Source organism: Roseibium sp. HPY-6, assembly GCF_040530035.1.
GTDB lineage: Bacteria > Pseudomonadota > Alphaproteobacteria > Rhizobiales > Stappiaceae > Roseibium.
In genome coordinates this window covers 2,009,546-2,067,047 of record NZ_JBEWCD010000002.1, presented here as the reverse complement: position 1 = coordinate 2,067,047, position 57,502 = coordinate 2,009,546, and the positions used below count along the sequence as shown (strand labels likewise).

Annotated in this window: 55 protein-coding genes and 1 tRNA gene (2 of these 56 cut by a window edge); 21 read left to right on the top strand and 35 right to left on the bottom strand. The window is 55.3% G+C overall.

All coding sequences use genetic code 11. From position 1 onward, the window contains the following. From ABVF61_RS20755 to ABVF61_RS20735, 5 genes are all read left to right on the top strand, one after another. Positions 1–1,152 carry the 3' portion of a restriction endonuclease subunit S gene (locus ABVF61_RS20755; protein ID WP_353995436.1) on the top strand. It extends 114 nt beyond the left edge of the window, so only the last 1,152 of its 1,266 coding nucleotides appear in the window; its start codon lies off the left edge, out of view; the stop codon is at positions 1,150–1,152. Continuing rightward, the gene (locus ABVF61_RS20750; RefSeq protein WP_353995435.1) at positions 1,149–2,234 is read left to right on the top strand and encodes an AAA family ATPase; all 1,086 of its coding nucleotides are present in this window, start codon (positions 1,149–1,151) and stop codon (positions 2,232–2,234) included. Before ABVF61_RS20755 ends, ABVF61_RS20750 begins: the two co-directional genes overlap by 4 nt. Further along, entirely contained in the window at positions 2,231–3,844 is a 1,614-nt protein-coding gene (locus tag ABVF61_RS20745; protein WP_353995434.1) for a type I restriction-modification system subunit M, read from the top strand. The genes ABVF61_RS20750 and ABVF61_RS20745 overlap by 4 nt, the downstream gene beginning before the upstream one ends. A gap of 146 nt (positions 3,845–3,990) precedes the next feature. Beyond that, positions 3,991–4,446: a 30S ribosomal protein S6 gene (rpsF, locus tag ABVF61_RS20740; RefSeq protein WP_353995433.1), complete on the top strand. Its 456-nt coding sequence runs from the start codon at positions 3,991–3,993 to the stop codon at positions 4,444–4,446. Then, the gene (locus ABVF61_RS20735; RefSeq protein ID WP_353995432.1) at positions 4,443–4,979 is read left to right on the top strand and encodes a hypothetical protein; all 537 of its coding nucleotides are present in this window, start codon (positions 4,443–4,445) and stop codon (positions 4,977–4,979) included. Before rpsF ends, ABVF61_RS20735 begins: the two co-directional genes overlap by 4 nt. Positions 4,980–5,008: 29 nt before the next feature. Here ABVF61_RS20735 and ABVF61_RS20730 read toward each other — a convergent pair whose 3' ends face one another. Further along, on the bottom strand, positions 5,009–6,655 hold the full coding sequence (locus tag ABVF61_RS20730) for a DUF6538 domain-containing protein (RefSeq protein ID WP_353995431.1): 1,647 nt from the start codon (positions 6,653–6,655) through the stop codon (positions 5,009–5,011). 79 nt (positions 6,656–6,734) lie between these two features. Further along, positions 6,735–6,824 (bottom strand) — tRNA-Ser (locus ABVF61_RS20725). 561 nt (positions 6,825–7,385) lie between these two features. Here ABVF61_RS20725 and ABVF61_RS20720 point away from each other — a divergent pair. Beyond that, positions 7,386–8,261, top strand: a complete 876-nt coding sequence (locus ABVF61_RS20720; RefSeq protein WP_353995430.1) for a hypothetical protein — start codon at positions 7,386–7,388, stop codon at positions 8,259–8,261. A 362-nt stretch (positions 8,262–8,623) separates the two neighbouring features. Here the strand turns inward: ABVF61_RS20720 and ABVF61_RS20715 are convergent, their stop codons facing one another. From ABVF61_RS20715 to ABVF61_RS20680, 8 genes are all read right to left on the bottom strand, one after another. Then, the gene (locus ABVF61_RS20715) at positions 8,624–9,121 is read right to left on the bottom strand and encodes a GNAT family N-acetyltransferase (protein ID WP_353995429.1); all 498 of its coding nucleotides are present in this window, start codon (positions 9,119–9,121) and stop codon (positions 8,624–8,626) included. Between the two features lie 94 nt (positions 9,122–9,215). After that, the gene (locus ABVF61_RS20710) at positions 9,216–9,947 is read right to left on the bottom strand and encodes a hypothetical protein (RefSeq protein WP_353995428.1); all 732 of its coding nucleotides are present in this window, start codon (positions 9,945–9,947) and stop codon (positions 9,216–9,218) included. A gap of 133 nt (positions 9,948–10,080) precedes the next feature. Next, positions 10,081–11,532: a cytochrome-c peroxidase gene (locus ABVF61_RS20705; RefSeq protein WP_353995427.1), complete on the bottom strand. Its 1,452-nt coding sequence runs from the start codon at positions 11,530–11,532 to the stop codon at positions 10,081–10,083. Beyond that, positions 11,514–11,882, bottom strand: coding sequence for a hypothetical protein (locus ABVF61_RS20700; RefSeq protein WP_353995426.1), 369 nt, complete (start codon positions 11,880–11,882; stop codon positions 11,514–11,516). The genes ABVF61_RS20705 and ABVF61_RS20700 overlap by 19 nt, the downstream gene beginning before the upstream one ends. 55 nt (positions 11,883–11,937) lie before the next feature. Next, on the bottom strand, positions 11,938–12,888 hold the full coding sequence (locus tag ABVF61_RS20695; RefSeq protein ID WP_353995425.1) for a homocysteine S-methyltransferase family protein: 951 nt from the start codon (positions 12,886–12,888) through the stop codon (positions 11,938–11,940). A gap of 347 nt (positions 12,889–13,235) precedes the next feature. Beyond that, positions 13,236–13,994 (bottom strand): prephenate dehydrogenase/arogenate dehydrogenase family protein, encoded by a 759-nt coding sequence (locus ABVF61_RS20690; RefSeq protein ID WP_353995424.1) that lies wholly within the window; start codon positions 13,992–13,994, stop codon positions 13,236–13,238. Positions 13,995–14,174: 180 nt separating this feature from the next. Continuing rightward, positions 14,175–15,455 (bottom strand): hypothetical protein, encoded by a 1,281-nt coding sequence (locus ABVF61_RS20685; RefSeq protein ID WP_353995423.1) that lies wholly within the window; start codon positions 15,453–15,455, stop codon positions 14,175–14,177. Positions 15,456–15,559: 104 nt separating this feature from the next. Further along, complete coding sequence (locus ABVF61_RS20680; protein ID WP_353995422.1) at positions 15,560–16,042, bottom strand: Hcp family type VI secretion system effector; 483 nt, start codon at positions 16,040–16,042, stop codon at positions 15,560–15,562. Between the two features lie 319 nt (positions 16,043–16,361). Here ABVF61_RS20680 and ABVF61_RS20675 point away from each other — a divergent pair, with 319 nt between their 5' ends. Continuing rightward, positions 16,362–19,826 (top strand): ATP-binding protein, encoded by a 3,465-nt coding sequence (locus tag ABVF61_RS20675; protein WP_353995421.1) that lies wholly within the window; start codon positions 16,362–16,364, stop codon positions 19,824–19,826. Positions 19,827–19,924: 98 nt separating this feature from the next. Here ABVF61_RS20675 and ABVF61_RS20670 read toward each other — a convergent pair whose 3' ends face one another. Beyond that, positions 19,925–20,146 carry a hypothetical protein gene (locus tag ABVF61_RS20670; protein WP_353995420.1) on the bottom strand — a complete coding sequence of 74 codons (222 nt, stop codon included), beginning with the start codon at positions 20,144–20,146 and terminating at the stop codon, positions 19,925–19,927. Between the two features lie 291 nt (positions 20,147–20,437). On the opposite strand from ABVF61_RS20670, the gene ABVF61_RS20665 reads away from it, so the two are divergent. Continuing rightward, on the top strand, positions 20,438–21,457 hold the full coding sequence (locus ABVF61_RS20665; RefSeq protein WP_353995419.1) for a hypothetical protein: 1,020 nt from the start codon (positions 20,438–20,440) through the stop codon (positions 21,455–21,457). Positions 21,458–21,835: 378 nt separating this feature from the next. Here ABVF61_RS20665 and ABVF61_RS20660 read toward each other — a convergent pair whose 3' ends face one another. After that, a complete protein-coding gene (locus ABVF61_RS20660) occupies positions 21,836–22,105 on the bottom strand; it encodes a hypothetical protein (RefSeq protein ID WP_353995418.1) in 270 nt (89 codons plus the stop codon). A gap of 327 nt (positions 22,106–22,432) precedes the next feature. On the opposite strand from ABVF61_RS20660, the gene ABVF61_RS20655 reads away from it, so the two are divergent. Then, positions 22,433–23,200: an alpha/beta hydrolase gene (locus ABVF61_RS20655; protein ID WP_353995417.1), complete on the top strand. Its 768-nt coding sequence runs from the start codon at positions 22,433–22,435 to the stop codon at positions 23,198–23,200. Between the two features lie 227 nt (positions 23,201–23,427). Here ABVF61_RS20655 and ABVF61_RS20650 read toward each other — a convergent pair whose 3' ends face one another. Then, the gene (locus ABVF61_RS20650) at positions 23,428–23,892 is read right to left on the bottom strand and encodes a GNAT family N-acetyltransferase (protein ID WP_353995416.1); all 465 of its coding nucleotides are present in this window, start codon (positions 23,890–23,892) and stop codon (positions 23,428–23,430) included. A 177-nt stretch (positions 23,893–24,069) separates the two neighbouring features. Here ABVF61_RS20650 and ABVF61_RS20645 point away from each other — a divergent pair, with 177 nt between their 5' ends. Next, positions 24,070–24,591 carry a hypothetical protein gene (locus ABVF61_RS20645; RefSeq protein WP_353995415.1) on the top strand — a complete coding sequence of 174 codons (522 nt, stop codon included), beginning with the start codon at positions 24,070–24,072 and terminating at the stop codon, positions 24,589–24,591. 11 nt (positions 24,592–24,602) lie between these two features. Here ABVF61_RS20645 and ABVF61_RS20640 read toward each other — a convergent pair whose 3' ends face one another. The 10 genes from ABVF61_RS20640 to fliK all read right to left on the bottom strand — a co-directional run bounded on the left by ABVF61_RS20640 (position 24,603) and on the right by fliK (position 35,410). Further along, positions 24,603–26,150 carry a glycosyltransferase family 39 protein gene (locus ABVF61_RS20640; RefSeq protein ID WP_353995414.1) on the bottom strand — a complete coding sequence of 516 codons (1,548 nt, stop codon included), beginning with the start codon at positions 26,148–26,150 and terminating at the stop codon, positions 24,603–24,605. A gap of 103 nt (positions 26,151–26,253) precedes the next feature. Then, positions 26,254–27,042, bottom strand: coding sequence for a transporter substrate-binding domain-containing protein (locus ABVF61_RS20635; RefSeq protein ID WP_353995413.1), 789 nt, complete (start codon positions 27,040–27,042; stop codon positions 26,254–26,256). A 38-nt stretch (positions 27,043–27,080) separates the two neighbouring features. Further along, the gene (locus ABVF61_RS20630; RefSeq protein ID WP_353995412.1) at positions 27,081–27,791 is read right to left on the bottom strand and encodes an amino acid ABC transporter permease; all 711 of its coding nucleotides are present in this window, start codon (positions 27,789–27,791) and stop codon (positions 27,081–27,083) included. After that, positions 27,788–28,468 carry an amino acid ABC transporter permease gene (locus tag ABVF61_RS20625; protein WP_353995411.1) on the bottom strand — a complete coding sequence of 227 codons (681 nt, stop codon included), beginning with the start codon at positions 28,466–28,468 and terminating at the stop codon, positions 27,788–27,790. Before ABVF61_RS20625 ends, ABVF61_RS20630 begins: the two co-directional genes overlap by 4 nt. A gap of 301 nt (positions 28,469–28,769) precedes the next feature. Next, positions 28,770–29,390, bottom strand: a complete 621-nt coding sequence (locus tag ABVF61_RS20620; protein WP_353995410.1) for a LysE family translocator — start codon at positions 29,388–29,390, stop codon at positions 28,770–28,772. A gap of 88 nt (positions 29,391–29,478) precedes the next feature. After that, entirely contained in the window at positions 29,479–29,874 is a 396-nt protein-coding gene (locus tag ABVF61_RS20615) for a GFA family protein (RefSeq protein WP_353995409.1), read from the bottom strand. Between the two features lie 3 nt (positions 29,875–29,877). Further along, positions 29,878–31,359 (bottom strand): Asp-tRNA(Asn)/Glu-tRNA(Gln) amidotransferase subunit GatB, encoded by a 1,482-nt coding sequence (gene gatB / locus ABVF61_RS20610; RefSeq protein ID WP_353995408.1) that lies wholly within the window; start codon positions 31,357–31,359, stop codon positions 29,878–29,880. Positions 31,360–31,551: 192 nt separating this feature from the next. Next, entirely contained in the window at positions 31,552–32,598 is a 1,047-nt protein-coding gene (locus ABVF61_RS20605; protein ID WP_353995407.1) for a tetratricopeptide repeat protein, read from the bottom strand. A gap of 82 nt (positions 32,599–32,680) precedes the next feature. After that, complete coding sequence (locus ABVF61_RS20600) at positions 32,681–32,968, bottom strand: EscU/YscU/HrcU family type III secretion system export apparatus switch protein (RefSeq protein WP_353995406.1); 288 nt, start codon at positions 32,966–32,968, stop codon at positions 32,681–32,683. Positions 32,969–32,977: 9 nt separating this feature from the next. Further along, positions 32,978–35,410: a flagellar hook-length control protein FliK gene (gene fliK, locus ABVF61_RS20595; protein WP_353995405.1), complete on the bottom strand. Its 2,433-nt coding sequence runs from the start codon at positions 35,408–35,410 to the stop codon at positions 32,978–32,980. 224 nt (positions 35,411–35,634) lie between these two features. Between fliK and ABVF61_RS20590 the strand changes: the two genes are divergently transcribed. After that, positions 35,635–35,877: a DUF6455 family protein gene (locus ABVF61_RS20590; RefSeq protein ID WP_353996466.1), complete on the top strand. Its 243-nt coding sequence runs from the start codon at positions 35,635–35,637 to the stop codon at positions 35,875–35,877. Between the two features lie 18 nt (positions 35,878–35,895). Here the strand turns inward: ABVF61_RS20590 and ABVF61_RS20585 are convergent, their stop codons facing one another. Further along, positions 35,896–36,198 (bottom strand): phosphatidylglycerophosphatase, encoded by a 303-nt coding sequence (locus tag ABVF61_RS20585; RefSeq protein WP_353995404.1) that lies wholly within the window; start codon positions 36,196–36,198, stop codon positions 35,896–35,898. Between the two features lie 782 nt (positions 36,199–36,980). On the opposite strand from ABVF61_RS20585, the gene ABVF61_RS20580 reads away from it, so the two are divergent. Continuing rightward, entirely contained in the window at positions 36,981–37,238 is a 258-nt protein-coding gene (locus ABVF61_RS20580) for a YjhX family toxin (RefSeq protein WP_353995403.1), read from the top strand. 84 nt (positions 37,239–37,322) lie between these two features. Here the strand turns inward: ABVF61_RS20580 and soxR are convergent, their stop codons facing one another. Further along, positions 37,323–37,793, bottom strand: a complete 471-nt coding sequence (gene soxR, locus ABVF61_RS20575; RefSeq protein ID WP_353995402.1) for a redox-sensitive transcriptional activator SoxR — start codon at positions 37,791–37,793, stop codon at positions 37,323–37,325. Between the two features lie 100 nt (positions 37,794–37,893). Between soxR and ABVF61_RS20570 the strand changes: the two genes are divergently transcribed. Together ABVF61_RS20570 and ABVF61_RS20565 are read left to right on the top strand one after the other, a co-directional pair. Continuing rightward, positions 37,894–38,280: a VOC family protein gene (locus ABVF61_RS20570; protein WP_353995401.1), complete on the top strand. Its 387-nt coding sequence runs from the start codon at positions 37,894–37,896 to the stop codon at positions 38,278–38,280. A 227-nt stretch (positions 38,281–38,507) separates the two neighbouring features. Then, positions 38,508–38,912, top strand: a complete 405-nt coding sequence (locus ABVF61_RS20565; protein ID WP_353995400.1) for a cupin domain-containing protein — start codon at positions 38,508–38,510, stop codon at positions 38,910–38,912. Positions 38,913–38,962: 50 nt separating this feature from the next. Here ABVF61_RS20565 and ABVF61_RS20560 read toward each other — a convergent pair whose 3' ends face one another. The 9 genes from ABVF61_RS20560 to ABVF61_RS20520 all read right to left on the bottom strand — a co-directional run bounded on the left by ABVF61_RS20560 (position 38,963) and on the right by ABVF61_RS20520 (position 49,816). After that, positions 38,963–40,207, bottom strand: a complete 1,245-nt coding sequence (locus ABVF61_RS20560; protein ID WP_353995399.1) for an HlyD family secretion protein — start codon at positions 40,205–40,207, stop codon at positions 38,963–38,965. Between the two features lie 13 nt (positions 40,208–40,220). After that, positions 40,221–40,718, bottom strand: a complete 498-nt coding sequence (locus ABVF61_RS20555; protein ID WP_353995398.1) for a hypothetical protein — start codon at positions 40,716–40,718, stop codon at positions 40,221–40,223. A 183-nt stretch (positions 40,719–40,901) separates the two neighbouring features. Continuing rightward, positions 40,902–41,669, bottom strand: coding sequence for an SDR family NAD(P)-dependent oxidoreductase (locus ABVF61_RS20550; RefSeq protein ID WP_353995397.1), 768 nt, complete (start codon positions 41,667–41,669; stop codon positions 40,902–40,904). Between the two features lie 176 nt (positions 41,670–41,845). Next, positions 41,846–43,204 (bottom strand): adenylate/guanylate cyclase domain-containing protein, encoded by a 1,359-nt coding sequence (locus ABVF61_RS20545; protein WP_353995396.1) that lies wholly within the window; start codon positions 43,202–43,204, stop codon positions 41,846–41,848. 96 nt (positions 43,205–43,300) lie between these two features. Further along, positions 43,301–44,452 (bottom strand): helix-turn-helix transcriptional regulator, encoded by a 1,152-nt coding sequence (locus tag ABVF61_RS20540; protein ID WP_353995395.1) that lies wholly within the window; start codon positions 44,450–44,452, stop codon positions 43,301–43,303. Between the two features lie 455 nt (positions 44,453–44,907). Then, entirely contained in the window at positions 44,908–45,660 is a 753-nt protein-coding gene (locus ABVF61_RS20535; protein ID WP_353995394.1) for a VPLPA-CTERM sorting domain-containing protein, read from the bottom strand. A gap of 247 nt (positions 45,661–45,907) precedes the next feature. Next, the gene (locus tag ABVF61_RS20530) at positions 45,908–46,732 is read right to left on the bottom strand and encodes an MBL fold metallo-hydrolase (RefSeq protein WP_353995393.1); all 825 of its coding nucleotides are present in this window, start codon (positions 46,730–46,732) and stop codon (positions 45,908–45,910) included. Positions 46,733–46,742: 10 nt separating this feature from the next. Next, positions 46,743–47,201 carry a cyclic nucleotide-binding domain-containing protein gene (locus ABVF61_RS20525; protein ID WP_353995392.1) on the bottom strand — a complete coding sequence of 153 codons (459 nt, stop codon included), beginning with the start codon at positions 47,199–47,201 and terminating at the stop codon, positions 46,743–46,745. Positions 47,202–47,296: 95 nt separating this feature from the next. Further along, positions 47,297–49,816 carry an ATP-binding cassette domain-containing protein gene (locus ABVF61_RS20520; RefSeq protein ID WP_353995391.1) on the bottom strand — a complete coding sequence of 840 codons (2,520 nt, stop codon included), beginning with the start codon at positions 49,814–49,816 and terminating at the stop codon, positions 47,297–47,299. Between the two features lie 281 nt (positions 49,817–50,097). Here ABVF61_RS20520 and ABVF61_RS20515 point away from each other — a divergent pair, with 281 nt between their 5' ends. The 5 genes from ABVF61_RS20515 to ABVF61_RS20495 are packed head-to-tail and all read left to right on the top strand — an operon-like array spanning position 50,098 to position 55,640. Then, positions 50,098–51,318, top strand: a complete 1,221-nt coding sequence (locus ABVF61_RS20515; RefSeq protein WP_353995390.1) for a glycosyltransferase family protein — start codon at positions 50,098–50,100, stop codon at positions 51,316–51,318. A 42-nt stretch (positions 51,319–51,360) separates the two neighbouring features. Beyond that, the gene (locus tag ABVF61_RS20510; RefSeq protein WP_353995389.1) at positions 51,361–52,581 is read left to right on the top strand and encodes a glycosyltransferase family 4 protein; all 1,221 of its coding nucleotides are present in this window, start codon (positions 51,361–51,363) and stop codon (positions 52,579–52,581) included. A gap of 22 nt (positions 52,582–52,603) precedes the next feature. Beyond that, the gene (locus ABVF61_RS20505) at positions 52,604–53,734 is read left to right on the top strand and encodes a glycosyltransferase family 4 protein (RefSeq protein WP_353995388.1); all 1,131 of its coding nucleotides are present in this window, start codon (positions 52,604–52,606) and stop codon (positions 53,732–53,734) included. After that, positions 53,731–54,885 (top strand): glycosyltransferase family protein, encoded by a 1,155-nt coding sequence (locus ABVF61_RS20500; protein ID WP_353995387.1) that lies wholly within the window; start codon positions 53,731–53,733, stop codon positions 54,883–54,885. The genes ABVF61_RS20505 and ABVF61_RS20500 overlap by 4 nt, the downstream gene beginning before the upstream one ends. After that, positions 54,882–55,640: a polysaccharide deacetylase family protein gene (locus ABVF61_RS20495; protein ID WP_353995386.1), complete on the top strand. Its 759-nt coding sequence runs from the start codon at positions 54,882–54,884 to the stop codon at positions 55,638–55,640. The genes ABVF61_RS20500 and ABVF61_RS20495 overlap by 4 nt, the downstream gene beginning before the upstream one ends. 466 nt (positions 55,641–56,106) lie before the next feature. Here the strand turns inward: ABVF61_RS20495 and ABVF61_RS20490 are convergent, their stop codons facing one another. Continuing rightward, a complete protein-coding gene (locus ABVF61_RS20490; RefSeq protein WP_353995385.1) occupies positions 56,107–56,622 on the bottom strand; it encodes a peptide-methionine (S)-S-oxide reductase in 516 nt (171 codons plus the stop codon). Positions 56,623–56,779: 157 nt separating this feature from the next. On the opposite strand from ABVF61_RS20490, the gene nthA reads away from it, so the two are divergent. Both nthA and nthB read left to right on the top strand, forming a co-directional pair. Then, on the top strand, positions 56,780–57,406 hold the full coding sequence (gene nthA / locus ABVF61_RS20485; RefSeq protein ID WP_353995384.1) for a nitrile hydratase subunit alpha: 627 nt from the start codon (positions 56,780–56,782) through the stop codon (positions 57,404–57,406). Beyond that, positions 57,403–57,502, top strand: the beginning of a protein-coding gene (nthB, locus tag ABVF61_RS20480) for a nitrile hydratase subunit beta (protein ID WP_353995383.1). The gene runs 560 nt beyond the window's last position; 100 of the gene's 660 nt are visible here — the first part of the coding sequence; its start codon is at positions 57,403–57,405; the stop codon falls past the right edge of the window. Before nthA ends, nthB begins: the two co-directional genes overlap by 4 nt.

Genomic DNA, 57,502 nt, shown 5'->3' with positions numbered 1-57,502 from the left:
AGAATCGGTGATCGTGAAGCAACTCTCTTAAGTGTCACCAGTGGAGTTGGCTTGGTGTCGCAAGAAGAAAAGTTTGGCCGCGAAATCGCAGGTGCCGCGCGCAGCAATTACTTTTCCATAAAAGTCAATGACTTTGCATACAACAAAAGTGCAACGAAGGAGTTTCCACAAGGCCAGATAGCTTTGAATACAGACTATGACAACGCAGCGGTTCCAAACAGTATTTTTACATGTTTTCGCGCTGATGAGTTGTTTGTCCTGCCGGATTTTCTAAAACATTTATTCTCGCGTAACCATCATGGCCTGTGGCTTCAGAACTTTCTCACAGTAGGTGCGCGGGCCCATGGTTCGCTACAAATCAATAACGATGATTTGTTTGCTATGCCAATTCCGCTACCGGACGGTCCAAGAGCGCTTGATGAACAAAAGGCTGTTGCCTCGGGATTAAACACTCTCGATAAACTAATCGACGCTGAGCTCGAAAAACTCAGCGTACTTCGGCAGCAGAAGCAAGGTCTTTTGCAACAGCTCTTTCCCGACGATGGCCAGGGTCTGCCAAAATTGCGCTTTGCAAAGTTCGCCGAAGCCGCTTCATGGCGAGAGACCACTCTTTCTCAAGTAATTAGCCTGCTTTCAGGTGCACACCTCTCACCTGATGCGTATTCAGAAATTGGAGCCGTACCTTATTTTACGGGGCCGTCAGATTTTACCAATGATGTCGGCCTAGTAACGAAATGGACAGACAAAACCACAAAAGTGGCAGAAAACAGAGACGTCCTAATAACTGTCAAGGGAAGTGGGGTGGGTGAACTTTGGTACCTTTCATTGCCGGAAGTCGCGTTGGGCCGTCAGCTGATGGCGGTGCGTGCGCAATCATGTGAAGATCTGTTTCTATATTATTTTCTACAGACCAAGCGCTCTGATTTTGTGGCAATGGCTTCAGGGAATTTGATTCCAGGCCTGTCACGTGAAGACGTTTTGAGCTTGAAGATATTTCTGCCTGAGCCCGACGAGCAAAGGCAGATTTCTGATTGCTTAGCATCGCTCGATGACGCCCTGAGCCAGCAAGAACTCCGTACTTCAATACTCAAAAAACATAAACTTGGCCTACTGCAACAGCTTTTCCCCACGCTCGAAGAGGTGACGGGATGAGCAACAAACCAAAGCTTTACGAGTACAAATCCACCGACAAGCTCGTCACTCGCATACGGGATGATCTAAACGATCACAGTTTTGTGCTACTTTTTGCCTATAACGGCACGGGCAAAACCCGTCTATCGATGGCGTTCAAGGACGTGGCCAAGAAAAAGGGTAAGCGCGACACGCTCTATTTCAATGCCTTCACCGAAGACTTGTTCGTGTGGGACAATGATCTGGATGGTGACGAAAATCGCTACTTGAACATCAATAATGCTTCTGCCTTCTTCGAAGATTTTCAGTCACTCGACTTGGAAGAACGGATTTTCAGCTTTCTTGAACGCTATGCCAGCTTCAACTTCCGGATCGATTATGAAAACTGGCGTGTGATCTTCTACCGTGATGCGACTGAGAACATCAAAGTCTCGCGCGGCGAGCAAAACATTTTTGTCTGGTGCGTTTACCTAGCGATTTGCCAACTCGTCCTTGACGATCACGAGGCCTACAAATGGGTTGAGCACATCTATGTTGATGACCCAATTTCCTCCCTCGATGACAACAACGCGATTGCCGTCGCCAGTGACCTCGCGCAGCTTCTGAAATCTGGGCGCGAGCGCGCCAAAGCTGTGATCTCAACGCATCATGGCCTGTTCTTCAACGTCATGTGGAACGAGTTCAAAAAGACCAAGCACAAGGCCTATTTCTACCACCGCCCTCAGGGTGCCGAGTTGCATACCCTACGTAGTACTGATGAGACCCCGTTCTTTCACCATGTCGCTATGCTAAGCGAGTTGCAGATAGCCGTAGAGAGCGACCAGCTTTATACGCACCATTTCAACATGATGCGCAGCATCCTCGAAAAGACCGCTACCTTTTTTGGCTACAAGGATTTCTCCGCCTGTATCCGCGGTATCGAAGATGAAGCCCTATACAGCCGGGCGCTTAACTTGCTCAGCCACGGCAAGTACTCGATCTACGAGCCACGAGAGATGGTCGGCGACAACAAAGACCTATTCAAAGACATATTCAAGCTGTTCCTCGATCGCTATCGTTTCGAGTTGCCAGACATGATCAAACAAAAAGAGCAAACGCAATGACTGACCAAGAACAGCAAGAACTGGGTAAAACCCTCTGGAACATTGCTAATACGCTACGTGGGGCGATGAACGCAGATGACTTCCGCGACTACATGCTGTCCTTTCTATTCCTTCGCTATTTGTCCGACAACTATCAGGCTGCCGCGCAACGGGAGCTTGGCCGCGATTATCCTGAGCTGGAAGAAGACGACCGCCGTACACCGCTGGCCGCTTGGTACGAAAAAAACGAAGAAGACGTCAACGCCTTCGAGGCGCAGATGCGTCGCAAAACGCACTATGTCATCAAGCCGGAGCACCTTTGGACCAGCATCGCCGAATTGGCGCGGGTGGGAGATAATGACCTGCTCAGTACGCTGAAGGCGGGTTTCAAATTCATCGAGAACGAATCCTTCTCCAGCACATTCCACGGTCTGTTTTCCGAGATAAATTTGGATTCGGAAAAGCTCGGCAAAGGTTACACAGAACGCAACACAAAGCTTTGCAGTATCATCAAGGAAATCGCTAAGGGGCTTGTTGGCTTCTCGACGGATAACGACACGTTGGGCGACGCTTATGAATATCTGATCGGTGAATTCGCTGCCGGTTCCGGGAAAAAAGCTGGCGAGTTCTATACCCCGCAGCATGTATCCAGCATCCTGTCGCAGATCGTAGCCCTTGACAGCCAGGATCCTGCGCTAGGCAAGAAAGATCATATCGACAATGTATTCGATTTTGCATGTGGTTCTGGCTCTCTGTTGCTGAACGTGCGGAATCAGCTCGGGCCGCGAGGCATTGGCAAGATCTACGGCCAGGAACGTAACATTACCACCTACAACTTGGCCCGAATGAACATGCTCTTGCATGGCGTCAAGGACACCGAGTTCGAGATTTTCCACGGCGACACCCTGACCAACGAATGGGACATGCTCCGCGAACTAAATCCGGCCAAGATGCCGCGCTTTGATGCCGTGGTCGCAAATCCACCTTTCAGCTATCGCTGGGATCCTTCGGAAGCACTTGGTGAAGACGCCAGATATAAGAACTACGGTCTTGCCCCAAAGTCAGCGGCGGATTTCGCGTTTCTGCTGCATGGCTTCCACTATCTGAAAGACGAAGGCACGATGGCAATCATCCTGCCGCACGGTGTCTTGTTCCGGGGTGGGGCTGAGGAAAGGATCAGAACCAAGCTCTTGAAGGATGGCCACATCGACACCGTCATCGGTCTACCTGCAAATCTTTTTTTCTCGACAGGCATTCCTGTATGCATCCTCGTTCTGAAGAAGTGCAAGAAATTCGACGACGTCTTGTTTATCAACGCAACGGGACCAGACCGCTTCAAGAAGGGAAAACGTCAGAACCAGCTGACCACGGACCATATTCGGGACATCGTCGAAACGTATCAGTTCCGCAAAGAGAAAGACCGCTATTCGCGACGGGTCGAAATGGACGAGATTGAGGAAAAAGGCTTCAATCTCAACATCGCCAGATACGTCAGCATTGCCGAGGCCGAGAGACAGATTGATCTCGAAGACACCAATGCCAAACTCGTCCAAATCGAAGAGAAAATCAGCACGGCAAAACAAGCCCATAACGCATGTCTTAGCGAGCTTGGGCTGCCACAATTACCGTGATGGATACTCCGTAACTCCCCTGCTTCAATTGCCAAGTAGACCAACCTAGAGAATTAATTTTATAACAAAACAATCTTGAGTAATCTCAACAAATTAAATAGTCTTTGCGCCGGTTCTGACATCAGATTTTATTTTTAGAGAAAAAAATGCCGCTTTATGAACACGTTTTTCTAGCTCGCCAAGACGTGTCGACCCAAGAGGTCGAAAAGTTGGTCGAACAATACAAGACCATAATAAAGGCTCAAGGCGGCAAAGTCGGAAAAGTTGAGAACTGGGGCCTGCGCACGCTAGCGTATAGAATCAAAAAAAATCGCAAAGCCCACTATACTCTAATGAACCTAGACGCACCTCACTCTGCGGTAGCAGAGATGGAGCGGCAGATGGGTTTAAATGAAGACGTCCTCCGCTTTATGACATTTCGGGTTGAGGAGCTTGACGACGAGCCCTCCCCAATGATGCAAAAGCGCGACCGAGACGAGCGTCGAGTTGGCGACCGTGGAGATCGGGGAGAACGACGCGCAAAAAGTGTTAACCAATCTAAGGTAGAATCTGATAGTGGTACTAGCGTAGATCCAAATAAACCATGGCCGAGGCCTAAGTGATGGACAATCTCAAAGACCAAGTTGCTATCATTTACGATGAATTTAGAACAAGCGAACTGAACAAAGAATATTATTCGCAAAGAATTTCAAAAACACGTAAACGAATCCGTAGCATCGACATTTTTTTGGCCCTGTTTGCCGCCGGATCTGGTGTAGCGGGTTTCGGTCTGTGGAACTATTCGTTCCTTGGTGTCCAAGTTGGCCAAATTGTTTTCGGTTTCTTAGCAGGAATGGCCTTGATGCTTGGCGTCGCAAAGCCGTATTTAAAACTTGAAGATGACCTAGAGCGTCTCTCGTCCATCCAAGGCACATATGCCAGCATCGCCCATATCCTGAAAGATATTGTAAACAAAATAAAATCAACAAAAAAAATAGAACAGTCCGACCAAAAGGTTTTCTCTGCGCTCCGACAAATTAGAGGCGGCTTAGAACCTAAAGAAGACAAACCGGCGGACTCAGTGCTTGTAGATCAAACGCAAGACGTGATCAACGCGAGATACCCACCGAGCGAATTTTGGTGGCCTGAGAAATAAGAGAACTACTGGTACAGCTCTCCAATCTTTCATTCCAGTTCGAGGTAGGGTGACAGATCAAGCCCTTCAGGAAGCGGAAGAGCCGATATCAATTCGACGTCCATATTCCTGAGCTTCTTGGCACCATAACCGCGCGCGACGGTCTTTGTGACGTGTCCCGTCTGCATATCGTGCGTGTGTTCAGGCACGTTGCCATCACGGAAAATGTCTTTGGCGGAATGTCGGGTCGAATGAAACGTGACTTCATAGGGCTTGTGGATTCCTGCTTTCTTCAGCCGACGGTTCAATCTCTTCGATGCGGCGTCCGCCGGATGTTCGACTAATTCTTTCCCCACTCCATGTGCGTGTGGAAATAGCCATTCCTCATCACGACGCGTTGCGACATAGCGCATGAACCCGACTTCAATGAGCGCGCTGTGGAGCGCAAACAGACGCTTGCTCCCCCGGTTCTTGGTTTTGCGTTCCTCTTCCTCTCCCTCTTCATTTTCCAAGGGCTTCGTCAAGTCCGCCGCCCAGCGACCGGGCGTCACTTCAATTATGTCTTTGCCTTGGAGAAACACCAGTTCGGCGAGACGAGCACCTGTCAGTGTTGCGAGCAATGGCAGCCATTTCAGGTCCGGACGTTTTTCCCGAGCTGCGCTTCGGAACCAAATGTTCAACTCATCAGTGGAAAGGGGTTGTCGTTCAACAGATTCTCGAGCTTCGGTAGAAATGCGCACTGCGACACCAACAAACGGATTTGGAAAATCATGCTGGCCTGCCATATCCCGGAATATGCTCTTGAGCGGGCTCAGGTACTTTTCGGAAATTGTGGTTTCGGTAAATGTTACATGCCTTCGCTTGGGCGGAAGTCCATTGTTGTAGTCAGCGGCCTCTTGCAAAGTTCCATCGCGCATCTCCGGACGCCGACTCCAGTTCGCCGGAACGTGAACCAGTAGGTTGGCGTATTCCTGAAAATCTAGGAATTTGTACTTGTTCAACGGTCGATCACCGCAAAAATCAATGAAATTCCGTATTCGATTGATCTGCCCGTTCACGTTCTTCGCAGCGACATCTTGCTTTAGCTTCGCCTTTTTCCATCTTTCCAAAACTTCGGACAGCAGCGGCTTCGGCGGCCCTCCGCTTAGGGTTTGAGCAAGCAATGATTGCATTTGTTGGATCTGTAGAGCCATTTCTTTTATTGACGATGATGCCGAAGCCGTAGTCGCGCCGTCCTGCTGAGACTTGACCACTTCCTTAGCGGTTTCCGCGAGCGACCTTATCTTTTCACCGACAAGGTTCATGCGCTCGGTCATCGCCTTTTGGTTAGTTAACTCGTCGGTCAGCATTCTTAGCTTAAGCGTCTTGAGCTCAAGCCTGTGCTTTTCTTCCAATTGCGCCTGAATAGTCTCACCGTCCGAAATCGCCGCTAAGAGCATGTCCTGTAGCTCTACAATTATTTGATCACGCGGATCGGTATCTGGACTGTCGGAACGGCTCATAGTTCCCCGCAAACGAGATTTAGAAAACGCGACTTCGACCCGCCCAGCCAAGAGCCTGCTAAGACGTCTAGCCTTGATAGCGGGAATCGGGCCGAGTGAAATCCGAATGGGTGTTTTGCCATAAATGCTTTCAAGATCACAGGGAATCCGGATCTGGAAGCGAAAGCCACTTGAGCGTTGGGTGAGGTACCGCATTAACGAATTCCCGGGTACAAATGTGGGTACAAACCCGCCCAGAAAGACGTCAAATTCAATAAAATCAATAACTTATGAGTGGCGGAGAGGAAGGGATTCGAACCCTCGAGACGGTTGCCCGCCTACTCCCTTAGCAGGGGAGCGCCTTCGACCACTCGGCCACCTCTCCGGCTCATTCCGTTTAGTGCTGTAAACCTTGGGAGGCAAGCGCTTTTTCGTCTGCCAGGAACTTTTTCCACGCTGCCCTGTCCCTCAGAGTTTTGCGGAAACATGCGCAGATCGAAGGACGAATGACCGCATTTCTCGCTCAAAACACGCATAAACATGTCAGTGATTTGTTCTCATCGTGCGGGAAGCCGGTTAGAAACACGGGTCAAAGACGCGACGGTAGCCTGACGCTTCGTCTCCAGGCCGAAAGGCTCCAGGTCAACCCTGGCCTTGACCCTGCAACATGCCCGCAATCGTTCAACTGGCCTGTTCGCTGAGTTGTTCTGACCAGCAGCGGACTATTTTGTCGAGGTCCTGTGGTGATTTCGTCTGGTCCGCGAGGTTGCGGATAACGAAGCTGTGCGTTCTCCCGAGGAGCGTAACGCCCTCGAAGTTTTCCCGCCCTGCCGGAGCCGGTGTGTCCGCACCATCTGTAGCTACTTCCAAGGGGCCAAAACACCATGCTGCAATGCGCCTGCGCAGCTCACGGGTGTGCCCTTCCGGTTCCACCTGAAGCGATGCTTTGGGACAGCTTGCTGCGCCCTCGCTGGCGACGACGAGACAGCAAGTCAAATCGCGCTGGAGTTCGATCGCTCGCGGCTCCAAACATTCGATTTTTGCATCTTCCTATCTGTTGTGGACCGCTTCTTTCAGAAAGAGCGAGACAGAGCTCACTGGAAAGCCGGTTTCTTCAAAGCCAGAGTGCTTGAGCGACAAGGATAACACTCACTCCCGAAAATCTCCGAAACTGCGGATTTGGCGCGCATTTAACGTTTCAAGCTCGCTTGAGCGGTCATTTGTGACGGGCAAAAAACGCTGTTGCTGTTTGTTTTACGCGTCAACAGTTAAAAGCTATCACGTGGAGACAATATTCATGTCTTGGAAAGTATTCGCCAAAAAACACTACTCCAGGATCGAGTGGGTTCAACTGTATCACAACGAGGACTATCCGGGTGTGGTGCTGGTTGTTCTCCAGTCAACTGGCGGTCAGATGCTTAAGCAGATCAGGAAATCGGGTATTCAGATGCAATACTCTGATATCGAGATGAAGTGCGGGGGAGCACTCTCGTTGAATTCAACTTTCGAAGGAATTTTTTATACGCCGCTGAAGGATATTCACGGAATGAACTCGGCTGCGGCTTTGGCTGTCAACAAAGCCGCTCGCGAAAAGAGGCAGGACATCACGTCCGTAACGGCGGCACCTGTCGGCCTCGAAGCGCCGGACTGTTCCTACCAGGCCAGTTTCAACCGGCTCCTGAAGGAGCAGGCGTTCAATGTGCAGGTCGGAAAGGTCAACATGAACCCGTTCAAGGGCGTTGCAGGGTTACAAGACAAGATCAAGAAAATGGTCGAGGCTGAAATGCGTCTTTGTGAGCAAAGCTCATTCTCCAGACCATGATTTCGGCCAGTTCTAAACGGGTAATCCGATACTATCGCCGGCGAGATTGTATCTCACCGGCGAGGGCGTTTTCCCGTGCCGGCCGGTATGGTGTTCACTATTGTGACCTGGCAGCCTTGATGACCCTCCGGGATATGCGCGCCGATCCGGCCGAGGATCTATCTTTCGGCTCGCGGAAGTGCTCTGAAAATTGGAAGTCGACTGCGTTGGAATGGCTAACGCCAGCTGACGTTTTTCCGGCTCTCAGCCAGCCAAAACTGTTGATCCAAAACAACAATGGAGGCTCGTGGGCTCCAATGCGATTTTTCCAAATTACCCCTAAAGTAATGACTGGCTTTCGCTCGAAAAAGCACACAGACGTTTCAATTTTCTGAGATCCGAGCCATCTGGAGAGCGTCACAATATCCCTTTTCTGTGCGAACGTAGTCCCGCATGCGTCCCTCCTCTTCAAAGCCGAGTGATCTATAGAGTTCGATGGCTCTCTCGTTGTCCACCCAGACGATCAAACTGAGGCGTCTGATCCGATAGAAACCGTCGCATAGTCGGATGACTTCTTTGATCAACGTGCGGGCAATACCCTCGCCTTGCCGCTCGCCATGGGTCACGACCATATTGAGCTCGGCTGCATGAGCGGCGCGTGGTATCTGCTGATGTAAAACGAGCTCTGCGAAACCGATAATCTTGCCGCCGTCTTCGGCGACGATCTGAACCATGTTCGGATCTGCCGACAAGCGGTCCTCGGTGTTTTTGAGCCGCATGTAGGGCAACCGCATCGATCCTTGAACAACGTGCGGGCTTGTCAGGATCGCATGAAGTCCCGGCGCATCGGCGGGCTCGGCATGGCGCATCGTGTAGTTCATGAAACCTTCCTCGGGGCGCGGCGGCCGCTCATAGAACGGCCGCTCTTCTTTAAGAATAGGTCCGATCAGTCGCCTCAGACCAGTCCCGCAGTGTTCAAAGGCCGGACCGCTTAGGAAGCGGCACATACATCTGCACATGGGTCTGGGTGGAAAACTCGCCTGTCAGAGGCCCATGAGTCTTGCCGTCGCTATGCCAGGCGATCGCCAGTTCTGAGATCAGCTGTTCGCCAGTCAACTGGAGGCAAGGCGTGATCTCTCGAACGAATTTGGCATCGCCATTCTCATCGGCCTTGAAAACATTCTCGGTCCCGTCCCGGGAGCCGAGCGGCGTGTCATAGAAGCCGAGAAAGGGCTCGGTCGGCGGCCAGATCGCAAAGTCATGCCAGACGGTATAGAGGCCGTTCGGAACAAGCTTCTCAAACCGGAGATTCACGATACCTTTGCCGTTTTCACAAGAGTAGTGCCCGCTGCCCCTGGCAGCGAACCAGTCTCCAAGGGTAATCCCAAGCGCTTTTCCGCGCCGCCACGGGCCCGTGTTTTCAATCTGAAGAGGCGTGTGCGGAACGGCGTCAGCGGGTGCATACAGTGGAGCATCCATGTTTCTCGTCGCGCCGGTTGGACGAAACACCTCGCCCGATCCTGCGACCCTTTCGAAGAAAACATCCTGCTCGGCCAGTTTTTCATCTATGTGAAAAATAAAGGTCAGCGACATGCTTTCATCCATGTCATAGGCCGCATTGGCCGAAGCCATTTGCACAGCATCGTCGGCCAATGAGGGCAGCGTGGTTGAAAGCGCAAGCGATAGCGCCAGAAGTGTACGTTTCATGTGATTTCCTTCCTGGGTTTCCAGTTGGGTGCTCGGACCAGGCCGGGTCCTGAGCCTGATGGTCCGCCTCTCGCGGACCCGACAAGGTCCGGTGTCTGCAAGGTGTCACCGGAACAGTGTTTGAAGATTCTCGTTATCGGCTGCTTTGAGGCGGCGGTTGCAGAGGCAGGCCGGAGGGCACGCGTTCCGGAATCAGATCCTGCCGATCGCGCATCGCCGGATCGGTGAGGCTTTCAAGGAATGCGACCAGCTGCCCGACTTCCCTGTCACTGAGTTCAATCGGTTCAAGGTCGTTTGCTTCAGCAATACGGTTGGTCAGGCGGACATTGGTTTGCACCCATGTATCGCGGCGGTCGAAAGCATTGCGGCGGGCCGGATTCACTGGTCTGAAGATCAACTTCGATCCCTTACCCGTTTGTTCGATGACGGCGTCGAGAACCGGTAATTCCGTGCCTTGATACGCTTCCAGAGACGCTTGCGGTGCCAGATGGTGCCGAACGATACCTTCAAGCGTGTCATAGGCCCCCGAGTGTCCCCAGGGCCCGGTAAGCGCGACGTTCAGCAGTGACGGGGTTCTGAAAGAAAAGAGGTCCTCTTTTTCAAAGGTGACACGAAAACGCCCCTCATCCTCCAGGCGATCCATGAAACCACTCGCATGCCAGTAGCTCGTGTCGCTGCCATGTCCCTTTCCCGGGCCGGTCTGTGGCATTGCGATCGCGTGAAAGCCGTGATCTGTCATAAGCGGACCCGAATGACAGCTGTCACACCCGGCCCGCCCGTAGAACAAATCGATGCCGGCCCAGACATCGTCGCTCAGTCTTGCAAATTCACCATCACGCAGGGTTTGTTCAAACGGACTGCCATTTGATCTGAAGGCGACAGCCTGAAATGCAGCAAGGGCGTTGGCTGCCTGAACGAACGAAACCTTGCTGGAACCGAAGGCTTCGCGGAACATTTCGCGATACACGCCGATCCCGGAAAGCCGCTTTGCCAAAAGGTCCCAGGCGTCGGCTGGCCGGTCCTCGGCGACCGCCGTCGCCACCGGGTTTTCGCCTTTTTGCCCTGCCATTTCGACGGGCGATAGCACTGGAAACATCGCCTGGGCCGCAAGGAGACTGTCTAGCCCTTCCGGCAGATGCTCACGCGCAGGGCTCCAGAAGCCGCTCTTGAATACGCCGGCCGCGTCGGGCTCCAGGCGGCCATCATGGAAAAAAGCCCGGTAGGAGCGTGCGCCGATGTTGTAAAGCGGCTGTGCATTTCGCGGAACGCGACCTGTAACGCCACTGCGACCGCTGTGGCGGTCCGCTCCGAAACCCTCACCGCCCTCGCCGATCGACAGAGCCAGATCGTCACCGGTGCCCCGGCTTGGATCGTGGCAGGTACCACAGGAAATGTTCCGGTTTCCCGACAGGATCGGATCGAAAAAGAGCATGCGTCCAAGTTCGATCAGTTTGGGATCAGGAGCGCCATCGTGGAGATAGTCTTCATCTTCCAGCGGATTTGGCAATTCGCCCGCCTCAGCAGGTAACATTGCCGCCAGGCCAACAGTGGACACCAGAACAGCATTCAGGGACAAACGGGACATCTTGCCTCTCCTTCATCGCTTCTGAGGACGTGAATGTCTGCGCTCGTCGCCCGGCGAGCAGCTCCGGCGGATCGCCACCATGAAGGGCGATGACGCGGCTCAACTGAAAAATATGACTTCTTCGTCGAAGCTCCGCGCGGAGCGGGACCGGATGCGGCCGCGCCCGGCAACATGCCGGCCAGTTGCGTTCCGGGCTTTGTGCCTTGCACAAGAAATTCACTTGAAGGACTTAGGGAGTTTTCGCAGCCACTGGCGACGGGTGGGCCGTCTTCAAGCGCGATGGCCAGACCGGAGACAACAGCAAGCGCCAGGACCAGTGGCCCGGCAAGAGGCCAACTTGATCGTTTCATTAGTCTTTTCCTCGGGTTCGTTGATTTCGCTTCTCGTGCGGCCGCTCTCTTGGGGCTACGCAGCACTCAGGTTTTTCTTGGCCGCGAGGCACACCTGTTCGATATGCCGATGATCCGTACCGCAGCATCCGCCGAGCACGACCAGTTGCGGCATGAAGCTCTTCAGCTCCGCATAGTCGCGTCCGGTCTCCACCGGGTTGCCATCGTCGAGTTCTTCGGCCTCGTCGAGTTCGGCATGGCTGAGACGCGAGGCGTTGGCGCGTATCCCGCAGATCCGGTTGCGCCACTCGCCACCTGTGCGCAATGTCTCCTGGAAATGGTCCGGATGAGCGCAGTTCAACATGAAATAGGCAGGCCCGAAGTCGGTCTTCGCATCCACTTCGTTGATCGCTGCACCAAGAGGCTGGCCGGTTGGCAGACGCCCGTCGGTTTCAACAGTGAACGAGATCACGACAGGTAGACCGTGCCCTTGCGCGGCCCGAACGATACCGATTGCTTCCGGGGTATTGTTGATGGTGATTGCGGTCACCAAATCCGCGCTTGTCTCGGCAAAGGCACTAACCTGAATGGCATGATAGGCTTCTGCTTCCGACGGCCGCATCACCTGCCCGGGCACGTAACCGTCACCACGCGGTCCAATACACCCTGACAGTACGCTTTTCAGTCCGGGAAATTCTGTCCGCATGTCAGCCATCAATGAAACTGAGCTTTGATTGAGCGCGATCAAATCGTCCACGCCAACATCAAGTTTTTCGGCCCAGTCGGGGCTTGCCCGCCACGTCGCACTTTCAAACACGAAACCGGTTCCGTGTGCCGCGGCAACAGACGCGTGGCTTCGGTAATAGCGACGCAGTGCTTCACGGCCATCCTCCGTGGCCAGCAAAGGGAAAGCAGCAAAGAGTGGCAGATCGATCCCGTAGTCGAAAATCAGCGTCGTTTCGATACCCCCATCCGTAACGAAGAGGTCGCCGCTCATCTGTGGAAGGGTCTTTGAAAGTTCTTTCATGTCGCTTCTCCTGTAAGCGTTGACGGGAGAAGGATCGGACGAAGACCGTTTTGCCTCCGTCACAAATGCCGGCGGCACGTTGTGTCAAACGTCAAATTTTCGCTAAATCGTCGACCCGGCGATCAATCTCGACGAAAGCGATTGATGTCCGGGCCTGACCGGAGCATGCCACAGCGAAATAGCAACGGGTGTGTTCGCACGCGGTTCAAACTACCGCTCGAAGCGACAGAAACTGCGATGGCATTAGATGAATTGTGGGGAATAGCGACCGTGTTGAGATCACAAATCAGCTCGCCCTGGTCAGCAGGCTTGGACGCCTGGGCCGCGTTCACTTGCGCTGAAAAGTGTCAACCATCCGCATCGAACGTTTCCAGCATTCGTGCGACTTTGCCTTCTGCTGCCTCGAACCGCTTTACGACCGCTCGGCAGTGCGGGTTGAAGCGGTAAACGTCGCGGAACAGGTCTCCGTCCTGGCGCACGCTCTCGACCGCATCCATCAGAAATCCGAAGGACAACGTGTCTATTTCGGTGCGCAGGAAATCGCCGTGGGTGACAACCTGGCCGATGTAATGCGTCAGAAAAAGAGTTTCCGCCAAAGCCCGATCATGCTGGTCTGCCGACATTTCCAGAACGACCAGTCCGACCGAATTCAACGCAGCCTTGACGTCATCATAGACAGCCGGTTCAAGCGAGTGATCAGTGAGAACGATGCGCAGGCCTTGCAGGCTCTGGCCGATCTTCGAATAGCTGTGTGGCCCGAACATCGGATGTGTCGCGATATACCGCAAGGGTTTCCCAGACCGAGCTGCCTGTGATTTCAGCAGCTCGGCCGTATGCAACTTCACGGTCGCCACATCCGCCAGCACGCTGCGCTTACCCAGCCTGGGGACAACGGCGTCCAGGGTTGCAGCAAACTGACCGATCGCGGATGCGATTATGACGACGTCGCACTGGCAAACCTCGTCGAGAGAAAAGAACCTGTCATTATCCGGTTCCGCGCGTCTGGAATGAATGCGGACGCGGATCCCGGGCACAAAGCGTTCGGCAACTTTTTCAAGGAAAGCACCAAACTGTCCGTAGCCAACGATCCCAAGTGTTTCGATCATTCCCGTGTTCTCCGGACCATCCAGCTCTGCGCCCCTTCACCGGAACGCGCCTGACTTTCAAAGGCACCGCGCCGGCAACTTATTTGTCGCGCTATCCTCATGCGGACACGATCGTTTTGCGCGCACACTTTCTATCCGGGCAAGTGTGCGTGGTACAGCCCAGACGACAGTCTTTTAGCCTCAAGGATAGGAATGATATCCCCTGCCATATCCGGAGCTGTGTCCGCCCTTCATGGTACCGAGCGTGTTTGAACCTGGCTTCAGAAGCGCCCTGACCTCCGCCAGTTCGGCATCCGTCATGATCGCGGTAGGATCGCGCTGCCGCTTTTTGGTTTCAATCTCTGCCCATAGGTCGTTGAGCCTGTCGTTTTGCGCGCGCCGCTTTGCCTTTCTTTTGGCAAGACTTTTTCCTGCAGTTCTTCGGGTGAGCCTCTTTCCCGCAGTTTTTGCCAGTTTGTATCCGAGACCCACTCCGGTGACGCACGCCACGATTTCAAACGTGTCGATGATCTTTTCGACGACTTGAAACACCGCGAGAGCCTGTTCGGCTCCATCGATGGTTCTGGAAAGATAATCTGCCAGCATGCGGGCGTTTTGCTCGATCAGACACAACGTAACCAGCATATGGATCTGCGCTTTGACGACATCTCCGCTGATCAGGGCGCCGCGGTACTTTTCCTGGTACTTTCGCGGAGCGGTCCAGATCGATTGACTTGGCAGCGATCCACCACCGATGACGTCGGCAGCAAATGCCGCAATTGGTTGTGCGCGCCGATTGCGTGCAAGTTCCTGATGTTTATCCCAGGTGTTTTCGAAAAATGTGTGCGTACGATCTGAGGCGCGATTCAGTTTGGATTGAACGGGTCCGGTTAGAACGGAGCGGTAATAACCGGCTCCCAGCATGGTAACTCCAAGAAGCTCTTCCCGGTCAATCATGGCATCCTTCGTCTCGATAAGGTCGCCCTTGATCCCCAATGAAAACCAGAATTCCCACAGCGTCGGGTCCTGTCTCCTGATGTCATACGGCCTTCGCAGCCGCAACCAGACACCCTTGGTGTTCAAGATGTTGCGCACCCTCAGGAGGTAATCAGCCTCGTCGGGATTGTTGGTCCGGGGCGTCAGGGCATCAGCAGTCAGCATCTTTTTGTGATCAAGCCTCACATACGCGTCCCGTTCGGAAACCTTTACCCGACGGTCCAAAATACGATACGCGCGCCGCTTCTTTTTCGGATCGTAGGCGACGAGGTTTCCACCGCGCCCGATCACCGAAGCCTCAATCGCTTTCCGGAATTCCTTCACGTAGACCGGGTTCAGGAACTCAGCGTCTATGACCCTTTGAAGCTGAGCAACCTGTCCTTTCGAAAGCAGGCGCTTCAGGTACGGCACAGTCGCTATGAGCTCTGTTACGTCCGGCGCACCAAGCTCACGCGCTTTTCGAAAACTGGTCTTCTCATTTGCCATTTGCCATGCTCCTTCCAAAGCAGAACAGGCGGCAACGGCGGAATGTCTTGAAGATCATCCATTCAGCCAATGCCACTATTCAATTATAGATTTGTCAGGTGGGCTCAGGCCTTCGTATTCCCGGCGATGTCCCAGGCAAACTCCGGGGCAGCCCCTTTCGAACCGTCAGGTTTTTGCTCGGTGTAGACCATCTTGTACTCCCCGAAGTTCAGGGACAGGCATTCAAACAGGCGCTCATCGTCACTGCCTTCATTGTTGATGCTGGTCACGATGATGTCCTTCATCTCGATCTTCACATATTCAAGCGGGTTTTCCCCGGCCGCCTTGCGGACAATCAGAGATCCTTTCGGGATATGTTTTCCGGTAGACAAATGTTGCCAAAGAGCGGGTGAAGACTTGTCGACATACTTGTTCACGGTGAGATCCATGAAATGCGCTTTGCCGGATCCGGAGCCCCCTCCCATATGCGTTGTTCCGGATTGCGTTGCGCCCCATGACCAGGCCAGGACGTCAATCTCGTCCTTGTGGGTCTTGTCCTGAGCTTCTCCCTTGATGCCTTCCAGTTTGAGAAAATGATCGACTGCCATTTTAAAGTTTCCTTCGATTTGCTTCGTTTGAATGAACTCACCTCGGTCTGAAGACTGTCGGGTCTTGAGACGTCGGACATCCGTGCATTGCGCCTCAGGACGAGGCACATGGACCGCCACTCCGGTGGATCCGCGCTGTGAGGCTGCCGCAAGATTTCAGCGGCCTTGTTGTCAAACCTTTCACGCTGCATCTCTGGCAAGGCGGCGCTTAACGAATAGGAAGCCTCCGTTTTGCCTCCGTTACAAAAGCTGGCTAAGCCGCATGCGAAGCGTTAAATTTTCGCCAAAACGGTTTCTCACATGAGGTTGCTGCTGTTGGATGGATCGCGATAACTGTCTGGACATACGGCTGCTTGGCCGGCTGGAAGTACACTTTGGTGAACGGATACTTGCGTTTCCGACCCGCCATGCAGGCTTCCTGATCGCACTGCTCGCTCTCGAAGGATCTATGCGCCGCGAAATCGCCGCCTCCAGGCTCTGGGGCGAACGCGATGAAGCGCAGGCACGCGCGTCATTGCGGCAGACGATCTATCATATCCAGAAGGTTTTCGCTTCGGCGGGAGCGCCGGAACTGGAGGTTACCCGGCAAACCATCTCCTTGAAAGAACGCTCGTTTCAAACTGACGTGGATAGTCTTCTGGACAGTTTGGAGGCAAATCCCACCTCCGCTGTAAAGACTTATCGCGGCGAGATTCTTGGCGCTGTCGGTCGCGTTGATCCGGCTTTTCAGGATTGGCTCGATCAGGAGCGGCGCTCGATTGGCATGAAGATCTCTGAAGCCGCGTCCACTGCTGCAGGCCGTCGCCATTCCAGGAAAGACTGGGCAGGTCTTGAAGCCGTTTCTGCACTTGGATTGAAAATCGACCCCTTCAACGAGGAAGCGCTTCGCCATCGCATGGAAGCACTCGTGCACATGGACAGGCGCGCATCTGCACTCGCGATTTATGAAGACTTCAAGGAAGGACTTCAGGCCGCGCTCGGGATCGAACCCGAAACCGTTACTCAGGATTTCCGCGATCAAATTGCAAACTGGAGCGCTGAGCCGGCACCGGCGCCCGATCCGGTTCCGTCAGCTTCCACTGAAGTTACGTTTCGAGAGCGGCGAAGCGTCTCACTGCTTGCGGTCACGCCATCCGAAATAGCCACGGATCCGGAAGAATTTGCGACGGACTTTGCACTGGTGAGCACGCTTTTGAAAGACACCCTTCAAGATGGTTCGGCACAGATCCTGGAACAGGCGGGGTCCGCTATCGCCTGCGTCTTTGGCGCTTCAGGTCTGGTCGAGCGTCACGCGGAAGCGGCAGTGCACACAGCCAGCGCGTTGGCGGGGCAAACCGGGGATGCCCTAAAGTTGGCAGTCGTCTCCGGCGACATCATCGATACTGCATCCGATGGCACAGACGATATCGATCTCACCGTCCTGGCTCCGCTCCTGGCAGAGGCAAATGCTCTGCTGCAGACCGCCGAACCGGGGAGAAGCAAGCTTTCCCCGGCAACATCGTCCAGACTGAGCGCAAGGCCAACCCAAAAATCTTTCATAGCACGCGAAGCCGAGCTCGATGCGTTGAAGTCCGCATTTGCCCAGTCGCAATTTAGCCAGGCACAGGTTGTCGGAATCGTAGGTGAAGCCGGGATTGGCAAATCGACGCTGCTTCGACAGTTTCTGCGCGCATGCGAAGGCGCAGAAGTGCTTACAATTGAGGGTTACGACCGTGAAGCGTCGCGTTCATTTGGCGCCATCGCTCGATTTCTTGCTGCGCGGATTTTCGGCGGTGAAAACCCCAGTCGCGCATCGGTCGACGCTGCTATCGCCGAAAGGCACATCCGCGACGTGCACCGCGAAGTCCTGTTGGACCTTTTGGGTCTTGCCACCGAGGCCGAGCGGCACAGCCTTGTTCGCGAAGAACAGCGCCTCAGGATCTTCAAGCTGGCTCGCGAAGTCATTCTCCGGGCGTGTGAAAACGGCGAGGCCATCCTGGCGGTGGAAGACGTGCACTGGCTCGACAGAGACTCAGCGGAGTTTCTGGATCGGCTGATCGGAGAGATATCGGCGTATCCTCTGACCGTTGTCACGACGTTTCGCCCCGAGTACCAGGTCAGCTGGATCGGACGCAGTTCATTCCGCCTCTTGCGATTGACACCGCTTGCACATGAAGACGCCGAGGCAATGATTTCTCCCTGGGTGAAGGGACTGTCAGAAAACATCCGCGAAAAGATACTGAAACGCGCTGCGGGAAATCCGTTCCTTCTGGTGGAAACCGCAAGGGCCGTTTCAGCTGGCGGTAAAGAGGCACTTGATGATGTACCGGCTACAATCCGAGACATTCTCAATGCGACGGTCCATCGCCTTTCGTCCGACAGTCGACGTGTGCTTCAATGCGCCGCCGTGCTTGGCTTCGAAGCACCGGACAGCGCAGTCGCCGCTTTGACGGGTTATCAAGAAACGCGTCTGGATGATGCTCTCGCGGCGCTCAGACAGGAAGAGCTTGTGGTTCGTAGCGGTTACGGCTCGTCTTCACGGCACCGTTTCCGGCACGCGCTTCTTCATGAGGCTATCTATGCGACGATCCCAAAGACGGATTCAAAGTCGCTGCATGCCAGCGCATCTGCGCACCTGAGAGAACGCCCCGACATTGATCCAGCCGCCATCGCGCACCACGCCTGGTGCTCCGAAGACTGGCGAGAGGCCGTTGAATGGTACCACCGGGCCGGTGACCGCTTTGCCATGCTGTCGTCCTACGCGCTTGCGTCCGAGGCTTATGGTTACGCCGTTGACGCGCTCGCCAAATGTCAGGACCATCAGGATTCGCAGAAAAAGCGCCTCGAGCTTGCGCTCAAGCGTCGCCCGGTTCTCGTGCCACTCGGGCTATATGAAACCGCGCTCACGGAGTTGGACACGGCCGAAACCCTTGCAGAACGGATAGACAGCCGCAGCTTCCGCGTCGCTGTTCACATCAGCAAAAGCTACCTGTTCAGCACCCATGGTTATCTGAAAAACGCCATCACGCATGCCAGACACGCAACTGCCTTAAGTGACCAAGAGGAGCAAACCGCCTATGAGGCAAAACTGGCGGAAGGCCAGGCGCTGTCCCTTATGGGCGATTGGCAGACCACGATCGCGCTTTTAGCGCCGACCGTGCCGTATTGGGAAGAGCACAGGCACGAAAGGTTCGGTCACACGGGAACGAGATCTGTCTGGTGTCATGGCCATCTTTCCAATGCCTTTGGCCTCAACGGCCAGACCGAGGCTGCTCTCAGGCACGCCGAACGGGCGTTCGATCTTGCGGGCGAAACCAAAAGACCGCTCGATACGATCTTTTCGCTCCATCTGCTTGGAAGGGCACAGAACTTTGCCGGAAATTCGGAAGAAGCACTTTCTCTTCTTATGGAGGCGCTGCAGCGTGCCGAAGAGATCGATGCCCCCATTTTCCGGTCCTGGTTCGCCTGCGACGCGTTCCCATTGCTTCTTGCCCGCGGACGGATCGACGAGGCAAGCATCTTGTTGAACCGTCAGATCGAGGTGGCGCAACAGCTCAAACTGCGCCAGTTCCACGGTTGGCTTCGTCTGAATAAATCTGAGTTGCTTCGAGCAAACAAGCGCTGCGAAGAGGCGGAAGCTGAGGCCGCCGCGGCTCTCCGCTCTGCAAGGGACATAGGCGATCTTGTGCTCGAGCCCACCGCCCTCAAGGTTCTGGCGCAATACAAAAGTGAAACCGAACGTCATCATGCCATCGAGGCTGCACAGGATCTGGCCGCACAGCGCGGACTTTCAATTTTGCGTTGAGCGATGCTTCAAGAACGCACACGTTCGGTGTTCGGCAGCCGCTCGAATTTGGAACTGATCCAGCTATCGAAAGCTCTAACGCAGCTTAGGTCATCCCCTCATAAAATAGGCTGCGATGGCGCGGCAAACGGCAATGAGCTGCAAGGAAAGGCGCGAAAAGCGGGCTTCTTGCCCGGTTGAGCGCTTTGACGCAGCAGATCGAAGCCGTTTTTGCGTCCCTTCGGGATAAGGTGATTTTGCACGGCTACTTCGTTGCGAAACTTTAAAAACCGGGCGGTTACCCGCAGTTTCGCGCCTCGTATCCGATCAAAATCATCCATACCATCGCAGTCTATTCTATGAGAGGATGACCTAAAGCATTATTTGACAGTTTTTTAATGCACCGAACCTCCATTTGAGTAAGGGTTTCAGGCGGATGTAACGGCGATTTGACGCATCACCAGGAAATTGCCTGGTGTTCGCATCAAGTCGCAAACCTTTCAAACGCTCGTAATTTCAGAGTTACAGCTGAACGAACCGATCCGTCTGCTCGCTTCAAAAATATATATTTTTCAGCGACTTGCTTGCGACTTCTTGAGAATTTCTGTCATGGAAATTGAGGACCAAGCAAGATGCCCATTCCTAATCAACACGCATTCCAGCTTCTCAACAGTGGTTACGACGACGTTCCCAGTGTTCTGTCAGAACAACAGGCCAGAAAGGCAGCGCGCTACAACGCAAAGCGGGCACGCCGCATCGGCTGGTCGCACCACTGGTCAGGCGTTTGCCGCGTCCTGAAAATATCGAACGGTCTTTTGCAGGCAGATGATTTCAGCCAATTTGTCGCGCAGTTTCAGATGACCAGGAAACTCAATCCTGACGGTATGCTGGGCGAGGATACCTGGCGGCAAATGCAGGCAGAGGCCCGTGTCGTCATCAGGAATTTGCCGCCCCCTCCATGGCTCCCGGTTTCTGCCCCCGGGCGATCACCGATCAAAGCGATCGCTGTGGAAGCCTTGAATTTGAATGCGCCCTGGATGGACGTCGCGTTGCGCGAGCGCGAAACCAACTGGCTCAACGACGATGGCAGCGCTGTCGTCGAGGGCGATACGCGCGTCGACGAAGGCTATTTCGAGGCGTGTCCGTACATGGGTAAACGCGCCTGGGAGCGCAAAAAGAGCCACGAGCGCGACCTGGAGAACGACCACTGGTGTTCGGCATTCGTGAATTTTTGTCTCCACACAGCCGGATACAGTCATACCGGCAGCACCGGCGCCTTCTCGTTTTTGCACAGAAGGCGCTGGCGTTTCCAGGCCCTGGACGAACCAAAACGGGGGTGCGTCATTGTCATGAAACACAACAAGAAGAAGTGGCACCACGTTGCCTTTCTTGATGAGGTCGGTGACCTGCCCTCAAATCCCAAGGGCGACATCAACTCGAAGAAGTACGATGGCTATACGATCCTGGGAGGCAACCAGGGCGGCAACAGTGTCAACTCGAAGGAGTTTTACAACTGGACCTTTTACGATGCGAAAGACCAGTATGGAAACAGGTCGCCGTATCTCTATCCGCTCAGAGGGACTGAGGACGCAAACTGCAATGTCGAATTGCCGACGGCTGCCCCGCACTTCTGCGGCGAGCAGTGGCAATAGTTGCGGGTCACTTCTAAGTTTCCCGGTTCCTGTCCCTGGCAGATGCATGGGCCTGGATCAATGAATGAAGGATCGATGGCACCGAAAACCGGTCGCATTCATCACTAGAAAGCTTCACGCCGAGCGACATAGCCCCCAGCTGCGATTTATTGAAAAGACGCAGAGAAAAAGTGCTTGCTCGATCGCGGCATTGGTTGAAGCGCTCCAGCACCAGCAGTCGCATCTGTCGGGACTGCGGAGCCATTGCCGGTTTGCAGCATATTCAGCATCGCGGCCAATCCGGCCGGCGACGTTCCGTACGTGGCAACCTTTTTGCGCTGCCACGTCAGAAAAAATGTATGGGTTCAGGTGCCGTCAGGCCGGCAGCCTTCGACCCGATCAATGCATTGACAGCCATTCACGCGCGGAGCGCTGTGCTTCGGCAATCTCTGACGGGCTCATTTCGCCGGAGATTTCCTTGCGATACTGAGCAGCGTCCTTGTTGCCTTTAAGCGCAGCGATGTTGAACCACTTGTGCGCTGTTACCAGATCGGTCGCGCCGTTGCGGCCGCAGGCGCTGTCCAGTCCCATCTGGAACAGGATATCAGCAGTGATAGGCTTTTCGCCCATGGCGGCCATATCGGCCGAGTGAATTTCAAAACGAGCCATAACGCTCCCCTTTTCGTCCTCTGTTCGACTTCCCCAGAAACGCAAGTAATTGCGAGTTTGTCCCCGGCGTTTCTTGAGCTCTACTTCAACAGGAGCAGTTAAATGGCTCGTAAAAAAACAGGTTTAACGCAAAGCGAACAAAACTTTAAACAAGTCTGAAATTTACGCAGTGGTAATCATGAGGCGGCGATTTCATCAAATATTTCAACCAATTTACCCTGGAAATTCATCAACCGCATAAACGCTCTGTTCACCAAGCCAAGAGTTTGGTTTTCTGGTTCGGCACAACAAAAGCCAAACCACCCCTTCATGCGACGGAGCCGGTAAATGTCAGAAAAGGTGATTGTCTTTCTTCATGGAACCAATGCCACTTCCTGGACGCTGGACCCGATCCGCCACTTTTTCGAGGCTGAGGGCTATACGTGCCACAGCCCCGTCTACCGCTTCCACGATCTTCCGGAAGGAGAAGAGCGAACACAGGCACTGAAAGGCGTCAGCATAGCTGACTACGTAGCTGATATTGCGGCGTTCATTGAAACGCTTGAGCAAAAGCCCATCGTGATCGGACATTCCCTTGGAGGACTGATCGGGCAACTGCTTTCCGCGCGCGAACTGATTGAAGCGGGCGTCCTCATTAACAGCAGCATCATCAACGGAACCGTCCCCACCACAGAGATGGAACGCGCGCTTGGCAAAATGTTCATGTCCGCCGGCCCGTTCTGGGAAGACGTCCCCGGACAGGATTTCGACTTGCTGGCAGCTTACGGGCTCAACACGATGCCGGTGGAACAGCAGCATGATATCTGCGACCGGCTCGGCACGGAAAGCGGACAGGTTCTCTTTGAACTGTTCTTCTGGATGTACGACGTCAATCAGACGACCAGGATAGACTTCACCCGTGCAACCGCGCCCCTGCTGTTTCTCTCCGGGAGCGAAGACAAGGTTGTGCCGCCGACAACAGCCAAGACGATGGCGGATCGCTACGGTACCCGCGCGACCTTCATCGAGGTTCCTGGAAGATGTCACTACATGCAGCTGGAAGAAGGGCGTGAAAAGCTCGCACAGCACTGCCTGGAGTGGATTCGCGCACTTTGAGGCAATCCGGTTTTTTCCTCTCAAACCACCCGCACGGCAGCCTTGCGAAAAAATGCCGATCAACTGCGCTCGGGTGACAGGCTTTTGAACGCAATGCCCCCTGGTTCTGGCTATACGCCCTCGCCTTGCGTTGGCCCAAGGTATCGCGCAAATTGATCATGCAAATGCAGTGGCCTAGGTTGCCAAGCACCGACATCTGATCACGCCGGATGGCAGTTGCTCTCCATCTAGAGCAGCATTTTCTTGTAGCCCAGATGACTTTGGTCATACCCGAGCCGGCGATAGAAAGGGTGTGAGCCTTCGCGCTCCCGGTTCGATGTCAACTGCAACATGCAGGCATTGAACTGTCGCGCAAGGTCTTCCGCGTGCGCCATCATCTTGCGGCCAACACCTTTGCCGCGCTGATCAGCGCGCACGTGAACGCTTTCAAGTTCGACACGCGGCCGGCCCTTGAAGGCCATCCCCTTCAGGAAATGGATCTGATACGTACCGACGACTTCTCCGGCCTCGTTGAGGGCGACATAGATATCGACTTCCGGCGCTGCGATGAGCGCTTCGAGAGCGGGCCGGTAGTCCTGCCAGTTGTCGAATTCCCTGTCCTTGCGCACACTCGTGGCACCGGCATTTATGATGGCAACGATGTCGCGGAGGTGGCTAATCGCAGCCTTTTCGATTTGGATTTCGGGTTCCACTTTGCGCACCAATTTCCCTTGAAAAGCCATGGAACGCGCCGCGAAGCGGACTGCTTGGCAGTGCCCGAGCGTGCCATTGCTACAATTTGACTCAAATGCATTTTACCTGATGTACCAAGATTTAAACCGGCGTCCATACCCTTAGGTTGAATTTGGATCAGCTTGTGAGGCATGGGCGTGATTGACTGGGGCGGATTTGCAATGGCGGCCGGATGCGGCGCAATTGGTGCAGCTTCTGTTTGGGGGCTGTCCGCGTCGGCCCAACCCAACGCCGTCAGAAGGGGGCATATCTGCTTCCTGAGCTATGGTTGGCCGGTAAAGTGCCTTGCCGCATCGCTTGTGCCGTTGGCGATATTGTTTGTCTACGCGATGGCGCATGCACCGGCAAAGCAGATCGCCTTTGCCTTTGTCATCACGGCCGGTTTTCTCGCGATGACGATCTTCGTCAACTACCAGGTTTTCTTTGTCCGCCTGGGCTATGACCGCAACTTCATTCACTTCAACAGCCCGTTCATGCGAAGCAAGTCCGTGTCGTGGGACAATCTTGAATTTGTCGGCCGCTCTGCTCTCGTCCAGGCGGACTATATCGAAGTCGCCGGCATTGGCCGCATCTGGTGCTCCAGCTTTTCGAACGGTTATGACGAGCTTGGACAATTTCTGGAACGCAAGACGGATACGCTGCTGGCATCACAAGCCTAGAGCCCGGTGCCCTATTGGCAGAGAGTTTCGTCCGGTTTCAATTCGGCAACACCCCACCAGGTGGTTCGCCAGCCATCTTCTTTCCAAAGATGCGGCCAGGATCCCGTCAGATAGTCGGTCGAGACCGGCTCCCCGGTTTTGGCGAAGACAACTTCCTTGAAGCGCTGATCGGCCGGTTCATCAGGCCGCCTGTCGCCTTCTTCCCAGACGAAGAAGCATTTTTCGCGCGACGGCACTCGCGCCGGAATAGCATCTGTGACCACGCGCGCGCCTGGAAACAGCACGCGGAGATTGCCGCCCGTATAGCCATCGTCGGCGATCAGGGTCGCCTCTCCGGCGCCGAGTGCCTGAAGTGGTGATTTGAGGTCCGCATAGGGTTTCATATGGCGGCATTTGCCGCCGCACCAGAACTTGTCAGGCGCCACAAGGCCCGGGACACGCGCGAGAAAGACGACTGCTCCCGTGGCGATGACAACTGCCGTAAGCCAGCGCCACCGCCTGCCAAATCCGAACCGTTCAAGATCGGCGAACAGATAGATCGGCAACAGCAGCATCAAGGGATGCATGTGGCGCTCCTTGACGTAGGTTGCGCCCGTAATAGCAATCATGACCGCCGTCAGCAGGATCATCGCCAGCACAGTACGCCCGCACAAACGGGCAACCTCGTTGACCGCGAGCGTTGCCGGTTCCTTCCTGCCAAGATAGCGCGGCCAGAAAAGCAGCAGCAGGACCGGTAGCAGGATGACGGAAAAGCCCAGGAGACCGAAGGCAAGCTTGCCAAGCCCCTCTCCTGCCCGCGAAAAATGAGATGTTTCTGATGCGACACCCATGGTCTTTGAGACAGAGGCAAAGAGCTGCAAGCCTTCTGTGAGGATCCACATCGCATAAGGGCTGTAGACAACGGCGGCCGCGACCGGAACAAGGACGAGACCCGACAGCCTGATTTTTCCGCGCCACGCACCATCGCTGAGCGCGGCCAGAACGAGCGCCACAACAAAGATCGGGTAGGAGTGCTTGCCAAGCAGACCCGCACCCGCGACAGCGCCGAACAAAAGATAAAAACCCAAACGCCCGGTCTCGAGCGCCTTGACGAAGAAAAACGCACTCGCCGCGCAGGCAGTGGTCAAAACGACCGTGTGCGTCACACCTTCATGAAGGTTCCAGCCGAACTGGTAGTAGAGCGAATAGGAAAAGGCGCATAGCGCTGCAAGCCGCGGATCTTCAAGTGCCTTGCGCGCAATCAGGAACAGGAACAGCGCAGCAACCGAAATCAGGCCGTATTTCACGAAAAGAGCCGACCAGATCGTCGGACCGAAAATCTGCTGCGCGGACCAGAGCAACCACTCGTAAAGCGGTGGCTGGCGAAGCATGTAACCCGGCTCCAGTGTCTGAACGAGCACGTTTTCGAACATGTCGTCCGTGCCGAGAACCGGTGTCGACAAGGCGCGCAGAAGCAAGTGTGTCAGGCCCCACAAGGCAACAATGCCCCAGACGGCCAAGGGTGTGGCATAGAACGGAGTGTCAGCGCCGCGGGATGGTGCTTCTGGCAAAGGCTTCATAGCAAGCGGGATACATGATTTCCCATCCCATGTAACCCATCAAACAAATGCGGCACCGGGAGAGCGCCTGCGTAGGAGACGCCCTCCACCGGTTTGGTTCGTGTCAGAGCGCAGGCAGCGGCGGCAGCGGGGTTTTCAACCACTTCTGCGACAGTTCATCGAGCTTGCCGTTGAGCTTCTTGTGCAGGACGAACACATTGACCCATTGGAGCAGGTCGATGTTTCCGGTTTTCACACCGATATAGGACGGCGAGTTGGCGATGATGAATTTGGTCTCCAGGTTGAAGTCCGGATTGTCGTTGGAAATTCCAAGCGCAACCATGTTGCCGGTGACGATTATATCGGCCTGTCCCGAGACGTAAGCCGCGATTGTGGCTGCGTTGTCGCCAAACCGGATGATCTCAGAGCCCTCGGGTGCATCATCGGTAATTGCCAGATCTTCCAGGGTCCCACCCGTCACTGCAATTTTCTTTCCGGCAAAGTCTGCAATCGTTGCAACAGAAATGTCCGGTTTGGCAAACGCGCCGGAAAAGAATGGCGCGTAGGCATGCGAGAACCAGATCGACTTTGCGCGTTCCGGGTTGGCACCGAGCGTTGAAATGACAAGGTCAACCCTGTCGGTTTCAAGGAAAGGAATTCTCTGCTTCGACGTCACCGGGACCAGTTCGAGTTCCACACCGAGATCTTCGGCAATCATCTTGGCAACGTCGATGTCATAACCTTCGTACTCGCCGTCCGCGCCAAGGGACCCGAAAGGCGGGAAATTCTCAGGCGTTGCGATCTTGATCGTACCAGCTTCCAGGATGTCCTTGAGTTCCGCCGTTGCCGGGCTGGCGAAAACCAGCGCAGCCGACAGTAAAACCCCTCCAAGACCAGTTAGTTTCTTCCACATTTCGCGACCCTCCTTTTTGGTTGAACAAGCGCGATGTTTCAGGCGGCGGGTTTGCCCCCGCCCGCCGACGATGCTGATCCGAGCCGCTTTTCAAGGCGGCGCGACCAAACGGACAATGGAAAACAGAGACTGAAATAGATGATTGCCATCAGCGGGTAGATGAGGAACGGCTGGGTGCCCGGAACGGGTGAGTTCGCCCACCGTTTTCCCACCGTCATCAAGTCATGGAAACCGATGATATAGGCAAGCGACGTCCCCTTGATGATCTGCACCATGAACCCGATCGTCGGCGCGATCGCCAAACGCACGGCCTGCGGCAATATGAGCAGGATCATGATCTGCAGCAGCGTGAGACCAAGAGCCTTGCCGCCCTCGTGCTGGCTGCCGGGCACCGCGAAAATAGCGCCGCACCAGACCTCTGCGAGATAGGCACTGGTGTAAAGGGTTAGAGCCAGACCGGCCGCGTGCCAGGGATCGATGCGCAACGAGAACAGATGCGGCACACCCAGTCCCAACAGGAACAAGAGCATCAACAGCGGAACGGATTGGAACAACCATGTGTAGACCGTTGAAACGCCAGACAGAAAACGTCCAGGGGTCACGCGCGCCGCGGTGACAATCATGGCAATCAAGCCGCCCCCGACGAAGGCGATCAGCGACAGGTAGATCGTGTACTGGGTCGCCTCCAGCAGCTGAAACAGGACAATACCGAACGGCTTGCCCAAAACCTCTGCGAACAGGTCTTTCACCGGACAACCTTCCACTTGAAGAGCCTGTCGTGAAGCAGACGCAGCGCGCTTTTGAACATGAGCGACATGAGGACGTAGATCACGGTCAGGGTGAAAAAGACCTCGAAGGATCGAAAGCTACGGCTGTCGATAAAGACGCCCGCCCAGGTCAGGTCGGTCACGCCGATTTCCGATATCACACCGGTCGTCAAAAACAGGAATATGAACTGGCTGTTCAGCGACGGGTACATGGCCGCGACGGCCTGTGGCAGGCTCACCTTTACGAAACTCAGCCATCTCGGGATCCCGAGCGCATCCGCCGCCTCGCCTTGCCCGGCTTCAACAGAAGCAAGGCCTGCGCGCAGGATTTCTGCGAAATAAGCAGAAAAATTCACCGAAAGTGCCAGCAGTGCGTGTCCCCAGAACGGCCACTGGTAGCCGAACAGGAGCGGCAATCCGAATGCGATGAAGAACATCTGGACGATCAGCGGTGTGTTACGGATGAATTCGACCCATGCTGTCGCCAGGTGCATCAGAACCGGTACCCGGTAGTGCCGGAAGGCTGCGAGGAACAGCGCAGCGATAAAGCCGAGTATGCCGCCGCCTATTGTGAGAAAACCGCTAACCAATGCTCCCTGAAAGAGAAGCCAGAGATACTCAGGATTACGATAAATTTCGAAAAATCTCAGATCAGCCACTTCGACTGAACCGCCAAGTTGCCATTGTACAAGGACGCCCCCAAGCCCGCTTGAAACCCAGGGATCTTCTGCAACGTGCGTGCCAAGCGGAAATTGACCTATCCGCCAGTGCCTCGCCCTGCTTGAGGGCGCGTTCCATCGTGCAAACGCCCAGAAAAAAGGCAGCCAGCTAATCAATTGACCAGTTATTGCCGCGAGTTCGCAGACCATTCGCCCCGCAATGCAGTGGGTCGAAGTCAAATCTGGCGTTTTCAGGTGTGCATAGACCACGCCAACACGGTTACAGCACAGCCTTTTAATTTCAGACGCGATAGGTCGCCAGTTTGTAGGCCGCAAATGAAAAAAAGACACCCAGTCCGGTTTCGATCCAGCGCCGTTTGCGACGATAGAAATCAACGACGGGCTGCGTGGAAAAAGTCACCGCATAGGCAAGGTGGCCGAGGACAGACATCAACGTGCAGCTGGCGATGAGTGCCAGCCCCACCCACAATGGCGCGTCCGGACCCAGGCCGATGCCGACAATCGCAATCCAATGAAGAGCCGCCTTCGGGTTGGTCATCTGTATGGCAAGACCCTGAAGCATGAGCCGGTGCCCACTCGCCGGTTTTGCAGCAAGATTTGCGCCCGGCGATGCCGCGGAGCGCAACGCCTTATAGGCAAGCCAGAGAAGATACAGCGCTCCCAGCACTTTCAGGATCGTGATCGCATGCGCGTAAGCTGCAATGAGTGCCGTAAGACCGGCAACGGTCAGTGTTGCCCAGATGCCGGATCCGAGCCCGACGCCCAGCGCAAGCTTTGCACCCGCGACACGTCCGCGCTCCATGGAGGTTCCGATGATTGCGAGGATGTTCGGACCAATACTGACAAAACCGACCGCGAAAATGCCAAGCGCCAGCAAAAGGCTTGTAAGATCCGCGTTCACGCTCGCTCCCGGCAGGTTCTGAAGTGTTTCGGTTCCGCGGAGCGTCCCGCTGCAGCAGGTTCAGCGTAACAGGTCTTTCCGCCCGAACTCAATCCAGGAACGTCCAGGTTTCGGCACCATCGAAATTTCGCAGCCCGATTGTTTCGATCGTACCGGGTTCCGTAAGCTGCAGATTTACCGCCATGCGCTCTTTCCCCTGCCCTGCAATCCCTTCCCAGTGGGTCGTCGCACCGCAGGTGCGGCACGTGTGGAAAGCAATCTCCTTGTCACCATGCGAGTAACGGATCGTTGCTTCGGGCGCGGCTGTTATCGTGATGTCACGCGCATCACCGTGTCCCCAGACGGCGCCAAGGCGGCGGCATATGGAACAATTGCACGCTACAGCATGCCGCGGCGCGGTCCTTAACTCGAAAGAGACAGCGCCGCAGTGACAGGTTCCAGTGATGGGCAACTCAACTTCCGACTGGCCGCCGTTACTGGACATGGGTCACTCCAAGCCGATTTTCTGCTTCAACAGGTCGTTGACCGCCTGCGGGTTGGCCTTGCCCTTGGATGCCTTCATCACCTGCCCGACAAACCAGCCGACCAGATTAGGCTTGTCTTTCGCCTGTTCGACCTTGTCCGGATTAGCGGCAAAGATCTCATCGACAATCGCCTCAATCGCACCAAGGTCCGTGACCTGTTTCATACCGCGATCTTCGACGATCTGAGCCGGGTTGCCGCCTTCGGTCCAGACAATCTCGAACAGATCCTTGGCGATCTTTCCGGAAATCGTCCCGGCCTTGATCAAGTCGATGATCGACCCGAGTTGATCAGCAGATACAGGGCTTTCGGAGAGGTCTTTGCCTTCCTTGTTAAGGCGGCCGAAGAGCTCGTTGATCACCCAGTTGGCGGATAGCTTCGCATCGCGGCCCTGGGCAACTTCTTCAAAGAAATCCGCGGATGCCTTTTCAACGACCAGGATATCCGCGTCATAGGCGGTCAGTCCGTAGTCGCTCACGAACCGGGCCTTCTTGTCGTCCGGAAGTTCCGGAAGGTGACCGGCAAGCTCGTTGACAAAATCCTGTGTGAACTCGAGCGGCAGCAGGTCCGGATCCGGGAAGTAGCGATAGTCGTGCGCCTCCTCTTTCGAACGCATAGACCGTGTTTCGCCTTTCGCGGCATCGAACAGTCTGGTTTCCTGATCAATCTCTCCGCCGTCTTCCAGGATCGCTACCTGGCGGCGGGCTTCATATTCGATTGCCTGACCGACGAAGCGGATCGAGTTGACGTTCTTGATTTCACAGCGCGTGCCGAAATCGCCCCCCGGGCGGCGCACCGATACGTTGACGTCCGCGCGCATGGAGCCCTGGTCCATGTTGCCGTCGCACGTGCCGAGGTAACGCAGGATCGTGCGCAGTTTCGTGAGATAGGCCTTTGCTTCATCGGACGAACGCAGGTCCGGCTTGGAGACGATCTCCATCAGCGCAACGCCTGACCGGTTGAGATCGACGAAGGACATGGTCGGATGCTGGTCATGCAGCGACTTGCCGGCGTCCTGCTCCAGGTGCAGACGCTCGACACCGATCTCGACCTGTTCGTCAGGCATGTCGAGCAGGATCTTGCCTTCTCCGACAATCGGCTGTTTGAACTGGGAGATCTGGTAGCCCTGTGGCAGATCCGGGTAGAAATAGTTCTTGCGGTCGAACACGGATTTCAGATTGATTTCCGCTTTCAGACCCAGACCGGTGCGGATTGCCTGCCGCACGCACTCTTCGTTGATCACAGGCAGCATGCCGGGCATGGCCGCATCGACGAGGCTGACATTGCCATTCGGATCCTTGCCGAATTCGGTCGAGGCGCCGGAAAAAAGCTTGGCTTCGGAAGTCACCTGGGCGTGGACTTCCATGCCGATCACGATTTCCCAATCGCCGGTCGCGCCCTTGATGAATTTCTTCGGATCGGGTGTGCGTACGTCGACAATCGTCATCTTCGTCAAAAATCCTGTTCTGTTCGATTTCGCGCCTGACCAAACAGCTCAGCAGTCATGTTGCGGCGCGATTTTTGTCCGCCTGTTGACCTATTCGGGAATTGCCCCGGCTGCAAGGATTTCCTTGTGCGTGGCACCAGCTTTCGCACAAACAGGTCACTCGGCGTTGGTTTGCAAAAAACGAACCGGCGTCTAGCTGTCTTTGAGGGATTCCTGCAGCGCGGAAAGTTCAGAAAGCAACTTCTTCGCTTTTTTCCACTCGCCCGCCCGGATCAATAGTTTCTCGGCGCGCACGAGATCCTGCTCAATCCCGTCGCCGTCAATCAACAATCTCGCCAATTCGTAAGCAGCGTTTTCCTGATGCCCGTACGGCTTGCTGTACCAGCGTGGCATGGTACCGAGCCGGATCGCATGATCGGCGTCCAGCTTGATCACCGGCGGCGTGAACAAGAGTGGTGGCTTAAGTGCAACCTCGTACCATTTAATTGCCTCGCTAACATCGCGTTCCAGGCAAAAGTAGAACTTGTGGTTATGACAATTGCCAAGCCTGTTTGCCGCCTGCGTTTCGCCGGCTTCTGCTGCCTTGACCAGCCACTTTTCAGCCTCCTGATATTCGGCCTCCGAATTCAGGATCAATGACCAGCCAAGCTCTCTCATCGCCTGGTGATGACCTGCATTCGCAGCTATTCGAAGCGCGTCGTGCTTTTCGGTCAGGCTTAAGCCGGGCTTCTCCTTCCAGGTAAGCGCGGCACCGGGATCACCGTCATTCATCAGGACCATGACGCGGTCCAGGTCCTGATTACCCGCACTCAGAAGACGGTCTGCGTCATCAATTCCCGCCTTTGCTGCTCGCTCAAGCCAGGACGTGTTCTTGTCGCGTTCCTTGCGATTGTCCTGACCGTAATTGACGCTGAACATGGCTATGTTCCAGTAGGATGCGCCGACACCCGCAGCTCCTGTCTCCTTCCAGGCGCCAATGGCGGACTTCGTTGCCTCCTTGCGAATGTCGCGTCCAGCATTGATGGACGCGTGGTATCTGAGCGCATGATAGTTGCTGTTGCCTATCGGGTCTCGTTGCAGGCGCAGGACCCAATAGACCCACTGTGCCTGCTCAAGACTTCCCGCCCGCACCAATTCGGCAGCTTTCGAACGTTCCCAGACCCGAACGAATTCCGGTGGAAACGCGACGACGGCCAAAAGTGCGGTCGCAACAAGGGCGGCAGAAATCCTTCCAATCATCCCGTCGGGATATCACGCGCGTCTAAACAACCGTTTCAAATAGACGAGAAAATCGTCTGCAATCTGGAAACAAGCCAGGGCGTCATCCGTTGTCTGGCTGGTTCTGCGCCTGTCCGGTACGCATGATGAAGCCGATCAGCACGGCAACTGCCTGATAAAGTTCAACAGGAATTTCCTGATCAATCTCGATCTGAGACAAGGCCTCCGCCATCATGGGGTTCTGCTCGATAGGCACTCCGGCTTCTTGCGCGAGCCTTTCGATCTGTTCCGCGATCGTTCCGGTTCCCTTTGCCGTTACGACCGGCGCTCCCTCGTTTTCATAGCGAAGAGCGACGGCGAGCTTCTTTTCGGGTTCGTCGTTCGGATCCATGCCAGCCTCCTATGACTGCCTGTCGATCAAACCGCCGGACTGGGCGGCAGACCTTGGTGGCAAGCCGCGAACCAGCCGCAACTCCTGCAGATCCAGACCGGCGTCCGCAAAAGACGCCTCTATAGTTTCACGAACGGCGTCGAGACTGTTGAAAGTCTCCTTCCTCTCAACCCAAAGGCTGACAAAGGTTCCGCCGCCACGAAGGCTAACCGCCGCTTCAAGTGGTCCAGTTGCGGTCAGATCCAGAGCGAAGCGCAGCCGCCAGGCAGGATCCGCATCCTCGCTCTCATTTTGACCATTGCCATCCCTGCCGATCTGCATTTGCAGGACAGCTGTTTCCTGTCCGAGCGCCAGCGGCAATTCCAGAACAATGTCCATTGGACGGGAAGCGGCTTGTGGCCGGTCGTCTGCCGTGATGCCGGAATTGACAAGTTGCGTCATTCGCACCCGGGCGAGTGCAGCGTTTGTTTCCTTCATCAGCGACTGCAGGTTTCGAGGTGCAGCGCCTGCCCAGAACCCGGTTCCCGCCTGCTGAGACTGAGCCTGCGGCGGATCCTGCCTGGACGGAGGAGCCGGTTGACCAGCAGGTCGCGTCAGCTGTTCACCGGTCCCCAATTGCTTCAAGAGTGACTTGAAAGACAAGAGTGCCGATTTGAGGTCCAACGGGGCACTGCTTGCAGGCGATTGAGGCGCGGCAAGGGACGCCTCCCTGAACTGCCCTGACGTGCGCACTGCCTGTTGCAGGTCCCGGCCAGTAATGTTCTGCGAAGTGTTCAGCCGCAGACCCAGGATCTGCTGCATGGCCTTGGTCACGGCGTCCGGCAGTGACACCTGGCCGGACGATTGTGCGGACATCAGGCTGCCGATCTGCGCATAAAGACTTCCGAGACCCGATTGCTGTTCCCCCAGTGGCTGCATGACTTCACGGGCAATCTGGGCTGCGGGCGAAGGGTTCACGGCGTTGCCTGCTGCGGGTTGTGCAGACGCTTGTTGTGTTCGAACAGACGCTGCAGGCTGATAGGACTGGGTTGAGGTAGATCTCAACCCGTCGCTTGCCTTCATACTGTGCTGCAGAACCGTTTCTTTAAGTGGGCTCGAAGACTGATCCGGCTGGTTTCCCGGCTGCATCGGCAAAGGTATACGGGGAGAGGCCGCCACCGTCGTGCCTGCCGTTGTCGTCATTGCCCTGTCGGCCAGCGGACTGCCGGGCGTCTTTCCAGCCACAAGTGGCTGCCCCTGCCCCGTTTGTACGACCGTTTTTTCAAGTGTCGGCGGTCCGGGTGTGCTTTGGGATATTGCCGGAGCACCGGGTTTTACTGTTGATGCCACTTCCGGAGCTTTCGCCTGCGTTACAGCACCGGTTGCCGAAGGCGTATGGCCGGTTGATCCTGCGGACGCAGGTGGCGTTGATGCTGTTGAGGATGGCTGTGATCCGGTTTGTGTCGGCGTTGGTCCGGAAACCCGCCCCGGCAATGCTTCTCCCTGCACGGACGCAGGGAGCGTCGTCGTCGCGCGCGCAGCCACATGAGATCCGGCTTCAGAGGTCGGCACATGCGGGACGCTCTGGGCCGTACCAGGCAATCCGGACGCTGATGGCGTGGTCCCTGGAAGCGTCGCTGGCGTGGCAGCAGGAGCGGCAGCAGTTCCCGCTGACTGCGTTGCTTGCACTGACTGCGAAGACGGTGTGGCGCTGACCTGGCCGGGAAGAGGTTTGACGGAGGGATTTGCCGACTGAAAACTTGCGACCGACGTTGCTTGAAGCGCCGGTGATGCAGTAGGCCTCTGTGTGAGTGTGTTGACCGTTGGCGGTGACACACTTGAACCGCGCTGCGAGGGAGGCCCCGCAGGTTGGGAGCCGTTGACTTGGCCAGATTGCGGTGTTGTCCTGACTGTAGCTGGGCTGGCCGCTTCCTGAGACGCCTTCTGCACAGCAGGCGGCGACGCTCCCTTCACACTTGCAGGCACTGTCGAGGCCTGGGGTATTGCTGCTTCCCGTGCTGGCACCGGCACGGAAGCGGCACGCAAAGGTGCGGCTTGAAACACATTTGAAGAGGCAGTGCTAACTTGAGAGAAGCTGGTCCTTGCTGCTGGCGCTGATGCATTGTCCTTGCCGGCTGCAGCCGTGCCGGCCTGGGTTCCTGCCTGGGCTTGAGCGGGCAGCGCCGCGTCCTGCCCCACCTTCCCCGAGGGTTGGGAAACTGCAATCTGTACCGCGATGTTTTGACGGTTGCCGGTGACGGTAACAGTCACGTCGGCTCCGGTTGGCAACGGCGCCGGTACACGAAGCTCGACTTTTGCATCCGACGTGGCAAGGCGTACGATGCCGCCCGGCAGGTTGGCTTCGACTTTTGCTGGGAACTGCGCACCGGGTTCAAGTCGAAGCGTCGTGGAAGCAGCCGTTGAGCTTTTTGGGATCGGTTGAGCGCTAACCGTTTCGACCATTGCCTCGTCTCGCACAAGTGCGCAAATGCAGATTTGCAAGCCTCAAGTATGACGGGATTCGCGTTCCGTGCACAGCCTTGACCCTGATCAATGCTGCCGAAACGTTAACCGCGCACAGTCCTTTTTGTTGTGAACTGAAGGAGACCGATTCCGTTCAGGACAATCGAAACGCTTGAAAGCCGATTTGAACATCAAGGCTGTAGAGGAGACACAGCGTGAACTGGATGGACCGCCTCAATGAGCGCGCTGAACTAATGGGCAGAATGCTCGACACAATCGGCGCAATGAAAAACATCCCCGCCGGAATTCAATCGGATGCCGCCATGCGTTCCGCTGCGATACGATGTATCAACTGCGGAAACACAGAAGCCTGCAAAAAGTGGCTTCAGGACCATCCCGATGGTGCCACAAGCCCGATGAAGGGTTGTCCAAACGAAGATCTCTTCAAAAGTTGGCTGGAAGACTGAGGGCGCCGGCGTTTTCCCTCAGGTTTGATTACGTCTTCGCCTCATCCAAAATGCGAGGCTTCCGGCCACAGCCCCGCCAGCAAAGCGGAACGGGAACATGGCGAGTGCCCCCGCATCCTGTGAGATCGGCTGCGGCAACTGCAACATGCCGACCGCCGCTTCCAGGATCAGCGACAGCGCAGCAGCCGCGAAACCGGCGATCCAAAGCTTCTGTGGACTGTCCGCCCGCCAGCCGAGATATGCGCCGATGAGAAGCGCAAAAGGGTTCAACAGGCCTGAGAGACCGAACAGATCGATCCAAGTGTCTGACAAGATTTCCATGGCGTTTTCATAACTGCGCTATTCTTGAAAAGCGAGACCTAATCCTTTCGGTTTTTTTGCAATGTTTTTCTATTTTTTTCTAAACGGTCAAATAAATTTCTAGAATATTTCCAAATTTTTCTGTCAATCGAACGATTTTAGACGAATTCATTATAACATGAACGATCATTCACCTATATTTTCTGTATTTTACTTTTTTAAAACTTGTGCTATCTTAAATTTCAACCTCAATATTGCATCCGGATCTTTTCGGACGCATCTTCTATTTGCACGAATTTTCATCATGTCGTTGACCTTAACTGTCCAGACCGACGATCCTACTATTGAAGCACTGGGCAAATCCGATCGCAGGCTCGGGATACTTTGCGCCCATTGTGGCCGCTTCCGTTACATGAATGGCTCGCGTTTCTCACAGGACCAGAAAGTCTCCGCCCTAAGTGGTTCGCTGTCTTGCAATTCCTGTGGTTCCAAAGACGTCTCAGCGATCGCGGTCTCGAGAAATCCAGAAAACGGCTACTGGCCTGCAGAGCGCAGCTGATACGCGGCAGAACCGCAACACGTTCTCTCAAAATCGCTTCAATGCAAGCCAACCACACTCAGACTGTTGCGCGGTGCATTTCGCCGTGCTACCCGATCTGCATTGATTGACGAGGTTTTATGTCCGGACAACAAGAGTCCTGAAGAAACCCGGCGAAGCACGGCCGGGCCATGAATGACACCGCTGCTGGCGAATCGCGGCAGTGGATGACTAACTGCATTCAAATTCAGGTTCTTCCAGACAAATGGACATATCGAAAGCCGAACAGCGGGTTCTGCACCTGCTGGCGCAAGGTGGCTGCATACGCGTGGAAAAAGACGAAGGCGGCCGCATCACCAAACAGGAAACAATAACGCGGGATGGCTGGTACTGGGGCGGTTGCTCCCTGCGCCTGTTCCGGAAACTCAAATACAAGAAACTGATTGCCTCCAGAAACAGCGGTCCCTACAGGATCACGCGGCTGGGGCTGAAACGGGTCCGATCACAGCTGGACAATTGCTGACCGCGACACGATCCCCAAAGTTAAGCAGGCGCACCGGACACCGGTGCGCCTGTTTTTTGTCCGCCCCCTTCCGAACAACGTCGCTTAGCTCCCCTTTTCAGTTACATCGGGACTGTCGCCAAGCAGATAGCGTGGCCCGCGGCCATGGCGCGATGCGGCATCGCCGGCGTTGTATAACTGGCAGGACTTCATGGACAGGCAGCCGCAACCGATGCAGGCGTCCAACTTGTCTCTCAAGGCCTCCATTCGCTCGATCCGCAAATCCAGGTGTTTTCGAAACTCTCGGCTCATGCGGGTCCAGTCCGCCTTGGTCGGCGCACGCCCTTCCGGCAAGCGGCCAAGCTGAACTGCAATTTCCGAAATCGTGAACCCAAACTCCTGAGCCACAAGCACGAACGAAAGCCGTCTGATGTCAGCACGCAAAAATCGTCGCTGCCCGCCGCTGTTACGGATCGGATGAACAAGTCCCTTTTCCTCGTAGAAGCGGATCGCCGAAACGGCCAAGCCGGTTCGTTCGGCAAGCTCTCCGATAGAGAGAAGATCACTCGCTTTCATAAGCTTTTTCAAAATATTCTCTTTACGCTCTTGACCTCAAGTTTACTTGAGGAACTATCTCAAGTGTCCAAGAGGAGTCAAACCTTGAAAGGACGCAATCATGAGCACTGCATTTCTGGAACACGTAAATGTAACAGTGACGGATCCCGAAGCGACGGCCAAACGGCTTGAAGACTGGTTCGGATGGAAGGTGCGCTGGAAAGGCGCAGCGATCAATGGCGGTACCACCTATCACATCGGAAACGAGACGAGTTATATTGCAGCTTATTCGCCCTCAAACGACACGACACCCGTGAGAGGTGAAAGCTACAGCCACCATGGCGGGCTCAACCATATTGCTGTCGTCGTTGACGATCTCGATGCGACCGAGGCGCGCATCAAGGCCGGTGGATACGAAACGCACAATCACCAGGACTACGAGCCTGGGCGCCGCTTCTATTTCGATGACGATGACGGAATAGAGTTTGAGATCGTCAGTTACAAATAACGCATCGCCATTCGCTTCCACACTGAAGCAAACAAGAACTGATCGAGACGGTTTCATGGCGTTTGATGGCTGCAAACTGCTGAGGTTTTTTTGTGCAATCCGGCAGTTTCAGCGGCCATATTTTGGCACTTTCTTCTGAAACACTCCCTCTTTCGAGGACGAAACCCGACGTGGACGACGGCCAAACAAGCGCTGCAGTCCTCAACGGGTTCGAAAGGGAGGGATGGATGAAGCTTGTGCGAAACGAGGAAGTCGCCTGGACGAATGGTTCAGGGTACAGAAAAAAAGTCCTGTTGCAGGAGCGGGATGTCAATCAGGACGGGTCATTGGTTCAACTGGTTGAGATAGCTCCCCATACACAGGTCAAAGACCACTATCACAAGTCCTGTACCGAAGTTTTTCACGTTATTTCGGGAAAAGGCGTATTTCGGATCGGTGGCAATCAGTACGACATGGAGCCTGGTCAAACGCTGACCTGCGAACCGTTCGAGGTTCACAGCACCGAAAACCCGTTCGACTTTCCATTTACCTACATTGTTTTCAAAACAAACGCTGTCGAAAACGACCTGTACTGGTGCGATTCGACTGATGTGCACCAAAACGGGCAGTACATTCTTGAAGGCCGCGTTTAGGCCTTTTTCGCGCCGCGAGTGGATAACCACTCGCAGCGATCGCTAGCGCGCTAGTGCCCTGTCAGAACGAGTGCCGAAATCGGATAACGCAACGCCTGACCGCGAATCATGATCGCGTGGACGAGGCCGACGGTGTCGACGACATGCAAAAAGACGAACTCACCTGTGCCGAGGTTCTCGTCCGTTGTTAGACGCTCGTGGTTGCTCGTATAGGCGTTTACTGAGCAGCTCGCTCCAGGCGGCAGTTTTTCCAGGCCGTTTTCATAGAGCGGTTCAAGGATCACGGTCACGGTGCCCTGTTTGCGGGCCGCTTGCGACGTGTCGAAAAGCTGGCTGCCGGCAGATACCTGGCCAGAGGCAATCACATTTTGGACGTCTGTGACAACCAGCGGGATAATCGTGAAGGGTACTGAAGGGCAAAACGCTTCAGCGATCATGCCCGGTTTCATGACCTGAGCCTCGATCTGGCTGAAACCGGCAACTATGCGTTCGCGCTGCGAGTCCTTCGGAATCAGCACACCAGCAGGCCTCATGAGCGGATTGACGATGTCTCCCGGGCGGAGCACGAACTGGCTCACCGTGCCGTCGACACCCGCATAAACGGTCATTTTTGAAAGTTCAACTTCCGCTTCTTCTTCCCTCGCCCGAGCGCTTTCAAGACTCGCCGGCAAAGCAATATTGATCTTCGTTTCCACCAGTTCCTTATTTGCTTCTGCAGCCGACAGAGCGCCTTCAGCCGCGTCAACGGTTGTCTGAAGCGTCTCTATTTCACGCTCGCTGACCACGTTGGAGTTCCGGTCGAACAGTTCCTGCTTGGTGTCGAGCTCATCCTGCGCCTGTTTCACAGACGCTTGCGCCTGCTCGACCTGGGCGGTTGCAACCGCAAGCTCTCCCCGTGCGAGGGCGATTTCACCTTCGATTTCGGCAATCTGTTGCTTGGCCGTATTGACGTCAGCCTCCTGACGACTGCTGTCCAGCTTGAACAGCGGATCACCGGCCTTGACCTCCGTATCCAGTGAGAGCGGAACAAAGACTTCCGCAACACGTCCTGACCCTTCCGGAAGGATCGGCAGGACACGGAACGTGGATACGGCGGTTGTTGACGAGGGATGGAAGTAAAAGATCAGCGTGATCAGCGAAATCGTGAGCATCAGACAGGACACGATCCCGTAACGCAATTCATACCAAACCGAATAAAGCGTAATCTCGTGACCGATGCGCTTTCCCTGAACATACCGGCGAAAGAGGTAATCGGGCAGGATCGTGATCATGGAACAGAATAGGGTCTCAAACACTTATCCTGCCTCCCTAAACTTTTTCTTTGATAGCTTGATCTGGCGCCGGCTCGCTCGCGGGCTCCTTGACGGCTTCGGCTGCAGGCGGCGGCGCTTCGAATTCCTCCTCCTCAGGTATTTCATCCGGTTCCGAATTTGCCGTTGCGCCCGCGTCATCCCTGCCCGCGTATTTCCGCGCAGCTTTGCTCGCAGAACTCGCGATTGTTTCAAGCGGCGTCATGAAATCCGGCAGTTGGATGAATGCGAGCACCAGCGCCGCCACCCAGAAGATCTGATTGTGAGTAAAGAGTGCCAAAAGGCCCAGAACCGCAACAAGCTCAAACTGAATTCGGCCGTGCTTGTGGGCAAGTCGTTCGGGCAGAGAGTGCAGATAGAGATAGAAAGTGCCGAGCAGAAGAATAATCACAATCAGCGCGATCAGAACGGTTACCATCATCTGATCACTTCCATCTGCCTTTGGAATAAAAAAGGGCAAATGATGAGGCGCAAGCTCGTGCATTTTCTCAGTCATTTTCAAATCCGTAAATAAACGCGATGAGACAACGTGTTCCAGTATCCACCCGGCGTCAAACAAAAAGGAATTTGAGTTTACTGATGCACAAGAAAGACCGCGCGCTGCGGTACGAGCACGCTCTCAGGACTGTTCAGCGGTCTAATTTCCGGCGAAAAAGCCAATCAAGCGGACAAGGCAGCCCTATCGCGGCGCCATGCGGATCGCGCCGTCAAGGCGAATGGTCTCGCCGTTCAGCATATCGTTTTCGCAAATTGCCTGGACAAGTTGGGCATATTCATTTGCCTTGCCGAGCCTGGAGGGAAACGGTACCTGCTGGCCGAGCGAATCCTGAACATCTTGCGACAACCCGAGCAGCATCGGTGTCTCGAAGATGCCCGGAGCGATGGTCATGACACGAATGCCGGATTTCGAGAGATCCCGGGCGACCGGTAAAGTCATACCCGCGACGCCGGCTTTAGAGGCGGCGTAGGCCACCTGACCAATTTGCCCATCAAAGGCCGCGACCGATGCCGTCGACACGATCACTCCGCGGCCACCGTCCGCGGTAATCGGGTCCAGTGCCGCCATGCCCGTCGCGGATATCGAAAGACAGCGGAACGAGCCGATGAGGTTGACCGCTACAACCTTTTCAAACATGTCCATTGCGTGGGGTTCGCCCCGAGAGGTCGTCTTCGCAACCGGTGCAATGCCTGCGCAATTGACCAGGACCCTCTCCTGGCCGTGCGACGTGCGCGCCTGATCGAAACCGGCCTCTACGCTGGCCTGACTGGTGACATCGACTTCAGCAAAGACGCCTCCGATTTCAAACGCGGTTTCCTGTCCCTGCTCTGAGTTGCGGTCGAAAATCGTGACCTTGACGCCCTGTGAAGCGAGCATTCTTGCCGTCGCCGCGCCAAGACCCGACGCACCACCCGTTACCACCGCCGACAATGTTGAATCCAGCCTCACGAAGATCTCCTGCGTTAGTCAATCAATTGATATTTATGTATTTTTGTCTATCAATTGACTTTTACGTCAAAATTAACCGGCAAAGTGGCCCAGAAACAAATGCGGGTCAAGTCTATTTCCAGTGTTCTTGTGAATCATCATTGGGAACGCAAGGCACGCGAGCGCCAGAGACCAACCTATTGCTCGGCCAACACCACCAGATCAATCGGCTGGCGCATTCCGGCGACATGTACACAGGGCCGCACCTCCAACAGCGCCGCCTGATATCCCTGCCGAAGCGCAAGCTCCCATGTCGGCTGGTCGGTCAGAGAGGAAGAGTTTTGCGCCTTGTTGGCGTCTTCAAGCTTGGCGGCACGATTTACAGCGTCGCCGATCACGGTAAACTCGAGCCGGGTCTTGGACCCGATCACACCGACGGTTACGGTTCCGGCTGCCGCAGCGGTTCCAATCCGAAGCTGTCCTGGCCAGCCTGCTGAAGTAAACCGCTCCTGCTCCGCAGCGACACAGGCAACCAGCTTCTCGGCGGCTCGCAGTGCGTCGGCTGCATAGGTTTCGGACGGGTAGACGGCGCCAAACGTCGCCAGAATGCCGTCACCGAGAAACTTGTCCACGCTGCCGCCTTCCTTATTGATCACCTCGACCACAAGGTTCTGATATTCGGCAAGAACAGCCAGAACCGTCTCAGGATCAAGGGTTGCCGAAGTTGATGTGAAGGAACGGATGTCGGCATAAAGGATCGCCGCCTCGCGCAAGCTGCCCTCACCCGCCTCAAGAGCAGTGTGGGCGTCGGTAATTGATGCCGCCACTTCCGGAGCGAAGAAGCGGCGCAGATCCTGCGCAGCAGCCTGATCCCGCGTCGCCTCGAAAAGCATCGACCGGCCGCGATACAACGCTACGGACAAAATGATGGTCACGGCAAGGATGACCATGGTTTTATCGAGCTCAGCGCCAATCAGGATCGAGTTCCCGGTCAGGTAGTCGACGTAATTGCGCGTAACGCGCATTGAATCCATGTCGGCAAAAGCTGCGTAAAAAACGAGCCCAAGCCAACCTGCAACAGCGACCAGTCCCGTCGTCAGAACGAAGCGCGGATCAAACCTGAGCGCTCTGAGGCCGATGAAAATGAAAACGTACATCAGCGTGGGCGTCTTCAAGTAAAACGACGGGTGTTGATCATACTGAATGTGAAACGAAAATATCAGCCCGACGAGAAGCGCCATGTCCACGCCAATTGAGATGAGCAGGTACCACTGCGGCAGTTCAAACCGATACGAAAGCACAAGGCGCAAGACGGTAAACAGGAAATAGGCGCCGAGCGCTATCGGCACGAAGTTGAAACCGGCAGTGCCTTCGGCTCGTGGTGCAATGGCGTAAAGTATCGAAAAAAACAGAACGAGACCCAGTTGAACCCAGCTGATCAGCCTTTCTGACGAAGCTTCACGCGCGCGAATTTCCGCACGCACCCGGTTCGGGATGCCTGTTTCGGGCGGTCCGCCCTGAAAAATGTAGCGGATCAGTTGGGTAATTGAGCTCATGTTTATCCACTGTCAAAAACAGAGCGGAGTTTCTCCTTTTAGCGGAATTTTCGCAATAAGCTGTGCGTGAAAGTGACCCGTCGTGAAGGCGCGGGCCTACCAGCCGCCGGTCAGCCGCAACTGTTCCACCTTTTGCAGCAGTTCGCCTTGTCTTCTGCAACCGGATTTGGATAGCGCCGATTTGATCTGGTTGCGCACAGTGTGGATACTGACGTTACGCTGGTCGGCAACTTCCGCCGCAGACATTCCCTTGGCTAACAGTAAAACGGTTTTTGCCTCCGCGTTGCTCAAGGCAAATTCCTGTTGGAGTTGCTCCGTTGAAGACATGGTGTTTTCGACAGCTTTGAACGCTAACAGGACCGCCTGCCCTCTGCCGTTCAAAAACGCTCCAAAAGGGGACTGGTCCAGATCGCCCAGTTTCATTCCAATCGTCCTGCAAGTCCACTCGGTGCCCTTTGCATCAATCAGTCTTGCATTGCCGAAAACATCCGAATGGCCATTGGACGATCGCCGAAGCAAAGAAACGAGCTGCGCCTGCATCTCTTCGGAGCTGAATTTCAGGCGGCGGTACATGTCGCAGCCAATCAACGATCCCTCGCCGAGCATTTTTTCGCCTTCCGAGCATGCGTAGTGAACCATCATGGCCGGATCTACGATCAGGATCGCTGTGCCTGTGCCAAGCAAATGCCTTTCAGCTGCCCACTTTTCGAACGTCAACCCCATGATCATTCGATTGACCTCAAGGGACTGCCGGATAACCGGGGCCAGTCTTACGCAAAGTTGCAGCCAACCGTCCTCATGTTTGTCCTTGTCTCTTGCGCGCACGTTGCCGCCGATCAGAAACATCCGGCTGGCGTCGAAGGCGAGCATGGATCCGCCGCCCGCATGAATGTCTTCGAGGGGCTCCAGAATGTCAGCGTAGAATTGGGTGCGCTTCAATTCAGATGGTGCGCACAACTCATGCGCCGTGATCGCGTCTCCAATGCCGCATTTGGCAAAATTCGCAGCATATGGGTTCCGGTCCGCGTAATGCGTTTCGTAAAGATGGAGAATCTCCGGATCGTAACCGGAGGCATATGCCAACGGCGCTGCCTTCGAAAGTTCATCGTAACCGATCAGTTGCGTGCAAACCTGCGTGCCCTGTGCACGTCCCATTGCATCCAGGAACACCTGCCATTGAGACGGATCGACGGAGGCGGCAGCAGCGAGGTTGGAAAGTTCGACAAGTTTTTCAGCCCGAACGACCACATGCTCCCCCAAAAAGTGGTCCGGGTTGCCTTTTCGGCGCACCGTGACGCTACAACCTATCTGCAACCCGTAATTTATAGTCAGATATAGTCCATTTGGACCATGCAATTAATGCATACATCTAGTAAACAAGTCTTGATCGTGTTGTTCAGTCTGAGGCAGCGCCAATTTTTGCTGTTCGGACTGTAATCCGAGTGCAGCATGGGAATTCCCGCATTCCCGCACAAGGCGAGCGATCAATTTTTTAGCTGTGTTGTTTTTTGGGCGGCCATTTGGGCCGCCATTTTTTCTTCTAGTCGCCGTCTTCCGCACTGTTCGAAGCGATGAGCCATTCGTCGTGCGTGCTTATCTTCGATAAAACCCAGCGATGCTTCCGCGTTGCCGGAAGCAGGAAAGCGAACGAAAAAGGCGGCCCCTCATGTGGGACCGCCCGAACACTTCTCAGATTGTTCTCGTCAGGCTTTCTGACGCTTGCGTGCAATGGCAAAAACGCCAAGACCGCTCAACAGCAGCAGGCCACCAGCGGGAAGCGGCACAGTCGTCGGCGGCTCGAAGTGAACCGTCACGGCGTTGAGCTTCCAGTAGTCTTTTCCTTTCTTGTAGCCCTTGTCAAATGCACCAAACATAAACAAGGAACTCTCGACGCCGCCAAAATCCGAAAACGGATTGTCGTCCTGCCTGTAGCTCAGGAAATCGCCATCGCCATAAGATCCGTCACCACTCAGGTCGTATCCCCAGCGGAAATCGTCCTTGTTGTCGAAAAAGCTGAATGAAACCGAAGACATTTCTACGTCGACGTCTTCGCCGTTATAGCTGAAGCTTGCGGTGATGAAGTCACTCCAACCACTGCTGTCCACCTGGTGGCTGTTGTCGCCCGGGCTGTTGGTAACGCTCGCGCCGCCGTAGTAGCGCCCGATCCGGGCATCATCCGTGGCGTTCAATGTGTTGTTCGGGCCACCGATCGTGTAACCGTTCTGGCCGTTGGAAGTTACCGTCCGATCGCTGCCGGAAGCATCGAAATCGTTGGTGAACGCACCGGCTGTAAACGTCGCCGTCAGGCCATCCACAGTCAGCGTGAACGAATTCGACAGACTGTAGTAATTTGTTGAATCGCCCGGATACTTGGACAAATTGAACGTAACCGGAGTCGCATGCACCATGCTAACGCTTGCGAGAAGCAAAGCACCACTTAAAATTATCTTCTTCACGTTATATTTCCCGATGTCACAAATATCTAGAAAACACCACAACCATTCATTAACACATGGGTTGCATTACAGCAATAACCTTAATACCGCAAGTCACTTCAAGGCCGGTCGTCGAAAGAAATGACCTCTGCAACTCATATCCCTCCACCAGGCACGGCCGACGAAGCACAATCTGCGTTGTCGCGGATAGTAAGCAACTGGTTTTAAAGCGCGGGCACCGAAGTCGGAAAGCGACGCAGGGTTCCGGTCAAGGTCGCAGGATCATGCCCTCGCTTGCGACCAACGTCCCCGGATAAGCCTCTTGCGCCGCCAGGCCAATCTCATCAAGTTCATCATCGGAGCGCCGGGGGTCATGGTGGAACAAGACCGGCGTCTTGACATTCCCGACACGCGCAAGCTGCACAGCTTTCTGCCAGGTCGAATGGCCCCAACCCTTGAAGTTGTCGTATTCATCATCGGTGAACATGGCGTCATAGATCATGACGTCAGATCCTTGAACAAATGCGGGCAACGCCGCATCGATCTCCGCATCACCGTGTTCGTGATCAGTAATGATACAAATGGATTTACCGCGAAAATCAAAGCGATACCCGCAAGCTCCGCCGGGATGATTGAGCTTTATCGTGCGGATTTCCAGTTCGTCCGAGCGCGGAATGTTATCTCCCGCCTTGAAGGACTTGAATTCGACGGCCTTCAATGTTTTTGCGGCAACAGGGAAGATCGGCGGCGACATGATGCGGCTGACAATGTCGACAAGTTTCGTACCGTCCTGAAAGTGGCCGGCCCAGGCCGTGACGGCAAAATTCGGGTCGTAGGCAGGCTTGAAAAACGGCAGACCGCAAATGTGGTCAAGATGCGTATGCGTGAACAGAAGATCAAACTTGCGCGCCTTTGCCTTGCAAAGCTCCATGCCGAAATTGCGCGCTCCAGAACCACAGTCCACGAGCACCAGTGCATCTCCGGCCCGAATTTCAAAGCAGGAGGTTTCTCCTCCGTAACGCAGCGTGCTTGAACCCGGTGTCGGTGTTGATCCTCTCACACCCCAGCAGCGAAGTAAGAATTCATCTGCCACGTTTTACTCCCTAATCACCGGAGGCTCCCCGGCGGGCATCTGCCAAGTCGCGGGTCGTCCGCTCGAGGCGCAATGCCAATGTTCGCATGACTTCTAATGAAATATCCGGAAATTCTTTCAATAGTTTCAAGAAATCGTCTTTGGACACCGTCAGAACGTCCATATCGTTCGCAGCAACCAGCGTCGCGGTTCGTGGTACATCACACAAAATCGCGATCTCACCGACAATGGAATTCTCTGAAACCTGAGCGACTTGTTTCTCGCCTTCCGGAGTATCTACGAGCACGTCCGCCGATCCTGCCAGGATAATGAAAGCGCAGTCTCCCTCCTCACCTTGCGAACAAAGGCGCTCTCCAGACGTGTATTCCGTGCGTTCACTAATGAAGGCAAGCAGACGCAGCTTGGTTTCATCGATGCCGTGAAACAACGGCACCTTTCGAAGGGCTTCGACTTCAGTTTCAAGCGTCATGCTTTGCTCCCGACTTATTGTTCTTCTGACATATTTTTATCTGGGCATGCAATCGGTGTTGCAGGTCTCCTGTGTTCCCACGCACTGGCGACCATCTACCCTGTATCTGTCATCCGTCCCTGATCCAAAACGAATCGCTGATCAAATTCCGCGGCGATCTCAGCGTTCGATGTTCCATACAAAAATGTTTTTTCGGACAAGACCTCCCGCAAAGCACTGCGTAGGGTCTTGTCATCTTCGGTCAGGCCGGTCGCAATATCATCCAATATGGTGATTTTTGCGTTCTTCAAAAGACCACGAACCAGTGCGATGCGCCGGCGCTGCCCCGCGGACAGGCGAGATCCGGACACACCGACATGATAGCCGAAGCCGGCGTAGATAATGGGATGGCGCAGGCCAGTCTCCTCAACGATTGTGCGAATGACGTTGTCAATGCGGCGGCGCGCGTCACGGCGATCGACGCGTGCGCGACCGAAAAGCAGGTTGTCCTCAATCGTCAGGGGCGGCAGATAGACATCCGGATCGAAGGCAACAAAGCTGTCGCCGCTCTTGACCACACTTTCCAGGAATTTTTTGCGCGCCTCGATAACTTCGTCGCGCAAATCATCGGTCATGACACCCAGACGATGGCGGGCGGGAACGAGCTTGAAGGCAAGCCCCGTAAGGCGTGAACGGTCCGCATCTGTCAATCCGGGTCGTTGCTGCCCGGATTTTGCAATTCTGACGATACGCTCAAATTCCGGCAGTTCATCCTGGTTGATGAACGAATACGAGCCAAGAAGACCACTGTCACCAGACACGTTTGCAAACAGCTCCAGCATGGTCTCGGCGATTTTCTGACCGATCTGCTGAAGCTTCTGGTCGAAACCGGTTTCGGCCAGGAATTTCTTGACCTCCTCCAGCTCCGGGACCTGGTCCATTGTGATCTCTGGATCGGACGGCACGGCGAAAAAGAGATTTTCCGCCAGGCTGGCGCTGGCGTTGAAGCTGTCCCGATTCCAAAGTTCAACCAGCCCACTCAGCTTCGGCTCGTTGGCGATCCGGCCGGCCAGGCTTTTGCGGACATTGAGGATTTTTTCGGCAAAGGCGTCGTTCATCGATGGGTCGAGCCTGGATTGCAGCCCGAGCCGGTAGATATCGTTGTCGAGACGCACCGTCTCCAGCAGCTCAAGTGCTTTTTCGTCGAGCTCCGCATCGTTGTTGACGCCCGCCGCGGCAAAGTCGTTCCATTCGGCAGCAAGATCATAGACGGGATTCTTGGTCTGGTTGGCTTCGTTGACGCGCCGCTTGTATTTCTTTTTTTCTTCAGCGCTGCGTTCGGGGGGAACCAGCGGCCTGTGACGCAGACCGTAGTAGAGATTGTCCCGAATTGTCCCTGTCCACACGTGAACGGCCCCGCCCACGTAGGCGATCTCGCGCCCCAGTGTTGAATCCGTAAGCTTGTCCAGATCGTGATCGCCGATCAAAACTTTTCCCGAAGATGCGGATACAAGCCCTGCGGCCAGTTGCAGAACTTCGGACCGGCCCGACCCGTCCGGGCCGACAATCGCGCTTGAGGATCCCGCCGGAACGGTAAGCGAAATGTCCATCACTTCCTGACCGGCAGCACCACCTGAGAAGCTGACACGTTCGAATTTCACATCGCCGTCGAGCTTGACATCGTCGTCGGCGGTCAGGCGTTCCGTGTCGTGAATGTCCGGCGGATCGAAATTCTCCACAACGGTCTGATACTTGACGCTGACATCGGCAGTCATCTGGTAAAATGACAACAAGAGTTTCCAGGGACCCGCAAGGTCCTTATAGGCCGCAATGACAGCCAGAAGCGCACCGATGCTGAGATTTCCCTGAATGACCAGATAGCCGCCGATAAGGTAGAAAAAGAACGGCGTCAGCTGGTTCATGAAATTGTTCAGGAACTTGATGAGAAACTTGCGATTGAAGATCTCGTAGCGGATCTTGAAGTTCTCATAGAGCCGATCGGAAATGTCTGCCGAGTGCCAGGCAGCCGCATCGTTGGCGTGAATTTCGGCGACACCTGTTATGCTTTCGCCGACCTTGTCCGCGATGACGCGAACGTTCTTGACCCGCTTGCGCGACAGCAGAATGACCTTCTTCTGCAGCATCGGGATCACGTAACCCTGGATCGGATAGGAACTGACTGCCGCAAGTCCGAGCAAAGGATCCTGCATGAAAATGAAACCGAGCTGCACAATCAGCATACCGCCCTGGTATGCCGGTAGAGCAAATGCTTCGCCGATATAGCCGCCGACATCCTCCACTTCCGATGTGATCATAGGGATGATTTCACCGGAACTTACTTTACGGAAATGTGGAAGTCTAAACCGCAGAACGCGCTGGAACAGCTCGAACCGCAGACGCCGCAGCATTCGCTCGCCGAGACGGCCTTTATAGACGTTGAGGTAGAATTTCAGCCCGTTGGAAACGACAACGAGACCCAGAAACGTGCAACAAAGCAGCACCAGGTAAGGGATCTGATCAAAATCGAAGCCAAAAACATTACGCGGAAAATTGTCGCCCTGAACGGCATCGTTGACGATCAGTTTTGGTAATTCGAGCAGAAAATAGACCACCGGATAGGTAAGAACGGTGACCATGAGTATAAAAATCTGCTGGCGAGCACTATACTTCCAAATAAATCCAAAAAGGCCTTTTTCCATTTGCTCGTCCAAACACTTATGGATCAATTATGTTCAAGCAGATCATTTTGGTATATTAGCGATCCAAATACGATGCGCCAGACAGGATTAGCATTTGCCACAAACAGTTTAAATCTGTTCGACCCCGAAATTTGCACCGTCGCAGATATCCGGACGTGACAACCATCGGGCAGTTGAGACATAAGCTTCCTAGGGCAGCATTACAAATCAGGGGCAGTATGAGTTCCAAAACGCCGAAAATTCTGATCTACAGCCACGATTCGTTCGGACTGGGTCACCTGAGACGATGCCGTGCAATCGCGCACTCCCTTGTTGGGGACTTTGATACGCTTTCCGTCCTGATCCTTTCCGGCTCCCCGATCATTGGAAGTTTCGAGTTTCGGTCACGCGTTGATTTCGTTCGAATTCCCGGCGTTATTAAGCTGCGCAATGGCGAGTACACCCCTTTGTCTCTCCATATCAACATCGACCACACACTGGCGATTCGCTCGTCCATTATCGAGCATACGGCAAAGGTTTTCGAACCGGACATTTTCATCGTCGACAAGGAACCGCTCGGCCTGCGCGGCGAAGTCCTCGGAACACTGGAAGCGTTGAAGCAGACGGACACACGCCTGGTGCTTGGCCTGCGCGACGTCATGGACGATCCGCAGGTCCTCAAAGAGGAATGGGAGCGGAAGAACGTCTATCCGGCGCTCAAGGATCTTTACGACGAAATCTGGGTGTACGGTCCGCAGGATATCTGCGACCCGCTTGAGGGGATTTCCGTACCTGACGGTGTTCTGGAGAAGCTGCGCTACACCGGATACCTGCGCCGTGACCTGCCGAGCTCGTCCCTGGAACAACACGCACCGTCACCCTTCGGTGAAGAGCCCTACATTCTCGTAACGCCCGGTGGCGGCGGCGACGGAGTGGAAATGGTTGACTGGGTCATGCGTGCCTATGAAACCCGGCAGCGTCCGCTCTTCCCGGCACTGATCGTACTCGGACCCTTCATGCCGGCGGCGGCGGCTGCGCAGTTCAGCGAACGCGCCGAGCATCTGCGCGATGTCGAGATTATCCGGTTTACGCCCCAGATCGAGCCCTATCTGGCGAACGCAACAGCGATTGTCGGCATGGGCGGATACAACACGTTCTGCGAGATTCTCTCGTTCAACAAACCAACACTGATGGTGCCGCGCGTCATACCGCGCAGAGAACAGGCAATCAGAGCCGAGCGGGCGGAACAGAGCGGCCTGTTGAGGGTCTTGCCGATTGACCGGTACCCGGACTCGGACCTGATGGCCGCAGCTCTTTCCGACCTGCCAACGCTGCAACCGCCGTCGTCTGCCGGCGTCGACAATCTGCTTGATGGTCTTGATGTTATCTCGGGCCGTGTCGGCGAGATCATCAGTACACATCAGTCTGAGGGTGCCGCTCGAAAACTGGTCAATTTCTAACCGGCGCAAGCTTCTTCCCAATCATCTGGAACCATCACCCACATGTCCCGTATCGCCGTCGTGGTCAAAGGCTACCCGCGTCTGTCCGAAACCTTTATTGCCCAGGAGATGCTCGGCCTTGAGAGGCGTGGTATCGAGATCCTCATTGTTGCGCTCCGAAGACCCTATGATCCCTACATTCATGACCTTCACCGACAGATTTCGGCCGAAGTCATGTATCTGCCGGAATATGTGAAAGACGATCCGGCGCGCGTCGCAAGAGCAAAGAGATGGGCGGAAAAACAGCCGACATACAGCGCGGCAAAGGCGCTGTTCGATGCGGATTTCGCGCATCAGCCCACGGCCGACCGCCGGCGCCGGTGGGCGCAAGGCTGCGTGTTCGCGCACGAACTGCCGAAAGACGTGACCTGGATCTACACCCACTATCTGCACACACCATGCTCAGCCGCACGGTATGCCGCACACCTGTCCGGCCGTAAGTGGTCTTTTTCCGCGCATGCCAAGGATATCTGGACCAGTCCGGTGTGGGATCTGGAAACAAAGATTAACGATGCCGCATGGGGCGTGACGTGCACGCGGGTCAATGTAGACTATCTCAGTGGATTGTCTGCCACTCCCGACAAGGTCGAGCTCCTCTATCATGGCCTGGATTTTTCCGGTTTTCCGGATCCCGCGGCAACGGCTTCAACGCGTGACGGAAGTAGCGAACCAGTCAGATTGGTTTCCGTCGGCCGGGCGGTGGAAAAGAAGGGCTACGACGATCTGCTTGTGGCGCTATCGAGATTGCCCAAATCTCTCGACTGGCAGTTCACGCATATTGGCGGCGGCGAACTTTCAGAGGCGCTTAAAGCCACGGCCGAACGACTTGGCCTCTCTGACAGGATCGATTGGCGCGGCGCGCAGCCGCGAGAAGAGGTAATTGCGGCCTGTCAGCATTCCGACCTTTTCGTTCTTCCATCCAAGCTTGCCAAAACCGGCGATCGAGACGGCTTGCCAAACGTTCTGATGGAAGCACAATCCATGGGAGTTTGCTGTCTTTCGACCGAGGTATCCGCGATTCCGGAGCTGATCTTGCACGATGAAACCGGTGTCCTTGTTCAGCCCGGCGCGCCGGAAGAACTCGCTGAAGCTCTGCAAGCGCTGATAAAAGACCCCGAACGCAGGCGCGCATTAGGCGTTGCAGCTGCCAAGAGAGTGCGCACGCATTTCTCAACCGATCCGGGTCTCGACCGGCTGGCCGCGAAATTTCGGCCGGTGCTGTGAGCAGTCTGAACGGAAGGGCTTCATGAAAATCGCCTTTACAGCCCCCATGAAACCTCTGGATCATCCGGTTCCCTCCGGCGACCGGACGATGGGGCGGTTGATCGTAAAGGCATTGGAAGAAGCCGGCCATGAGATCCGCATCGCAAGCACGTTTCGATCGTGGCGCAAGGAAGGTAGCCGCGAAATACAGAAAGAGGTTGAGCGGGAAGCGTTGATTGAAGCAGAACGCATCGCGACTGACTGGACCCGCCAATCCTACAAGCCGGATGTCTTTCTGACCTATCATCTCTATCACAAGGCACCGGACTGGATCGGCCCGATGCTATGTGCAAATTTTGATCTCCCCTATGCCGTCGTCGAAGCAAGCCGCGCACCCAAGCGTCAATCCGGAGCCTGGGCCTACGGTTTTGCCGCAGCGGATACAGCTCTGAAGCGCGCCAATGCCGTCGCGGCGATCCACAATGCGGACGCGGAGTGTCTGGGAGCCGTCGTCCCAGAAAGTCGCCTGGATGTCCTCCTGCCCTTCCTTGATGCAGCCCCCTTCCAGGCGGCTGCTGAAGCTTCACGAAGGCCACCGGCCTCCGTGCCGTTGAAGCTGCTGACTGTTGCCATGATGCGCGAAGGTGACAAGATGCGCTCTTACGAGGTGCTGGCCGGTGCACTGGAAAACATTGCCGATCAACCATGGCAGCTGACCATTGTCGGAGACGGTCCGGCGAAAGAACATGTGTTGAAGCTTTTTCCTTCAAACAGAGTGACATGGGCCGGTGCTGCGAAGCCGGAACAGTTGCCGGCGCATTATGCACAGTCGGACCTTCTGGTCTGGCCAGCCATTCGCGAAGCCTTTGGTCTTGTGTTCCTGGAAGCACAGGCCAGCGGGACGGGCGTGATTGCCGGCGACACGTTCGGGGTTCCTGATATCGTTCGGGATAGCGAGACAGGTCTGCTCTCAGCGGAAGGAGATGCGGAGGCCTTTGCTGCCAATCTTGCCAGAGTGATTGAAAATCCAGCACTCGCAGACAAGATGGGCCGCGCTGCCAGCGCCCATATTCGGGAACGCCACACCTTGGAGGCCGGAGGTATTCGGCTTGAAAGCCTGATACAGAAGGCGATCGGGAACCATGCTCACGGACAAGAAGGCCAAACCAAGTGACGTTCAAGGCCTTTATTCACGTGCAGCATCTTCTCGGCACGGGCCACGTGGTCAGAGCTGCGAAGATCGGTAAGGCCCTCGCCGCGAAAGGCGCCGATGTGACGTTGACAACCGGGAACAGCATTCCACCGACTGTCGATGTCATAGGCCTCACCATTATCGAACTGCCGCCATGCAAAAGCCCGGACGCCGCGTTCAAGCGGCTTGTCACGCTGGAGGGGCAAGATATTGATGACGCTTGGAAATCAGCTCGCGTTAAAGCATCGATTCAAGCATTTGAAGCCGATGACTTCGATCTTTTGCTCACTGAGACCTATCCGTTCGGCCGCCGCCAGCTCGACTTTGAACTGACGCCACTTTTGGCCTCCGCCAAAGCAAAAGACCACGTTCCCCTGATTGCGACATCGATCCGGGACATTCTGGTGCGCAAGAAGGAGCTTTGGAAAGAAAAGTGGATGGCTGATCAGGCGCTCAAATACTACGATCGCATCCTCATTCATGCAGATCCGGATTTCATAACGCTTGCCGACAGTTTTCCGTTTGCTGGAGAAGTGGAGCACCTGGTTCGCTACACCGGATATGTCGGCGGCGAACAACGCACCGCGCCGGAAACGACGGACGGCAACGACGAGGTCATCGTTTCCTGCGGTGGTGGCGCGGTCGCGGAAGCCCTGCTGTCAGCGGCGCTCGAGGCAAGACCTCTCAGCCGGCGCGCGGAAGACGCCACCTGGCGCGTTCTCATAGGCCACGATGTTTCGCCAGACGCCTTTGCGATCTACAAGAAAAGTGCGCCTGAAGGCGTGATTGTCCAACGGGCGCGCAGGGACTTTCCGGACCTTTTGAAACGGGCTCGTCTTTCGATCAGCCAGGCTGGCTACAATACTGTGCTCGACGTTCTCATTGCCGGTGTTCCGGCCGTATTCGCGCCGTTCGCTCAGGAAAACGAAACCGAACAGACTCAGCGTGCGCAGGCGCTTGCGCGGCATGGCCGTGCCGTCGTCGCACCCGAAGCCGGTCTGACACCCGAGCGCCTCGCGGCAGCGGTGGACGACGCACTTGCCCTTCCCCGCAGCCATCACCATGTGCAGCTCGGCGGCGCTACAAACAGCGCCGATATCCTGATGCGCGATATGGAAGCCAGAACCTCATGACGCCCGACCGGAAACGCTTCACAGACGAACTTGTCGGGCATCTCGACTGGTTCGCCGAACGCGGACGGAAAGTGAGTTTCTGGTGGCGGGACGACGATGCGATCGAACCGACGCCAGCGCTCGATCGCATGCTGCAGATCGCCAATACCCATGGGATCGACCTTGCCCTGGCGGTTATCCCGAAGAATGCAACCGATGCGCTTGCCGAGCGCCTTTCGGACGAACCGCACGCCTTCGTCCTGCAGCACGGCTGGCAGCACAAGAATTTTCAGCTTAAGGAAAAGCGTGAAAAGGCGGCCGAGCTTGGATCAAGGCGCGACCCCGATGAACTGATGGCGCAGCTTGCAGAGGGAAAGGAAAGGCTTCAAAGTCTTTTCGGAGAGAAGTTCATTCCCGCAATCGTACCGCCCTGGAACCGGATCGATCCGGAGATCTCACGGCGCTTGCCCGGCATCGGTTTACCGGGATTGTCGACCTTCACCTTTCACAACTTTCCTCATGACCATCAGGTTCAATCACACATCGACATCCTGAAATGGAAAAAGCAGGTGCGCTTTATCGGCTGGGAAAGCGCCCGCCTGCGTTTCGACCTACAGCTTTGCCGTCGCAGGAACACCGGCAATGAACCGGTCGGACTGCTGACGCATCATCTGGCACATGACGAAGCCAGTTTTGATTTTCTCGAAGAATTTCTGGCAATCGCCGCACATCATGAAGGTGCCGCGTGGCCGGCAGTGACGGGGTTGTTCGGCTGAGGAAATCGCAGCTGTTTTCTATTTCGTTTCACTTCATCTTTGATGATGGCCTTGCCATGTCGCCCCTCGTCCCTCTTTCTGCGAAGTCATTTTTCCGCTGAGAGACGTCCCCAGTTCAACCTGGAATGACGGAGCGACGATCAACGCTGGATTTGGCCAAAACAAACGCTCGCACCTCGGCTACTGAGAAACCGGCAGGAAGCCTCATCACAGGGGCATTCGAAACATCGAAGGGTCTGCGATTACCGGGTTCCTGCCTTCGCAAGAATGACAAGTGAGAAGACAGCGACCTCAGGTAAGAAGCCGTTTTAAACTGATTGTCATTCCGGCCAAGCGCAGCGCGAGCCGGGGTCCAGTACGCAGCGGACTACCGGCTCCAGGCACAGGGTCGAAGCGCCGCGACTTCCAGACAGTTGTCCTGATCCGGATGGCGGCTGGTAAAAACACTTCAGCAACAGCCAAAAGTTTACTCCGCCGCAGTGACATTTTCCCGCAACGCACTGGCATACCGCTTCCGCAAAAGCGCCAGTTTGGGGTCTATATAGGTCTTGCAGAACGGACGATCGGGACCGGACGCATAATAATTGCGGAACCTTTCGTCCGACGACTTGAACTCTGCGAGCGTGAGGACCTTGGTCACAAGCGGATCGTCAAACTCCCGCTGCAGCGCACGAAGTATCCGTCCAACCTTCACTCCCGTGCCGGCATCATAGACGTAGACGGCGGACCGGTACTTGCCACGCATCTTGTGATGCGACGTGCTGGAATGGGTGCGCAGGTGGATCTCAATCAGGCTTTCAAGCGGAATGGCGACCGGATCGAAGGTCACAAGTACAGCCTCCGACCATCCATTGTCGGGCGGGTCGGAGCGAATGAACCCCTGCTCCACCCGCGAAATGCCGGCAATCGCCTGAAAGACGGCTTCCGTACACCAGTGGCATCCGCCGCCCAGCCCGATCTTCACCTCTGCCTCCAATGTCATTCGTTCCTTTCCACTGTGCCAAAGTTTGTCGTTGCCGCAAAATACGGTCTCTGAGATTCCCCCAGGGCAGATTCACTCAAATTTCAGCACCTTGTCTCTTGGCGTAAAAACGTCTGGGCACTAGGATCGTTCCGACCTGCCTCCAATGGAGCCCTCCATGTCCCACGATCATGATCACGAGCATTCAGAGTTGTCAGACGTCGAACTGCGTGTGCGCGCACTCGAAACGCTGCTGACCGAAAAAGGATATGTCGATCCGCCGGCGCTGGACGAACTCATCGAGACCTACGAGACAAAAGTCGGACCGAAAAACGGAGCCATGGTCGTCGCAAAGGCCTGGACGGATCCCGAATACCATGCCCGCCTTATGAGCGATGCAACGGCTGCAATTGCCGAACTCGGCTTTGTGGGGCGGCAGGGTGAGCACATGGTTGCGGTAGAAAACATTCCCGGCATCCACAACATGGTCGTTTGCACTCTCTGCTCCTGCTATCCGTGGACTGTCCTCGGCTTGCCGCCGGTCTGGTACAAGTCAGCGCCTTACCGCTCCCGCGCAGTGCGCGACCCGCGTGGCGTCCTGGCGGAATTCGGCGTGACACTGCCCTCCGGGACAGACATCAAGGTCTGGGACTCCACGGCAGAAGTCCGCTACCTGGTCGTCCCTCAAAGACCTTCAGGGACTGAGGGGTGGGACGAGAGCGAACTGGCCGCACTTGTCACACGCGACAGCATGATCGGGACCGGGCTTGCGCTTGACCCGTCTGAACGGGAGAGTGCGGCATGAATGGAGCACAGGATCTTGGCGGCCAAATGGGTTTCGGGCCGATCGAGCTTGAAGAAAACGAACCGAACTTTCATGCCAAATGGGAAGAACGTGCCT

Bases quoted from the DNA above. Each gene is read 5' to 3' on its own strand.
- ABVF61_RS20590 (WP_353996466.1), top strand. From the start codon at position 35,635: ATGGACCGCCTCAATGAGCGCGCTGAACTAATGGGCAGAATGCTCGAC.
- ABVF61_RS20710 (WP_353995428.1), bottom strand. From the start codon at position 9,947: ATGAAACGTACACTTCTGGCGCTATCGCTTGCGCTTTCAACCACGCTG.
- ABVF61_RS20570 (WP_353995401.1), top strand. From the start codon at position 37,894: ATGAGCACTGCATTTCTGGAACACGTAAATGTAACAGTGACGGATCCC.
- gatB (WP_353995408.1), bottom strand. From the start codon at position 31,359: ATGACGATTGTCGACGTACGCACACCCGATCCGAAGAAATTCATCAAG.
- ABVF61_RS20585 (WP_353995404.1), bottom strand. From the start codon at position 36,198: ATGGAAATCTTGTCAGACACTTGGATCGATCTGTTCGGTCTCTCAGGC.
- ABVF61_RS20495 (WP_353995386.1), top strand. From the start codon at position 54,882: ATGACGCCCGACCGGAAACGCTTCACAGACGAACTTGTCGGGCATCTC.
- ABVF61_RS20510 (WP_353995389.1), top strand. From the start codon at position 51,361: ATGTCCCGTATCGCCGTCGTGGTCAAAGGCTACCCGCGTCTGTCCGAA.
- ABVF61_RS20635 (WP_353995413.1), bottom strand. From the start codon at position 27,042: ATGTGGAAGAAACTAACTGGTCTTGGAGGGGTTTTACTGTCGGCTGCG.
- ABVF61_RS20655 (WP_353995417.1), top strand. From the start codon at position 22,433: ATGTCAGAAAAGGTGATTGTCTTTCTTCATGGAACCAATGCCACTTCC.
- ABVF61_RS20715 (WP_353995429.1), bottom strand. From the start codon at position 9,121: ATGAACTACACGATGCGCCATGCCGAGCCCGCCGATGCGCCGGGACTT.
- ABVF61_RS20490 (WP_353995385.1), bottom strand. From the start codon at position 56,622: ATGACATTGGAGGCAGAGGTGAAGATCGGGCTGGGCGGCGGATGCCAC.
- ABVF61_RS20690 (WP_353995424.1), bottom strand. From the start codon at position 13,994: ATGATCGAAACACTTGGGATCGTTGGCTACGGACAGTTTGGTGCTTTC.
- ABVF61_RS20705 (WP_353995427.1), bottom strand. From the start codon at position 11,532: ATGTCCCGTTTGTCCCTGAATGCTGTTCTGGTGTCCACTGTTGGCCTG.
- ABVF61_RS20580 (WP_353995403.1), top strand. From the start codon at position 36,981: ATGGACATATCGAAAGCCGAACAGCGGGTTCTGCACCTGCTGGCGCAA.
- ABVF61_RS20675 (WP_353995421.1), top strand. From the start codon at position 16,362: ATGGATCGCGATAACTGTCTGGACATACGGCTGCTTGGCCGGCTGGAA.
- ABVF61_RS20670 (WP_353995420.1), bottom strand. From the start codon at position 20,146: ATGGATGATTTTGATCGGATACGAGGCGCGAAACTGCGGGTAACCGCC.
- ABVF61_RS20640 (WP_353995414.1), bottom strand. From the start codon at position 26,150: ATGAAGCCTTTGCCAGAAGCACCATCCCGCGGCGCTGACACTCCGTTC.
- ABVF61_RS20730 (WP_353995431.1), bottom strand. From the start codon at position 6,655: ATGCGGTACCTCACCCAACGCTCAAGTGGCTTTCGCTTCCAGATCCGG.
- ABVF61_RS20555 (WP_353995398.1), bottom strand. From the start codon at position 40,718: ATGACTGAGAAAATGCACGAGCTTGCGCCTCATCATTTGCCCTTTTTT.
- fliK (WP_353995405.1), bottom strand. From the start codon at position 35,410: ATGGTCGAAACGGTTAGCGCTCAACCGATCCCAAAAAGCTCAACGGCT.
- ABVF61_RS20545 (WP_353995396.1), bottom strand. From the start codon at position 43,204: ATGAGCTCAATTACCCAACTGATCCGCTACATTTTTCAGGGCGGACCG.
- ABVF61_RS20680 (WP_353995422.1), bottom strand. From the start codon at position 16,042: ATGGCAGTCGATCATTTTCTCAAACTGGAAGGCATCAAGGGAGAAGCT.
- nthA (WP_353995384.1), top strand. From the start codon at position 56,780: ATGTCCCACGATCATGATCACGAGCATTCAGAGTTGTCAGACGTCGAA.
- ABVF61_RS20695 (WP_353995425.1), bottom strand. From the start codon at position 12,888: ATGAAAGAACTTTCAAAGACCCTTCCACAGATGAGCGGCGACCTCTTC.
- soxR (WP_353995402.1), bottom strand. From the start codon at position 37,793: ATGAAAGCGAGTGATCTTCTCTCTATCGGAGAGCTTGCCGAACGAACC.
- ABVF61_RS20605 (WP_353995407.1), bottom strand. From the start codon at position 32,598: ATGATTGGAAGGATTTCTGCCGCCCTTGTTGCGACCGCACTTTTGGCC.
- ABVF61_RS20505 (WP_353995388.1), top strand. From the start codon at position 52,604: ATGAAAATCGCCTTTACAGCCCCCATGAAACCTCTGGATCATCCGGTT.
- ABVF61_RS20745 (WP_353995434.1), top strand. From the start codon at position 2,231: ATGACTGACCAAGAACAGCAAGAACTGGGTAAAACCCTCTGGAACATT.
- ABVF61_RS20615 (WP_353995409.1), bottom strand. From the start codon at position 29,874: ATGTCCAGTAACGGCGGCCAGTCGGAAGTTGAGTTGCCCATCACTGGA.
- ABVF61_RS20665 (WP_353995419.1), top strand. From the start codon at position 20,438: ATGCCCATTCCTAATCAACACGCATTCCAGCTTCTCAACAGTGGTTAC.
- ABVF61_RS20525 (WP_353995392.1), bottom strand. From the start codon at position 47,201: ATGACGCTTGAAACTGAAGTCGAAGCCCTTCGAAAGGTGCCGTTGTTT.
- ABVF61_RS20750 (WP_353995435.1), top strand. From the start codon at position 1,149: ATGAGCAACAAACCAAAGCTTTACGAGTACAAATCCACCGACAAGCTC.
- ABVF61_RS20515 (WP_353995390.1), top strand. From the start codon at position 50,098: ATGAGTTCCAAAACGCCGAAAATTCTGATCTACAGCCACGATTCGTTC.
- ABVF61_RS20685 (WP_353995423.1), bottom strand. From the start codon at position 15,455: ATGGCAAATGAGAAGACCAGTTTTCGAAAAGCGCGTGAGCTTGGTGCG.
- ABVF61_RS20565 (WP_353995400.1), top strand. From the start codon at position 38,508: ATGAAGCTTGTGCGAAACGAGGAAGTCGCCTGGACGAATGGTTCAGGG.
- ABVF61_RS20520 (WP_353995391.1), bottom strand. From the start codon at position 49,816: ATGGTCACCGTTCTTACCTATCCGGTGGTCTATTTTCTGCTCGAATTA.
- ABVF61_RS20660 (WP_353995418.1), bottom strand. From the start codon at position 22,105: ATGGCTCGTTTTGAAATTCACTCGGCCGATATGGCCGCCATGGGCGAA.
- ABVF61_RS20600 (WP_353995406.1), bottom strand. From the start codon at position 32,968: ATGGATCCGAACGACGAACCCGAAAAGAAGCTCGCCGTCGCTCTTCGC.
- rpsF (WP_353995433.1), top strand. From the start codon at position 3,991: ATGCCGCTTTATGAACACGTTTTTCTAGCTCGCCAAGACGTGTCGACC.
- ABVF61_RS20700 (WP_353995426.1), bottom strand. From the start codon at position 11,882: ATGAAACGATCAAGTTGGCCTCTTGCCGGGCCACTGGTCCTGGCGCTT.